This is a genomic window from Microbacterium gorillae (assembly GCF_000826185.2).
GTDB lineage: Bacteria > Actinomycetota > Actinomycetes > Actinomycetales > Microbacteriaceae > Microbacterium > Microbacterium gorillae.
In genome coordinates, this window is the sequence record NZ_LN648875.1 from 451,485 (window position 1) to 508,758 (window position 57,274).

A 57,274-nucleotide genomic window follows, 5' to 3' on the forward strand; every position below is an offset into this window, starting at 1 on the left:
TGCCGAACCAGAACACCGGAATGGACACCAGCACCGCCGGTACCGAGTGCAGCAGGCGCCGCAACCAGGCGAACGGCCCGAGGTTCGCGGCCGCGGCGATGAGCACGGCCAGGATCGATGCGGTGACGAAACCGAGCCCGGCCAGCAGTGCGGTCTGCGGCAACGCCTCGCCGATCAGGCTCAGCACCGCGGTGCCGTACTGCGACGAGTAGCCGAAGTCGCCCCGTGTGAAACCGGCGAGCGTGTGAAGATACTGCTGCCACCAGGGCAGATCCGCACCGTAGCTGGCCCGGATGGAGGCGATCTGTTCGGGGCTGAGCCCCAGTTCCGGGTTCTGGAACTTGATCAGGATCGCGTCCCCCGGCAGCAGCTGCAGCAGGATGAAGGTCGCGGTGAAGGCGACGATCAGGACGATGACGGCCTGTCCGGCGCGCCGGAGAAGGAAGCGCATCCGGTCACCGCTTCGCGAGCCACACGTCCGCGAACAGCGGGCGACCGACGGACTCGAACTCGATGCCGTGCACCCAGGTGTTCGCGCCGTAGACCTGCGGCTCCTCGAACAGCGGGATCACGTACGCCTGCTTCGCCAGGTAGTCCTGGACGGCGGCGGAGTCCTCGAGGCGCTTCGCGGCGTCCGGCTCGCTGCTGACGGCGGTCAGCAGCTCGTCGAGCTTCGGGTCATCGCTGAGCAGCGTGTTGCGGTTCTTGGAGAAGTACTGGCTCTTGATCACATCCGGGTCCGCACGGCCGACCATCGAGTGGTACAGCGGCGTCTTCAGCGGGTCCAGGATGTCCTGCGCGTAGCTGCCGGCGTCGGCGGATTTGACGTTCAGCTCCACGCCGATCTTCTTCAGCTGCTGGGCGACGAGTTCCAGCGTCTGCTTGGACAGCGGCTGCGGCTTGGCCTCGTAGACCGTGAGCGAGAGGCGCTGCCCGTCCTTGGCGCGGATACCGTCGGACCCGGTTGTCCAGCCTGCCTCGTCGAGGAGCTTCTCGGCCTTCTTCGGGTCGTACGCGTAGTACTTCGATTCGTCCTTGTAGCCCAGGGCGGACGAGCTCAGGGCCGAGGTCGCGACCGGGTAGTTCTTCGTGAAGATCGTGTCGACGACCTCCTGCGCGTTCACGCCGGCGACCAGCGCCTGGCGGACACGAAGATCGCTCAGCAGCGGGTTCGTGAAGCGCAGGCTCAGGCTGTTGTTCACGCCGCGGGTCTGCGGGGCGAACAGCTGCACTCCGGCGGCCTCCACGCGGGCTTCATCGAAGGCCTGCACATACCGGACGTAGTCCGCCTGGCCGGACAGGAGCGAACCGATGCGCACGCTGTCCTCGGGCGTGATGAGAAGCTTCACGGCGTCAACGTAGGGCCGGCCCTGGTGCTTCCGGCTCGGGGGCGCCCAGTCGTAATCCTTCCGGGCGGCGAGCGTGAGCCCTTGCCCGACCTTCTCGTCGGTGATCGTGAAGGGTCCGGAACCAATGATCTCGGCACCGTTGCCGGCGCCGAAGTCCTCCAGAGATCGATCCAGCGTGGCCGGCGAGAGCAGTCCCGAGGTGATCGTCGAGGTCGCCTGCAGGAAGCCGGGGCTCGGGTGGCTGAAGTGGAACTTCACGGTGTCCGCGTCCACCACCTCGCTGGAGGCGTAGTTGTTGACGGCTTCCGAGACCGTCAGGCCCTTCTTCGGGTCACCCTTGCCGAAGACGTCGAAGTTCTTCGCCACGGCGGCCGCATCCAGCGGCGTGCCATCAGAGAACGTCACACCGGGGCGGAGGTCGAAGGTGTACTCGGTCGCATCGGCGTTCACCTTCCAGTCGGTCGCGATCCACGGCTCGATCTCGAGCGTCTTCGGGTCCTGCCAGGTGAGGCGGTCGGTGATGTTGTTCACCAGCGCACCGTTCGGGTAGAAGCCGGCCTGCGGCGGGTACAGGTTCGTGTACGGCTGGTACTCGAGGTAGGTCAGGGTGCCGCCGGTCACCGGTTCACCGGCGTCTGCGCCGGCACCGGCGGTCGCCGCTCCCGCTCCCGCCGCACAGCCCGACATCATGACGGCGGACACGGCGACGAGGGCGACGGCTGCGGCACGAGCGGAAAAGCGGGGCATGGGGACTCCTGTGGTTTTGATCCGCATCGTCCGACGCGGTGCCCCCACGTTTTCAGCCCCGATGCATCCCCGTCGCCCTCGCGTGTCACCGCGCTTCACGCACCGTCACACACCGTCACACGCCTTCACGCCGTGTCATGTGCGCTGCGTCGGTGTCCCCGGGAGAGACACCCGGACGAAACGCGGCGACCGACGCGCCGGCGTCCGCCACGGACTTCACCGCGTTCGGACGCGGCGCACGCGGTGCGCGCGACGGCCGAGGGGCGCACCACCCGGGTCAGATCGGGAGGAGGTCCTGTGCCGGGGCGGAGCCGACGGCGGCGACGCGGCCGCGAGCGCGGGACCACTGACTCCAGCTCCCCGGGTACAGCGCGACGTCGAGCCCGGCGAGCTCGGCCGCGAGCACGGTGTGAGACGCGGCGATGCCGGAACCGCAGTAGGCGGCGACCGGGGTCGTCCCGTCCGCGCCGACGGCGGCGAACAGCAGCCGCAGGCGCTCCGGATCCAGGAACCGACCCGCGGACAGGTGTGCGGTCGTCGGCAGGTTGCGGGCGCCGGGGATGTGCCCGGCGACGGGGTTGAGCGGGTCCGCGTCACCGCGGAAGCGCTCCGGAGCGCGGGCGTCGATCAGCACGCCCGACGTCGACCACGTCGCGGCCTCATCGATGTCGATGGTGCCGGTGAGCTCGGCGAGCTCGATGTCACCGGGCGTCGGCAGCACGTCGCCCGTGGGCAGCGGGAACCCCGCCGCGATCCAGGCGCGCAGTCCCCCGTCCAGCACGCGAACGTCTGCGACTCCGGAACGGGTCAGCAGGAGCCACGCCCGCGCCGCTGCGACGGACTGGACGTCGTCGTAGATGACGACCGGCTCGCCCGTGCGCAGGCCCCACCGTCGCGCCGACGCCTGCAACGCCTCGCGAGACGGCACGGGATGTCGGCCGCGTTTCGGGTCGTCGCGATCAGCCAGTTCGCGGTCCAGGTCCACGTACACCGCGCCGGGCAGGTGGCCGTCCAGATACGCCGGACGTCCCTCCGGCTGGTCCAGCCGCCACCGCACGTCGAGGAGGTGAACGGGGGTGTCCCCCCGCAGCAGATCGGCGAGTTCAACGACGTCGATGAGGGGGCGGGGCATGGCCCCATGCTCTGTCGCTCCAGCCCGCGCGACCTACGCCGGATGTCACACGGGGTCACGCGGCGTCACGGTGTTTCAGGGGACACGGTGTTTCAGGGGACACGGTGTTTCAGGATCTCAGGACCGCGACACCGCTTTCGCCACCACCCGCCGCAGCACGGGCCGCACGATCGGGTCGAGCACGCCCGGCACGAGCAGCATCATGCGCGTCATCGCGTCCACCGTGATGGTGGCCGACCCCCTCTCGACCCCGCGGATCACGGCCGCCGCAACCTTCTCGGGCGTCATCGGCGCGATGCCGGCCGACACCGCCGCCGTCTCCGGCGGCTTGCGCAGGTTCTCCGCCGCGAACCCGGGCGTCTCGGTATCCGGCGGGTACAGCACACCGATCCGGACCCCGGACGGCTCCACCTCATACCGCAGTGCCGATACGAGTGACGCGACCGCCGCCTTCGCGGCGCCGTACGCGGTGTACCCCGGAACACCGAGCACCGCCGCGGTCGAACTCGTCACCACCACCCGCCCGCGGCGACGTTCGACCATGCCGGGGAGCACCGCGCGCAGTACGTGCACGGTGCCGAGGTGGTTCAGCCGCATCTGCGCCTCGAATTCGCCGGGGTCGACCTCCAGGAACCGTCCCGGCAGGGCGGTGCCCGCGCAGTGCACGAGGACATCGATCGGACCGTTGGTCTCCTCTGCCGTCCGGATCGCCGCGGCCACCGATGCCGGGTCCGTCACGTCACCCGGGGCCGCGAGCGCGTGGATGCGGTCCGCGGTGGCGGCCAGGACGTCCGGCCTCCTCGCGAGGACGGTCACCCGCGCGCCCCGTTCCCGAGCGGCGGCTGCGACAGCAGCGCCGATGCCCTCCGATCCGCCCGTGACCAGCACGTGCGCTCCGGGCCAGGGGAATCGCGTCATCCCGCCATGATGGACTCACGAAGGGCGCCGAACAAGGCAGCGCGCGACGTGGAATGTCGAACCGCCCGCCCCAGCGCAGGCCGAGGCGGGCGGATTCACGTCAGAACGGGTACGGCTCCGGTTCGCTCTGCATCGTGATCCACTGCGTCTCGGTGAAGGTGTCCAGGCTCGCCGCCGGACCACCGAAGCGGCCACCGACGCCGGACGCCTTGACGCCGCCGAACGGAATGACGGCCTCATCGTCGACGGTCGCGTCGTTGATGTGGATCGCGCCGGACTCGATGCGTCCGGCGAGCTCGTAACCGCGGTACGGATTGGCGGTGATGATCGAGACGGACAGCCCGTACTCGCTCGCGTTGATCATCTCGATCGCCTCGTCCAGGTCGTCGTAGACGATCACCGGCGCGACCGGACCGAAGATCTCGTCCGCCCACGCGGAGCTCTCCGGCGACAGGTCGGTGATCACGGTCGGCCGGTAGAACAGTCCGTCGTACTCGCCGCCGGCCGCGATCCGCGCACCACTCTCGCGCGCGGCCTCGACGATGCCGTGCACCCGGTCGCGCTGGCGCTCGTCGATCAGCGGACCGAGCGGGGCACCCTGCTCGGGGTCGCCCACCGGAATGTGCGAGGCCTTCTCGGCCAGCGCGGCCACGTACGCCTCGGCGAGCGAGCGCGGCACGAGGTGGCGTCCGGTGGTCATGCAGATCTGGCCCTGGTGCAGGAACGAGCCCCAGGCGCCCACGGTGGCCGCCGCCGCCGGATCGGCGTCCTCGAGGACGAGCATGGCGTTGTTGCCGCCGAGCTCCAGGTGCACGCGCTTGAGCAGCGGGGCGGCGGACTCGGCGATCTTGCGGCCGGCGGCCGTGGACCCCGTGAACGAGATGCACGGGATCTGCGGATGCGTGACCAGTGCGGCACCGAGCTCGGCGCCGCCGGGCAGCACGTGCAGGACGCCGGCCGGCAGCCCCGCCTCCTCGAACAGCGCCGCGAGCGCCATGCCGCCGGCGATGGACGTGCGCGGGTCGGGCTTCAGGATGACGGCGTTGCCGAGCGCGAGTGCCGGGGCGACCGAGCGCATCGACAGGATCGCCGGGAAGTTGAACGGCGAGATGACCCCGACGATGCCGAGCGGCACGCGGCGGGCGATCGAGGTGCGGTCCTTGACCGAACGCAGCAGCTCCCCGTACGGGTGCGCGGCGACCGCCGCGGCCTCCTGCAGCTCGCTGATGACCAGGCCGGCCTCGAAGGCGGCCTTGCCTCCGCCCGAGCCGGACTCGGCGACGATCACGTCGGTCAGGCGCGCGGTGTCGGCCTCCAGCAGCTGCGCCGCCTTGAGCATCACCGCGGCACGTGCCGCGTACGGCGCGGCCGCCCACGCCTTCTGCGCCGCGGCGGCCGAGGTCACCGCGGCGTCGAGGTCGGCGACGGACGCCGATCCCACCGTGCCGAGACTGCGGCCGGAACCGGGCGCGATCACGTCGATCGTGCCGTCGCCTCCGGCCGTCCAGCCGTCCGAGAAGATCTTGCCGTCCCACACCGGGGTCGCCGTCGATGCCATGCTCGCCACTCCTTGTCGTCAGCGTGTCTGTCGTCTGCGTCCAGTCTGCCCGTCCACGGGTGCGGACAGCGCCGAGATTCCACTGGATGCGACGATGCCGGAACGTCAGACGAGCGCGGGTGCGGCGTGCAGCAACCGCGGCGCCGGCAGACTCAGACGCTCCCGCAGCGTGGCGCCGGAACGACCGAGCAGTCCACGACGACGGAGTTCGGGCACCGCGAGGGTGGTGAAGGCCTCGAACTGCGCGGGCTGGAAGGCGGACAGCACATTGAACCCGTCCGTGGCCGCGGCGTCGCGCCAGGCCTCGGCGTGGTCGGCGAACGTGGCGGCGTCGCCGACGACGACGTTCGCCGGAACCGTGTGCGCCGCCACGAGGTGCCGCCAGCGCACGGGCTCCCGGCCGGATGCGGTCCGCCCGGTCCAGCGCGCGACGACGGACACCGCCGCAATGCCGGCGGAATCCAGCCGCTCCAGCGTCGCCGGGCCCACCGCGTCATCCAGTGCTGCCGCCCGCGTGGAATCGTCCGGCGCGAAGCCCGCCGCGTCCAGCAACGCCGCCAGCGAGCGCGCCGCCGGATAGCCCGGCCGCTCGCGGTGCCCGGACCCGATCGGCACCAGTTCCAGCAACCGAGTGAGGATCACGCGCGCGTCCGCGACGGTCTCGGCCACCACCGGCAGCACCGGGACGATGACTTTCAGGTCATCGGCCCCGCGCCCGGCGGCGACGGCGGACCGACGCAGGTCGGCGCGCTCCCGGACGGCGAGTTCGAGGGTGGGCGTCGCGATGAGAGCGAGGTCCGCCTCGGCCGCCGCGAGCGCGCGTGAGCGCTCCGACGTCCCGGCGTGCACGATCGGCGGATGGACCTGCGGCGGCCGCGCGACGTTCAGCGGACCGTCGACGCGGAGGTGCTCGCCCGCGAACGACGCCGCACGCAGCTGCGCCGCATCGATCAGCACCCCCGCCTCCGGGTCGGCGATCCAGGCGTCCTCGCCCCACGACTCCCACAGCAACCGCAGCGCCCGGACGAACTCCTCGGCCCGTCCGTAGCGACCGATGTTGTCCGCGTGCGCGTCGCGGCCGTGGTTTCCGGCCGCACGAGGCTCAGCCCCGGTGACGAGGTTCACGCCCGCGCGCCCGCCGGTGAGCAGATCGAGGGACGCCGTCGCGCGGGCCGTGGCGTACGGGTCAGCGTAGGTCGAGTTCACCGTCGCGATCAGTCCGATGCGCTCGGTGATTCCGGCCAGGAACAGGCTCGCGCTGACCGGGTCGATGCGCGCCAGGAGGTAGGGGTCGCGGAACTCCAGGTCCGGTCCGGTCGCCAGCCAGTCGCCGAAGAAGAGATAGTCCAGGTCCGCGGCCTCGGCCGCCAGGGCGACCCGCCGCAGCACGGCGGCGTCGCCGGCCGGGTCCCGGTGCGCGCCGGGGTGGCGCCAGCCGCTCGGGTACGCACCGAGCGTTCGCACCATCGCGCCGAAGATCAGGGGTTCGGTCATGGGACACCTCCGGGTCGGGGACTGCGTCGATGTTCTCCCCCTCGTGGTGCTGACCGCCGCCGCGACGCCTCCGCACGCAACAGTGCGACCCGCGCCGACACGTCCCGTCACACGGCGTCATCGCGTCGCTCCCACCCGCGACAGTTCCGCGCGCTCGAACCTGCCGCGTTCGAGAGCGACCTCGGAGATGCTCTCGCTCGCGGCAGATCCGGGCCCGCAAAAGTGCCGGAGCTGGGAGCGACTTAGTGTGGGGGGATGAGCCACATCCGCCCCATCGCCGTCGGCCTCCCCGTCCGCGAAGACCGTGTCCTCGCTCTCGAGGGCTATGACCGCGTCCGCGACCTGCGCTTCCTCCGCGCCATCGGTGGCGGCATCGAGTTCGGCGAGACCGCGGACGAGGCGGTCCGACGAGAGTTCACGGAAGAGCTCGGCGTCGAACTGACCGGGACGACGCAGCTGTCCGTGGCGGAGAACATCTTCACGTACGAAGGCGTGGACGGGCACGAGATCGCCTTCATCTTCACGGTGGACTCATCCGAGATCGACGCGATTCCCCTCGATGCGGAGCTCGAAGTGCTGGACGAGGGCAGCCCGATCCGGTGGTTCCCCATCGCGGAGATCCGTTCCGGGGCACTCCCGCTGTTCCCCACCGGTGCGGCTGAGGTGCTGGAGCGACTGACCCCCTGACCACGGCGCGTCACCCTGGCTAGGGTGAAGGCCATGGCCGAGCAGAAGCAGGATGAACGCCCGGACGAGAACGACGAAGAGTCCGACGGCCCCCTCGCGGCGGTGATGGAGAAGGCCCAGCAGGTCCAGCAGTGGTTCCCGGTGCGAGTCTTCCAGCGCTTCAACCTGCGCAACGGCAACACCCTCGCGGCGGGTGCGAGCTACCAGGCGCTGTTCGCGATCTTCGCCGCCGTCTATGTCGCCTTCGCGATGGTCGGGATCTGGCTCGGCGGCAACGAGCAGGCCGTCGACGGGATGATCAAGCTCATCAACGGCTACCTTCCCGGCATCATCGAATCCGGAGGCGCGATCGATCCGGACACGCTCCACGACGTCGCGCAGAAGAGCGTCGCCACCCTCGGCATCACCGGGGTGATCGCCATTCTGGCCGTGTTCTGGACCTCCGTCGGCTGGATCGGCTCGATGCGCGTCACGATCCGCGACATCTTCGGGCTCGGTCCGGAGATCGGCAACGTCGTCTGGCAGAAGGTGCGCGACCTGATCGCCGCGATCGGGTTCGCCGTGCTGCTGCTGATCGGTGCCCTGCTGGGCGCGGTCGGCTCTGCCGCTCTGGGGTGGGTGTTCGATCTGATCGGCTGGAGCGAGTCCGGCTGGCTCGTCGTCCTGACCCGCATCGTCACGATCGTGGTGACGTTCGCCGTGGACGCCGTCACACTGCTGCTGCTGTTCCGCTTCCTGACCGGCACGAACCTGGGCTGGCGCGACGTGCTGCCGGGCGCGATGATCGGGGGCGCCGCCATCACCGTCCTGCAGTTGGCGTTCGGGTTCCTGGTCGGCAAGACCGGAAGCAACCCTCTGCTGGCCACCTTCGCCGTGCTGATCGGCCTGTTGCTGTGGATTCGTTTCGTGATGATGGCGATCCTGCTTTCGGCGTCATGGGTGGCGGAATCCGCCGAGGACCACGACATCGAGCTGGAGTCCGTGGATCCGGACGAGCAGGCTCGTCACGATGCGGACGTCCTGGTGGAGGCCGCCGAACTCGAGGTGCAGCATGCCGAGACCGCGCTCGCCGGCGCCGGGTTCTGGACGCGTGGGCGCGCTCGCCGGGCGTACGCGCACGCCGAGAACGTTCGGGATCAGCGCGTCCGCGAGCGCGAGGCGCTGGACGCGTAGCGCGTCACCCGGCGGCCGGCCGGACCTCGATCGCGCAGTCCGCTTCCCGACCCAGAACGCCCGCCACGCGGCTCGCCTCCGACCTCAGCGCTTCGTGCGGCGCAGCGCCGGCCTCCGCGAACCAGGACACCGCGACCGTCGCATCGGTGAGCCGCCAGGTGCCGCAGACCGCTCCCCCACGCAGGACCGGGCGCTCGCCGCGCGACAGGAGAGCCCGTCGAGCGGGCGCCACGATCGCGGGATCCGCCGTGCCCGGCCCGAGGACCCACGGATCGTACGCGGGCAGCAGCCGCACCACGTCGGAGGGCTCCGCCGACGCGAGGTCGTCGAGGTCCACGGTTCGCGCGTACGCCGGGTCGCCCGCGAGGTGCACCGCCGTGACGCCCGCTCCGATCAGTCGGTCCAGCCATCCCCGGAGAAGGCGGCGCGGAACGCCCAGACCCTCCACGAACCAGTACTCGAGGTTCGCGTCCGTCGCCGGTCCGTACGCGGCGAGGTAGCGCAGGATGGCCGCACGCGCGTCCTCGCCCGCGGCGGGCAGGCCCGGCCACCGCGGATCGTCCTGGAGCCGGCGGAACGTCGTCTGCTGCCCCCGTGGCGGGCCGAAGCAGATGTCTCCCCACCAGTGCAGCGGCTTGTACAGCGCGTCCGCACCGGCGCCGGTCGCCGCTGCGGCGAGGTGGGCCAACGACGCGCTGCCCGCCAGAGCCGCGGAGATCTCGTCACGCGTCTTCGGCCCGTCCGACAGCACGTCCCGCAGGGCGTCCCGCAGCGGCTGCCAGTCGTCGAGGTGGAAACCACCCTGTCGCTGCCAGCGCTCGCTCTCCCAGATCCGGGAGACGGAGCGCATCACGAGCATCGCCGACGCGTCCGCGTGCGTGAAAACGTACGAGCCCCCACGGAACGCGTAGCTGCGGATGAGGTCTCCGGCATCCAGAGCGCGGCTGACCGCCCGCGGGTCGGCGTCAACCTGGCGCAGCGCCACGGACAGATCGGCCCCGGCGATCGGCCAGCCCCTCACGGCCGCGAGCCGGTGGACGATCGTTGCCGCGTCGAGTCCGTCCACGGGGTCCAGCGCGTGCTGACGCAGACGCCAGCCGAGTGCCACCGCGCGGTCGACGATCATGGGCCCAGCATACGAACGGGCGCCGACATCCCGACCCCGACCCCGATCCGACGGCACAGCACCCGGGCTCGACCCGATCCCGACACAGGGCGTGACGGCGGGGCCGGAGTCGGCTTCGCCGCCCAGCGGACTGCTCGCCCGCGCCGGCGAGGTGTCACAGCGGGTGCTCGACGCCTTCCCGCTCCGGGTCTGGCAGCGATTCCAGCGACGCAACGGGCTGCTGCTCGCGTCCGGGACCTCCGACCAGGCCGTGTTCGCCGTCTTCGCCGCCCTCTATGTCGCCTTCGCCGTGATCGGCATCTGGCTCGGCGCCAGCCGCACCGCGATCGACGGCCTCATCGACATGGTCAACGGCTTCGCGCCCGGCCTCATCCAGGTCTCGGACCACTCTCCCGGAATCGTGCCCGCGCAGTCGATCCGCGACATCACGACCGACTCCACCACGGCGCTGAGCATCACCGGTGTCCTGGCCATGCTCGCCTTCATCTGGACCACGGTCGGCTGGATCACGTTCCTGCGCAGCTCCGTCCGCGACATCTTCGGCCTGCAGCCGGTGGACGCGAACTTCGCCCTGGTGAAGTTCTGGGACTTCGTCGCCGCCGTGGGCTTCGCCATTCTGCTCGGAGTCGGCGGCCTGCTCACCACGGTCGGCACGTCCGCGCTCGGTCTCGTCTTCACCTGGGTCGACCTGCCGGACACCTCCGTGTGGTTCGACATCGCGACCCGCGGACTGTCGTTCCTCGTCGCCTTCGTCGTCGACGTCATCCTGCTCGTCAGCCTGTACCGATTCCTCGCCGGCACCGACCTCAGCCTGCGTCGCGTGCTGCCGGGTTCCCTCGTCGGCGCGCTCGGGCTCATCGTCCTGCAGATCTCCGCCGGCTGGCTGATCGGACGGGCGCCCGGCAACCCTCTGGTCACGACCTTCGCGGTGCTGCTGGGATTGCTGCTGTGGTTCCGGCTGGCGATGATCGTCATCCTCGTCGCGGCCGCGTGGATCGCGGAGTCCGCCGCGACCGCTGACATCGAGATCGTCCGTCGCGACGAGTACGCCCACCGGGTGGAGGAGGCGCAGATGCTCGTGGACGCGGCGAAGCTGCGACTGCGCGAAGCCCGCATCGAACGCGGCAGCGCGACCTATTGGAAGCGCGGACGGTCCATTCGCTCCGTCACCCGAGCGCGGGAAGAACTCGCCGATGCACAGCAGCGACTCAACGTCGCGGAGATCGAACTCGCCGAGTCACGCCGCGACCGCGCTCGTTGGCGCCGCCGCCGGGAGTCCGGCGCCTGAGAGGGCACCGGCGACACGGACCGTCGAGCCCCCCTCTGAGGTGGACGGCCCCGGAGCAGCGGTGTCGGCAGCGCTGGTTAGGCTGGAGCAATGGCACGACTGCGCATCTCCTCCGTCAACGTCAACGGCATCCGGGCGGCGGTGCGCAACGGCATGCACGACTGGTTGGACACCGCGGACGTCGACGTCCTCACGATGCAGGAGGTCCGCGCACCGCGCGCGGAGCTGGAGAAGGCGCTGCCGGGCTGGGAGATCCTCGATCACGAGGCCACCGCGAAGGGACGAGCCGGTGTGGCGATCGCCAGCCGGGTTCCGGCCACCGCATCGCGCATCGACTTCGCGGGCGACCTGGACACGAACGGCCGCTGGATCGAGGCGGACTTCACCGTCGGCGGCGAGAGCGTCACCGTCGTGTCCGCGTACGTCTTCACGGGTGAGGCCGAGACGCCCGCCAAGCAGGACCCGAAGTGGGCGATGCTCGACGCCATGCAGGCGCGTCTGCCGGAGCTGTCCGCGAACGAGGGCCTGGCCCTTGTCACCGGAGACCTGAACGTCGGCCACCGCGAGCTCGACATCCGCAACTGGAAGGGCAACGTGAAGAAGTCCGGCTTCCTCCCCCGCGAGCGCGCCTACTTCGACCGTTTCCTCGGGTCCGCCGGCGAGCCCGTGACGGGTGTCGACGGATCCGTCGGCACCGGACTCGGCTGGGTCGACGTCGGCCGCGCCCATCACGGCGAGGTGGACGGACCGTACACGTGGTGGTCCAGCCGCGGCAAGGCGTTCGACAACGACACCGGCTGGCGCATCGACTACCACCTCGCGTCCCCCGTGCTCGGCGCACGCGCGTCCGGGTACACGATCGGTCGCGCCGCGAGCTGGGACACCCGCTGGAGCGACCACGCCCCGGTCACCGTGGACTACGAAGTCGGCTGACCCGAACCGGAGAGGATCCGCTGCACGAGTTGGACCTCGTCCTCGCTGAGGGCCCGCCGCGGCACCAGGAGCGTCGAGTACGGAGGCCTCTGCCGGAGTGCCAGGGTGCCGGGCAGCAGCGTCACGCGGGTGAACAGCCGCCACTTCAGGTGCTGCTCCCCGCCGGTGCCGGCCACGTACAGGTGCTCCTCGTCGGCGCTGGCGTGGAATGTCGATCCCACCGGACCGGCATCCTCGGTGGTGCGACGAATGCCCCGCCGAAGACTCTGCGGCAGCACGACGAGCAGGAGGGCCGCGGCGACTGCCGCGATGATCGCGAACGTCGGGCGTTCCGGGTTCAGCAGCAGGATGAACACGGCGACGATCAGGACCAGACCGAGGAGCAACATCAACAGCAGCCCTGGCCCACGCGTGAGCGCGTAGCGGAGTCCGTCCCGCACGAGTGCGTCGGCATCCTGCTGCGTCATCGTGATCGGTTGCCCCATACCGGCGACTCTAGGGCACCGCGCGCTCTCGCTCGACGGGACGACGGTCGCTCGCCCGGGTCAGAACGTGTAGGAGTTGCGCGGGGCGCGGACGTCGTCGAACAGTGCGGACGCGAGGTCCAGGTCATCGATGCGGGCGCGCCCCGTGGACGCGAGATTCCGGACCCGGACGGTGCCGAGGTAGAGCGTCGCGAGGGTCTCCGCGTCCAGCTCGATGACCGTGTCCGCGTCCTCCGGCAGGAGCACCGCCGTGGTCTCGCCGTCGACGCGGGAGATCTCCCACGCACCCGCCGCGAAGCCCTCCCGGTCGTGCACCCGGACGGTGATGGACCCCTCCGCCCGCAGCCCGCGGGCGGCGAATGCGGTCGGCAGGTCCAGCACCCGCAACCACAGGTGGTCGTGTCGGGAGGTGAAGGCGACATCGCGCGCGTCCACGAGCGCCGAGGGCAGCATGAAGTCGATCGGGGCCTCCTCCCACACGAGTTCCTCGATGAGGTCGGTCGCGCCGAGGGCGTCCCAGAGCGCGATCTCGGCGATCGGGGTGGCCGCCCCCAGGTCGACGATCCGCAGTGACCGTCCGTCCGCGACCGAGATCGCGTACCCCACCGCGGCGCCGTCCGCGTCCACGACGGCGAGCGGACGCCACGTCTTCTCGTCGCCGGCGAGCGCCCACGGGTTGGCGTCGCCGTGCGTGCGGCGACGATACGCGTGCGTGTGTCCGATCTGCCCCGGCGTCTCGCGCTGGAAGGCGTCATACGCCTCCCGGTACAGCTCCGGGAAGGCGTCCCACGACGGCACGAACACCGTCAGCCCGGACGAATCGACGGTCTCACGCACGCGCTCGCGCAACCGCAGGCCGTGGAAGACCTGCACCGTCGCCGAAACGGAGTAGGCCGACGCGCCGAACCCGAACCGTCCGTAGATGCCGCCCTCGGACGCCGTGAGCGCCGCCAGCGGTGCACCCGACTCCGCCGCCCGGGTCAGGCCGTCCCGCATCATCCGGGACAGGATGCCGCGGCGCCGATGGGTCGAGCGCACGGTCACCTCGGTGATCATGCGTGCCGGGACGACCACGCCCTCGCGCACGCACACCGACCCGGTGAAGTCGCCGAAGGTCGCCACCGGACGATCGGCCGCGAGCGCCCGCGGGTCCTGCGCGTCGTCGAAGACGGTCGTGAGCGTGGCGTTCTCCGCGCGGAATCGATCCAGCTGCGCGATGACGAGCTCGTCCGGTCGCTCCTTCTCGAGGAAGCCGTAGTCGATGGCGCGAACGAACTGCGCGCCGCGCGGGTCGGAGGTTCCGGGATCGCCTTCGACCGTGAAGTGCTCGTACCGGAGGTTCTGCGCGCGCTCGGTCTTGCTCATGCCCCCACGCTAGCCCGCGGAGGGCGCCGCGTCAGCGGAACTGCGCGACGACGAACGCCAGCGCGGGCACGAACGTGAACAGGAGCGTGATGACGCCGATCGTGAGCCCGAGCAGCGAGACCCACCCCGGGAAGGTTCCACCGGACCGCGCGATCCGCAGGCCGTGCGCGCGAGCCCGGATCGCCGCGACGATCGCGACGATCGCGAGAACCACGGCGACGGGATACGTCCACAGCCCGAGCGGCCCGATGCCGAAGTTGAAGCCGAGCGCCAGCAGTCCGCCCAGCAGACCGGCCACGAGGGCGGTCCAGGACGCGGCGCGCAGGCGTACGCGGTCAAGGGAACTCTGCGCGGGGCTGGTCATGCGCCGATCCTATGCCCGGCGGGTTCGGTCCTCGGCCCGGCGTAGGATCGTACGGTGATTGAGAAAGCCCGCCTCTATTCCGGAATGCAGCCCTCCGCCGATTCGCTTCAGATCGGCAACTACATCGGGGCTCTCATGCAGTGGCGTGGCCTCCAGGACTCCTACGACGCCTACTTCTCGGTCGTCGACCTGCACGCGCTGACCGTGCCGCAGGACCCCGCCGAGCTCCGCGAGAAGACCCGCCGCACCGCCGCCCAGTACATCGGCGCCGGCATCGAGCCGACGCGTTCCACGCTGTACGTGCAGTCCCACGTGTCCGCCCACCCGGAGCTGGCCTGGATCCTGTCCACCATCACCGGCTTCGGTGAGGCCGGCCGCATGACGCAGTTCAAGGACAAGTCCTCTCGCTACGGTGCCGACACGACGAGCGTCGGCCTGTTCACCTACCCGGTGCTGATGGCCGCGGACATCCTGCTGTACCAGACCGACGTGGTCCCGGTCGGCGAGGACCAGAAGCAGCACGTGGAACTCACCCGCGACCTCGCGGAGCGGTTCAACAGCCGTTTCGGTGAGACCTTCCGGGTGCCGAACGCCGTGATCCAGCAGGACACCGCGCGGATCTACGACCTGCAGAACCCGACCTCGAAGATGTCGAAGTCGTCGGATAACCAGTCCGGTGTGCTGTATCTGCTGGACGAGCCGAGCGTGAACGCGAAGAAGATCATGCGCGCGGTGACCGACAACGACGGCACGGTGCGCTTCGACCGAGCCGAGAAGCCCGGGGTGTCGAACCTGCTGGTGATCCTGTCCGCGATCACGGGTCGTCAGATCCCCGCCATCGAGGACGAGTTCGCCGGACGCGGTTACGGCGACTTCAAGAAGGCCGTCGCCGAGGCCGTCGTGAACGAGTTCGAGCCGGTCCGCAACAAGGCCCTGGAGCTGATGGCGGACCCCGCCGAGCTCGACCGCCTGCTCGCGGTGAACGCCGACAAGGCCGCAGCCGTCGCGAACGAGACGCTCGCGAACGTCTACGACCGCGTCGGACTCCTCCGCCGCCGCTGACCCGAACGAACGGACGGCACCCCCGGGTGCCGTCCGTTCGTGGCGCGCCCGAACCGCTTCAACCAGGAAATCGCTGTTGCCTCACCCCGTTCTGTCCACCGACCGCCTGACTCTCACCCTCCCCGCTCCGGACGACGTGGACGCCATCACCGCCGCGTGCCAGGACACCGAGATCCGCACGTGGACGCCGTTGCCGTTCCCGTACCGCACTGAGCACGCCGAGCATTTCGTGGCTGAGGCTGCCGAGCGCTCTGACGCGGACACCGGATTCGAGTGGGCGATCCGACACGAGGACGAACTGGTGGGGATGATCTCGCTGTCTCGGCGAGCCCCGGGTGCCGCCGAGATCGGCTACTGGACCGCCCCGGACGCGCGCGGCCGCGGGTACCTCACCGAGGCGGCCGAGGCCGTCGTCGACTTCGGTTTCGAGCCGACCGGGCTGGGACTGGACCGGTTGGAGTGGAACGCGGCCGTCGGCAACGTCCCCTCGGCGCGCGTGGCGCGCAAGCTCGGGTTCCGGTTCGAGGGCGTCCGACGGGGTGCGTTCGTGACCTCCGGCGGCCGCCTCGACGCCTGGAGCGCGGGGCGGCTGTTCACGGACAGTCCGAAGCCCGTGCGATGGGATGTTCTGGGGTGACTTTCGTCTTTTTGTTCTCGCTCTAATTTTCAGGTTTCGTTGCAGAGATGGTGCATCCACCACGCTGAGGACCGGCGGCGCTCTCAGATAGCTGGGCTTCGGAGACCGGCTCACGTTCGCTTTGGGGTGCGGAATTTCCGCGAATTTAGAGGGGGCACGCTTCAGAGATCGTTCACGCTCGGGAGGATCCGCTTTCGTGTGCGAGCTCGGCGAGCGAGCGGCGTTCGGTCGTATACGGAGTTCCCTTTCTGGTGCACTGAGATCGCCATACTTTCGTAGCTTTGTTCGCCTGCGGTTGAGACAATAGAGCATGGCATTCGACGCGGAGGTCCCGAACCCGGAGCATCGGTGGGAGCACTCAGGGGCGCGGTTCGCCGCCGGGTCCGATGCGCGTCTGTCCGCGCTCGTCTCCGACGTGGTGACGATCGAGCGGCAGATCGCGTGTCTGCAGGCGCGGCGCGCAACGGCGCTCTCGGCGATGTCCGATCTGGCCGAGCACCGCGCCGAGGGCGTGTCCGCACGCGCACAGGAGCACGAGCTGATCACCCGCGACATCGCGGCAGAACTCGGGGCCGCACTCCGCGTCAGCGACCGGGTCGTCCAGGGCCACCTGGCGGATGCGTCGACGCTGGTCCACGATTTTCCCCGCACCCATGCCGCGCTGGAGGCCGGGCGGATCACGATGGGTCACGCCCGAGTGATCGTGCACGCCGGGTGCGTCATCGAGGACCCGGACCGACATGACGCGTTCGAGACGTCCGCGGTCGCGATCGCGGAGAGCACGTCCGCCGGCCGCATGCGTGCCCGGCTCAGCCGCGACGCGGAAGCAGCCCGCACGGACAGCATCGACGACCGCCACCGCAAGGCTCGGGACGGCCGGTACGTCACCGTCCAGGACGGGGACGACGGGATGAGCGAGATCCACGCCTGCGTCCCCACCGTCATCGCGCACGGGATCGCTGACCGCCTTCACGCGCTCTCGCTCCGCACCAAGCGGCGGCGGTCCAGCGACCCGGACGAGGCACCCGATCACCGGACTGTCCAGCAGATCTCCGCTGACGTGTTCTGCGATCTTCTCCTCACCACTGACCCCGCCACCGCCGGCGACGCGCTCGCCTCGATTCGCGCGCAGGTGCAGGTGACCATCCCCAGCGCCGTCCTCACCGGCCAGTCCGAGCCGGGTGCCGAGCTCGTCGGGGTCGGTCCGATCGATCCCGAAACCGCTCGCTCTCTCGCTGCCCTGGCTCCGGGATGGGACCGGCTGTTCATCCACCCGACCACGAAGAACGTCCTCGCGGTCGATCGGTATCGACCGACGGCCGGTCAGCGTCGGATCCTTCGGGTGCGGGATGAGCACTGCCGGTTCCCCGGATGCCGATACCCCGCCACCCGCTCGGACGCTGACCACACCATCGACGCCGCCCACGGTGGGCCGACCGCGATCAGCAACCTCGGCCACTTCTGCCGGAGACACCACACCCTCAAACACCACACCAGATGGAAAGCCGACAACCTCCCCGGCGGACTCATCCGCTGGACCAGCCCCCTCGGCGTGACCTACACCGACAAACCACCCCGCACCGTGGTGTTCACCGCGCCCGAGGCCGAGTGCCCCTTCTGACTCCCGGCCCGCTCAGCCACGCGGGACCGAGCGGATGTCAGGACCGCATGGCAGGATGCCGGTATGCCCGAGATGCCCGAGGTACAGGGCCTCGTCGATTTCCTGCGCGAGCGCGCAGCGGGCCTCGACGTGGTGAAGGCGACGGTCGCGTCCATCGCGGCGCTGAAGACGTACGACCCTCCGTTGACTGATCTCATCGATGCGACGGTGGTCGCCGCCGCCCGGCGGGGTAAGTTCGTGGACCTCACTCTGCTCGATGCCGACGGACCCGTGCACCTCGTGTTCCATCTCGCCAAGGCGGGCTGGCTGCGCTGGTACGACGAGCTGCCGAGCACGGTGATCAAGCCCGGCCGCACGCCGATCGCGCTGCGGATCGGGTTCGACGACGGGTCCGGATTCGACCTCACTGAGGCCGGCACCAAGCGGTCCCTCGCGGTGTACGTCGTGCGCGACCCGCAGGAGGTGCCGGGCATCGCGCGACTCGGCCCGGACCCGCTTGACCCGCCCATGTCCCGCGACGCGCTGGCCGCTGTGCTGACCGACCGCCGAACCCAGATCAAGGGTGTGCTGCGCGACCAATCGATCATCGCCGGGATCGGCAACGCCTACTCCGACGAGATCCTGCACGCCGCGAAGCTGTCCCCCTACGCTCTCGCGGCCAAGCTCACGCCCGACGAGATCACCGCGCTGCACACCGCCATGATGCAGACCCTGACCGAGGCGGTCACCGTCGCGAGCGGAAAGCCGCCGGCCGAGCTCAAAGACGCCAAGCGCGCCGGCTTCCGCGTCCACGCCCGCGCCGGTCAGTCGTGTCCGGTCTGCGGCGACACGGTCCGCAGCGTCTTCTTCGCCGACAACTCCCTCGAGTACTGTCCCACCTGCCAGACCCACGGCAAGATCCTCGCCGACCGCCGCCTCTCCCGCCTGCTCAAATGACGAGATTTCACGGCCCCTGGCCGGGACGACGGAGCCCACGAGCCGGAGCGCTACGGCGCCACCGATGGCTGATCCCCGAAACACCCAGGCACGTCCGACACACCCCGCGTTGCGCGGTTTCTCGGACGTGCTTGGGTGTTTCGCGGGGGTGTCAGCGGACGTCGTCGTCGACCCAGTCCAGAGTCTTCGAAACGGCCTTGTGCCAGTTGCGGAACAGGCGCTCACGCTCGTCGGCGTCCATCGCCGGGGCCCAGCGGGCGTCCTCCTGCCAGTTCGCGCGCAGTTCGTCCAGGCCGGACCAGAATCCGACCGCGAGGCCGGCGGCGTACGCGGCACCGAGCGCGGTGGTCTCGGCGACCACCGGCCGCACCACGGGCACATCCAGGATGTCGGCCTGGAACTGCAGCAGCGTGCCGTTCGCGGTCGCGCCGCCGTCCACCCGTAGTTCCTCCAGCGGCACGCCGGTGTCCGCGTTGACCGCTTCCAGGACGTCCCGCGTCTGGTACGCGATGGACTCCAGCGCCGCCCGGGCGATGTGCTCCTTGGTGACGTAGCGCGTCAGCCCGACGATCGCACCGCGCGCGTCGGGTCGCCAGTACGGCGCGAACAGCCCGGAGAACGCGGGCACGACGTAGGCCCCGCCGTTGTCGGCGACGCGATCGGCGAGTTCCTGCACCTCGGCCGCGTTCCGGATGATGCCGAGGTTGTCCCGCAGCCACTGCACCAGCGAACCGGTGACCGCGATCGACCCCTCCAGCGCGTAATGCGCGGGCTGATCGCCCAGCTTGTAGCCGACCGTCGTGAGCAGGCCGTTTCCGGAGTGGACGATCTCCTCACCCGTGTTGAAGATCAGGAAGTTGCCGGTGCCGTAGGTGTTCTTGGCTTCCCCGGCCTCGAACGCGGCCTGCCCGAACGTGGCCGCCTGCTGGTCGCCGAGGATGCCCGCGATCGGCGTCTCGCGCAGCAGGCTGTGCGCTTCCGCGCGGCCGTAGACCTCCGACGAGGACCGGATCTCCGGCAGCATCGAGCGCGGCACTCCGAAGTCCGCGAGGATCTGGTCGTCCCACGCGAGCGTGCGCAGGTCCATGAACAGGGTGCGGGACGCGTTCGTCACATCCGTGGCGTGAACGCCCCCGTGCGCACCGCCCGTGAGATTCCACAGGACCCAGGTGTCGGTCGTGCCGAACAGCAGGTCACCGGCCTCGGCGCGCTCGCGCGCCCCCGCCACGTTCTCCAGGATCCAGACGATCTTGGTGCCGGAGAAGTAGGTCGCCAGCGGCAGGCCGACGCGCTTCGCGTAGCGGTCCGTGCCGCCGTCCGCGGCGAGCCGGTCCACGATCGGCTGGGTCCGGGTGTCCTGCCAGACGATGGCGTTGTACACCGGCTCGCCCGTGGTCCGATCCCACACCACCGCGGTCTCCCGCTGGTTCGTGATGCCGACCGCGGCGATGTCATGGCGGGTGAGGTTCGCTTTGGACAGCGCTTGTCCGATCGCCTCCCGAACGTTCCGCCAGATCTGCGCCGGATCGTGCTCGACCCACCCGGGTTTGGGGAAGATCTGCTCGTGCTCGAGCTGCCCCACCGAGACGATGGTGCCGGCGTGGTCGAAGATGATCGCCCGCGACGAGGTCGTGCCCTGATCGATGGCGAGGACGTGTGATGCCATCCGCGTGCTCCGTTGTCTGTCGTCGGTTCCGGCTCGACGCTACCGCGCCACGGTCTGGGCGAGCGCGACGCGGTGCGCGTCGGCCAGGAACGTCGTCGCGTGCTCGAGCTCCGCGTCCCGTTCCGACGAGTTCCAGCCGAGCTCCGCCGCCGCGATGTCCGCGAACTCTGCCAGCGCCGCCGCCGTCAGCACGCCGGTGAAGGCGACCGAGGTCCGGCGCAGCACGAGGTCCACGAGGCGCACCACGCGTTCATGGCGGACCAGCCAGCGGATCTCGCCGGTGGAGTAGGCCGGCAGCGTCTCCAGCGGTGCATCGTCGGTCGGCAGGTCGGCGAGGATCGCGGCGGCGCGAGTGCCGTAGCGCTCCAGCAGCACGTCGGCCCGCTGGGGATCGACGGCGCCACGATGCGTGCGGACCCACTGCGCGCGGGACGCGGGATCGGTCGGATAGCCGTACCCGCCGCCGATCGCGACCCGTGCCGTGGAGCGACGGCGGGGCACCCCGAGTTCGGCGAGGACGTCGTTCGCGAGGTGCTCGCCGAGCGCACGGAACGTGGTCCACTTGCCCCCGACGAGGCTGAACAGGGTGGTGCCGGGACGCTCGGCGACACCGGTGCGCTCGATGCGGTAGTCGCGGGAGACGAACCCCGGCTGAGTGTCGTCGTGGCGCGGCAGTGGGCGGACCCCGGCGAAGCGGTACACGATCTGCTCCCGGCGCAGCGGAACCTCGGGGAAGACGTGACCGACGAGGTCGAAGAAGTAGTCCACCTCCGCCTCGGTGCAACGGATGGGCTCGGCCATATCGTGCTCGAGGTCGGTGGTGCCGACCATGACCCGGCCCTTGAGCGGGTAGACCAGCACGATGCGCCCGTCCGAGTGCTCGAAGAAGATCTCCCGTCCGCCCGTGGCCGCCAGCAGCGCCGGATCGTCCAGGACGATGTGCGAGCCCTTCGTGCCGCCCATGTAGGCGGTCTGGCGCCCCAGCGCGCGGTTGGTCAGGTCGGTCCACGGCCCCGTGGTGTTCACGACCACCTCGGCGGACAGGGAGAACTCCGCCCCGGTGCGCTCGTCCCGCACGCGAACGCCGTCCGCGTCCATGCCCACCGCGGCGACGTAATTGACGGCGCGGGCACGCGGTCCCTGGCCGAGGCCGTCGTGCAGGACGTCAAGCGCGAGGCGCTCCGGGTCGTGCATGCTGGCGTCGTAGTAGGTCGCGGTGTACTTCACATCGGGATTCAGCTCGGGCAGCTCGGCCAGGGACGCGCGGCGGCCGTGGAACGCGTGCCGGGGCACGCTCCCGCCATCGCGGGAGAAGAAGTCGTAGATGACCAGGCCGACGCGGATCAGCGCGGCGCCGCGCTCGACGTGCTTGCCTCCGCCGTGGCGGAGGAAGCGCAGCGGCGCGGAGACGATGCCGGAGAACGTCGAGAAGATCGGGATCGTCGTCCGCAGCGGACGGACGTAGTGCGGCGCGGTGCGCAGCAACCGGTTCCGCTCCACGACGGACTCCTTCACGAGCCGGAACTCGCCGTTCTCGAGGTAGCGGATGCCGCCGTGGATCATGTGGCTGGACGCGCTGGACGCTCCGGCCACGAAGTCGTCCCGCTCGATCAGGGTGACGGTGACACCCTGCATGGCGAGGTCCCGGAATGTCGCAGCACCGTTGATGCCGCCGCCGATGATGAGCACGGCGCTGTGCGGTTCCGCCCGCAGCGCCGACACCTCCGCGCGCTCATCGATCACGCCCGTCGCTTCGCCCGTCCCCGGAGCCATCCTCGTCCCACCCTTCTGCGCGCCGCCTGCACGGCACCTACAATCATCGTGGACAGGGATGAACGTTCTTTCAACCCGATCGCACATATGTGCAGGAAGGACACGACGTGGCACAGCGCGGGCAGGCGACGGTCGGCGATTCCCGTTCCCCGCGTGCACGCGACGCGCAACGGGCGGCACAGCTGTACTACATCCAGGACCTCACGATGGAGGCCATCGCGCGTGAGCTGCGCACCTCCCGCTCCTCGGTGTCTCGCCTTCTCAGCCACGCTCGGGAGTCCGGACTCGTGCAGATCACGGTGCGCACGCCCGAATCGGAGGCGGCCGCTCTCACGCATGAAGTCAGCCGGCGGTTCGCGCTGACGCCGCACATCGTGCCGGTGCCCGCCGCGGTCGGCGACGTCGAGCGATTGGAGCGCGTGGCGCTCACCGCCGCACGGCTGCTCAGCACGTACATCACCTCAAACCAGAAGGTCGGGCTGGCCTGGGGCTCGACGATGACGGCGGTCGCCCGGCACCTCGTGCCCCACCCCACGCACGACACCGAGTTCGTCCAGCTCAACGGCACGGGCAACATGAGTTCCTCCGGCATCGGCTACGCCAGCGACCTCCTCCGTCGCTTCGGCGACGCGTACGACGCCGCCGTGCACCAGTTCCCCGTTCCGGCCTTCTTCGATGACCCGGACACCCGCACGGCCTTCTGGCGCGAGCGCGGGATCGCGCGCCTGCTCGACCTGCAGGGACGGCTCGATGTCGCGCTGTTCAGCATCGGTTCACCGTTCGCGGAGGTTCCGAGCCACGTGCACCACGGCGGATTCCTCGACGCGGACGACTACGCCCAGCTGACCGCGGACGGCGTCGTCGGAGACGTGGCGACGGTCTTCTTCCGCGCGGACGGGTCCAGCGACGGCATCGCGCTGAACCGTCGCGCGACAGGTCCGGACCACGCCGTTCTGCGCCGAGTGCCGCGACGGGTGTGCATCGTCGCCGGCCCGGCGAAGCTTCCCGCCCTGCGCGGGGCGATCAGAGCGCGCCTGGTCACGGACCTCGTCGTCGACGAGGCGACCGCCCGGGCTCTGGTCGAGACCGTCTGAGATCGCCGGGAGGAATCGACCGGGAATGATCTGCCGTCGGTGGCGTTGCATACACTCAGCTGGGCCCCACGACGAAGGATTCGCATGCCGGTCACCGATGCCGAACGACGCGCCATGACGCGCGCCCTCGAGCTGGCCGGGCGCGGTCCGCGGGGCGTGAACCCTCAGGTCGGCGCCGTCATCCTGGCGGCCGACGGGGGCCTCCTCGCGGAGGGCTGGCACCGCGGGTCCGGCACAGCGCACGCCGAGGTCGATGCGCTGTCCAAGCTGACCGCGGAGCAGACTCACGGCGCGACCGCCGTGGTCACCCTGGAGCCCTGCAACCACACCGGACGCACCGGGCCGTGCGCCGAAGCACTGATCGCAGCGGGAGTGTCGCGGGTGGTCTACGCCGTCTCCGACCCCGGGGCGGTCTCCGGTGGCGGGGCCGCTCACCTGCGCGCTGCCGGGGTGGTCGTGGAGTCCGGCGTCGAGGCCGAGGCGGCGCAGCACCTGATCGGCTCGTGGCTGATCACGAGCGCGCTGGGACGGCCGCACGTCACCGTGAAGTGGGCGCAGAGTCTGGACGGCCGGGCCGCCGCAGACGACGGCTCCAGCCAGTGGATCACCGGATCGGAGGCCCGCGCGGACGTGCACCGTCGCCGCGCGGCCCATGATGCCATCGTGGTCGGCACCGGGACGCTGCTCGCCGACGACCCCGCTCTGACCGCTCGCGACGGCGACCGCCTGCACGAGCACCAGCCCGTGCCGGTCGTGATCGGCGCGCGCGAGATCCCGGCCGACGCCGCGGTCCGCCGCCACCCGCTCGCACTTCGGCACGAGCGCGAACACGACCTCGCCGCCATCCTGCAGCGGTTGCTGCAGGACGGCATCCACTCCGTGTTCGTCGAGGGCGGCCCCACGCTGGCCAGCGCGTTCCTCGCCGCCGGACTCGTCGACGACGTCCTCGTCTACACGGCCCCCGTTCTGCTCGGCGGGCGTCGGCTCGCGATCGGCGATGTCGGCGTAGCCTCGATCACGGACGCCCTCCGGCTGGAGGACGCCACGCTCACCACTCTCGGCGCCGATGTGCTGCTGCACGGCCGGGTACCGCACCCGCCGGATCCGGCCACCCTCTCGGGAAAGAAGTCTCCGATGACCACCACAACGTCCGTCACCCTCGCCGCCGAGGCCACCGTGCCGACCGTGCACGGCACCTTCCGCTTCCTGGCGTATCACGACGACGTCGCGGACACCGAGCACCTGGCGATCGTCTCCGGCGAGCCCGGCTCCACCGCGCTGGTCCGCGTCCACTCGGAGTGTCTGACCGGTGAGGCGTTCGGTTCCGAGAAGTGCGAGTGCGGCCCCCAACTGGACGCCGCGCTGGACGAGATCTCCCGCACCGGCGGCGTGGTCATCTACATGCGCGGGCAGGAGGGGCGCGGCATCGGCCTGTTGAACAAGCTCCGCGCGTACGCGCTGCAGGAGCAGGGCCTGGACACCCTGGATGCGAACCTCGCTCTCGGCCTGCCCGCCGACGCCCGCGACTACTCTGCGGCGGCCGCGATCCTCCGCGACCTCGGCATCACCGACGTTCGTCTCCTGACGAACAACACGGACAAAGTGGCCCAGCTGGAGAACCTCGGCGTCCACGTCGCGGAGCAGGTGCCGCTCGTCGTCGGGGTCGGCCCGAACAACACCGGCTACCTCGAGACGAAGCGCGCGCGGATGGGTCACATCATCGACGACACGCTGCTGCACGGCTCGACGCACTGAACCCCGTAGCCGCGCGGCATTCTCTCCACAGGACCCGGCAGCGAAGAAAGCTGGGAGTACACTGAGCGAACCGCCGGGAACCACACCGGCGCACGGGTGACGCACTGGCGAGCCGCCGGGCCGCGCCACCCCGCGTCCTGGTCGTGCTTCTCACCGCCCATGACCTGACGTTCTTAGAGAGACATGACTTCCACAGCTGCAACGGCCGCTGCTCCCGTCAACTCGCGCGCCCGCGTGATCACGGCGAGCCTCATCGGCACCACCATCGAGTTCTACGACTTCTACGCGTACGCCACCGCCGCGGTGCTGGTGTTCCCGACCCTCTTCTTCCCGCAGGCGGATGCCACGACCGGACTGCTGGCGAGCTTCGCCGTGTTCGGTGCGGCGATGGTCGCCCGCCCCATCGGCGCCGTCGTCTTCGGACATTTCGGTGACCGCTTCGGCCGCAAGGCGACCCTCGTCGCCTCCCTGCTGACCATGGGTGTCGCGACCTTCCTGATCGGCTGCCTCCCGACGTACGCGTCCATCGGCTGGGTCGCCGCCCTGTTTCTGCTGATCCTCCGCCTCGCGCAGGGCTTCGCGCTCGGCGGCGAGTGGTCCGGTGCCGCACTGGTCGCGACGGAGAACGCCCCCAAGGGCAAGCGCGCCTGGTACGGCACGTTCCCGCAGCTGGGCGCGCCGATCGGCTTCATCATCGCCAACGGCGTGTTCCTGTTCATCAACTTCGCCCTGCCGCACCCGGACGGCACGGCGCAGCGCTCCGAGGAGTTCCTCGCCTGGGGCTGGCGCGTGCCGTTCCTGTTCAGCGCCGTCATGGTCATCATCGGCCTCTGGGTGCGTCTGAAGCTCGTCGAGTCGAAGACGTTCGAGAAGGCCGAGAAGAGCGGGGCCATCAAGAAGTTCCCGCTCGGTCAGGTGTTCCGCCGGTACTGGAAGCAGCTGATCCTCGGCACCTTCATCATGCTGGCGACGTACGTGCTGTTCTACCTGATGACGACGTTCACCCTGTCCTACGGCACCGCCCCCGCAGACGCCAAGGTGCCCGGCCTGGGCTTCGGCTACACGGACTTCGTGCTCATGCAGATCATCGGCGTGATCTTCTTCGGTATCTTCACGCTGCTCTCCGGCCCCGTCGCCGACGCGATCGGCCGGCGACGCCTGCTCATCTGGGTGACGGTGGGCATCATCGTGTTCGGCCTGCTGTTCTCCGTGTTCCTGCTGCCACACGCGGACCCGAAGTTCACCGGCGCTCTGGTGCAGGCCTTCCTGATCTTCGGCTTCATGCTGATGGGGTCGACCTTCGGACCGATGGGTGCCGTCCTGCCGGAGCTGTTCCCGACCAACGTCCGCTACACCGGCTCGGCGATCTCCTACAACGTCTCATCGATCCTCGGTGCGGCCGTCGCCCCGTTCATCGCCGTCGCGCTGTGGTCCGCCGCCGGGGGCAACCCGTGGCTCGTCGGCATCTACCTGTCCGTGATGGGCGTGCTCACCCTCATCGCGCTGCTCCTGTCCAAGGAGACCAAGGACGTCGAATACGAGGACAACCTCGCCTGACGACGAATGCACAATCGCCCGGGTCCCCAGGACCCGGGCGATTCTGCATTTCTTCGTTGGCTGACCGCGGCACAGTCCATCAGCGCGCCGCGGCGCAGTCCATCAACCGGCGGCGGCGCAGTCCATCAGCGCGCTCGAGGGAGCATCCGTGACGGCGGTGCAGTTCGCCTCGACCCACGCATGGATCTCGCTGACCGGGTCCGTGGTGTCACCGGTGCCCGCGGCGTTCGTGGGTCCGAGGACCATGCTCGACGTCAGAACGTAGCGCAGCTCACCGCTGGAGACGAGCTTGATGAACCCGGCCAGGGTCGGGATCGGGTCGCGGGCACTGAAGCCGCCGATCGGCAGCACCGACTCGCCGTTGCTGGCCAGGATGTACTCCGCCGCCGACTGCGCGCCGAATGCGGCGGCGATGTAGGTGGCGTGGCCGCGATGCTCCTCGAGCCAGACGGCTGTCCGCTGGGCGAGGCTGCCGACCTCCGGCACCCCGGTGCCGGTCACCCCCGGGGCCCCGGCGGCTCCCAGACCGGTGCCTCGCTGCGAGCCACCGGAACGGTTCGCCCCGCTGAAACCGCCGCGGGGGCCGCCGCCTCCGCCACCGAACGCTCCGCCGTTGCCGGACCCGGGACCCGCCTTGCTGAAGCCGGCGGCGGTGCCCCCACCCGGAAATCCCGCACCCCCGGCGAAGGACGGGGTGGATTGTCCGAGATCAAGCGAGCCGCCGGCGACGGGGTTCGTGGAATTCGGATGGAGCACCGTCACCGCCGACCACACCGTCGGGGTGAACAGGAGTGCGGCCATCGTGACGATGGCGGTCACCGCGCGGAGACCATGCGCGCGTTCGGTCAGCACCAGGGCGATGGCGCCGGCCGCGAGGACCGTCTGGATCAGGGCAGCCCACACGCTGTACGACCCGTAGTGCACACCGATCAGAACGGCCGTCAGGGCCCCGATGACCAGCATCACGACGATCGGCACGACGCGACGCGCCCGCAGCGCCCGGCCCACCGCGATACCGATCGCCGCGGCGATCGGTATCGCGAGCGACGCCGTGTAGAACTGGTGCATCCCCGCCACGACCGAGAACATCACGGCGTAGGTCGCGAACCACACGGTCACCAGCAGGGCGACCGTCCGCGGGACGCGAAGCACCCACAGCAGCACGATCGCGACGACGGCCACGGGGATGAGCCAGGCGATCTGGCCGGCCAGGTCGTCGTTGAACAGTCGATTCACTCCGGGTCCCCCGGAGAACGGCGGCGTGAAGGAGCGATAGGCGGACGTGTCGGCGGTGGAGGAGCCGAAGCGGCCCAGCCCGTTGTAGCCGAACACCATCTCCCACGGCGAGTTCGTCAGGGTGCTGCCGATGTAGGGACGCGAACCCGCGGGCACGAGCGAGACGACCGCGATCCACCACAGGGAGGCGACGATGCTCACCGTGCCGGCGATCAGCAGATGCCGGATGCGGCGCCACCAGGACTGCTTCGTGAGCAGGTACGCGGTCGCCAGCGCCGGCCACGCCGCCCACGCCTCCAGCATGTAGCACTGGAAAGCGGCACCGATGAACACCCCCGCGAGCGTCAGCCAGCCGAGACTTCGCGCCTGCAGCGCGCGCATCGACGCCCAGAGCGCCGCGGCGAGCGCGAGGACGAAGAACATCTCCGGCTGGTTCGATCGGGCCACGGCGACGAGAATCGGCGTGGTCGCGACGACCGCCCCGGCCAGGAGGGCGCCGGTGACACCCGCGACCCGGCGGACGGCCACCGCCGTCAGCCCGACCGCACCGACGGCGGCGAGAGCGTTCGGGATGATCACCGCCCAGGCGGAGTAGCCGAACACCTTCACGAACAGGGCCGGGATCCAGAACGAGCCCGGGATCTTGTCGAGCGTCACCGTGCCGGCGGGGTCCATCGACCCGAACAGGAAGTTCGACCACGACTCACTCATCGACATCGCGATGGACGCGTAGTACGCCGACGGACTGCCGGCCCAGACGTCCCAACCGGTCAGCACGGCAGCCCCGAGCATGAGGGCGATCATCCCCACGATCCAGGCGGTACGACGGGTCGGGGCCGGTCGTCGAACCCGAGCCCGGGAGCCGATGAACGGCAAGGCGAGTGTGGTCACGCCGACGAGACTAGACCCGGGTCCGGCGCGCCTTTCTCGGCGTCGGCTATGGATCTGCCGTGGGTCCGCGAGCGTCAACATCGCTTGACTTTCGGATGCGGCGCCACGAGACTGTCAACGTCAACAAATGATGACGATGGAGGCGGGATGAGAATCGCGGCGGAAACCCCCGAGCGGCCAGAACCGATCTCGGCGCTGCGCGCTCTGCAGCGTGAGAAGGCGCGGCTCGCGGCAGAGGAGGAGACGCTCGTGCGGCGCGCTCGCGTGCAGGGCTTCTCCTGGCACACGATCGCCGACGCGCTCGGCGTCAGCAAGCAAGCGGCGCATCGCCGGTTCCGGTGATCGGGCCCGACTCAGAGCCCGGCAGAGCGACCCCCTCCCGGCTCAGAGCAGGCTCGGATCCAGCTGCGATACCCCCTCGACCCCGGCAGAGGAACCCCATCCCGGCTCAGAGCAGGCTCGGATCCAGCTGTCGTCCGCGCTGCATGAGGTCCAGGTTGAGCAGCTGTCCGATCGCGAGGTCATCGCTTCCCGGCGTCGTGCGCGTGGGGTTGAGGTACTCCAGCTCGGAACGCGCGATTCCGAACCGGGCGGCGATCTCCGGCATGCGGTCATCGGCCGCGACGACGTAGGTCGTCACCCGACCGTCGCCGTCCTTCCGGACCGCACCCATCGCGCCCGGGCCCGGGCCCGAGTCCTTCAGCGCCGCAAGCCACCACCGCATCGGGGAGATGGACCATTTCAGCTCCCCGCGCGCGACGATGACGTTCTGACACTCCAAGCCCTGCTTCGATGAGACCGGGTTCTTCGGATCCGCGGCGATCGTCACGTCCACCTCGGACCAGTACGTCCAGTCGGTCGCCGCGTCCAGATCGAACGCGATCACGCGCTGATCCTTCGCTCGCAGTTCGCTGAACACCTCACTGCCGCCGTCCGCGCACGGATCGTGTGGGCGCGGCCACGCCGACAGCAGCACGGAGGCCGACGAATGCGACGTCCGGAACCCCGTGATGGTCAGCGTCGCTTTGCCGCCCCCGAAACTCTCCACCGTGAACTCGCCCGTGGTCTTGCCGTCGCCCGAGGTCAGCGCACCGGTGGCCACGATGCCGGGGCCGGGCGGCTCGTTCTCCCGGACCACGCGCGGTCCGGGAGAGGTCGACGGTGAGGCGGTCACCGTGGGGGTCATCGATGGACTCGGCGCGGCGACGGTGGTGGCCGGATTCGGCTTGCACCCGGTGAGCGCCAGGGCCGCCACGACGAAAGCCACCGCAATCAGGGGCGTCCGTCGACCGATCATGGTTCGACGGTAAGGGACGGCGGACTCGCGCAGCGGCAGCGTCGCAGACGTGTCGCAGCGCTCACCGGGAATGACAGGAGTTCGGGAAATGACATGGCGCGCGCCGCGACGACATCACGGCCGGAAATGACAGGAGTTCGGGAAATGACATGGCGCGCGCCGCGGCTCTCTCAGGGCCAAACGCGGCGCGCGCCTGTCGTGCGTGGTGGCGCGTCCTCACCGGAGCAAGGGGGACGCACCACCACGGGTCATGATGCCGAGCTCGCCAGGCGAGTCCGGAGGGCGGACAGCTCGCTGGTCAGCGCCGTCGGAACTCGCCCGTCGAAGGTGTCGTAGAACGCCTCGGTCAGGTCTGCCTCCTGCGCCCAGGTGCTCGGGTCGACGTGGAACAGCTCCTCCAGGTCCTCCTGCGGCACCTCGATGCCGTCGAGGTTGAGGTCCTCCAGGTGCGGCAGGCGGCCGATCGGGCTGACGCGTGCACCGACCTCACCCTGCAGGCGGCGGACGATCCAGTCGATGACACGCGAGTTGTCACCGAAGCCCGGCCAGAGGAAGCGTCCGTCCGAACCGCGGCGGAACCAGTTGACCTGGAAGATGCGCGGCGCACGATCGAACCGCAGCCCGGCACCGACGCGCAACCAGTGCCCGAAGTAGTCGGCCATGTTGTAGCCGCAGAACGGCAGCATCGCGAACGGGTCGCGGCGCAGTTCGCCCACGGTTCCCTCGGCGGCGGCGGTGCGCTCGGACGAGATGTTCGAGCCGATGAAGACGCCGTGCGTCCAGTCCGTCGCCTCGACGACCAGCGGCACGTTCGTGGCGCGACGTCCGCCGAAGAGGATCGCGTCCAGCGGAACGGCGTCCTCCCAGTCCGGAGCGATCTGCGGGCACTGCGCTGCCGAGACGGTGAAGCGGGAGTTCGGGTGCGCGGCCGGGTGGTCCGCCTCCGGCGTCCAGTCGTTGCCCTGCCAGTCGGTCAGGTGCGCGGGCGCCTCGTCGGTCAACCCCTCCCACCACACGTCGCCCTCGGGCGTGAGCGCGACATTGGTGAACACCGTGTTGCCCCACAGCGTCTCGACCGCGGTGACGTTGGTCGACTCGCCGGTGCCCGGCGCGACACCGAAGAAGCCGGCCTCGGGGTTGATGGCCCAGAGGCGACCGTCCTCGCCCGGACGGATCCACGCGATGTCGTCACCCATGGTCTCCACGCGCCAGCCCGGAATGGTCGGGCGCAGCATGGCGAGGTTGGTCTTGCCGCACGCGGACGGGAACGCCGCGGCCAGGTGGTAGACCTTCTCGTTCGGGTCGATGACGCGAATCAGCAGCATGTGCTCGGCGAGCCAGCCCTCGTCCCGGCCGATCACCGAGGCGATGCGCAGAGCGAAGCACTTCTTGGCGAGGATCGCGTTTCCGCCGTATCCCGAACCGTACGACCACACCTCGAGCGACTCCGGGTAGTGGACGATGTACTTGTCGTCGTTGCACGGCCAGGCCTCATCCTCCTGGCCCGGCGCGAGCGGCGCGCCGACCGAGTGCACGGTGCGCACCCACGGCTGGCCCTCCGCGATCTCGCGCAGCACGGCGTCGCCGACGCGGGTCATGACCTCGATCGAGATCAGCGCGTACGCGGAGTCCGTGACCTGGACGCCGATCTTGCTCAGCGGGCCACCGACGGCGCCCATCGAGAACGGCAGGACGTACATCGTGCGCCCGCGCATCGAGCCGGCGAACAGGCCGGTCATCTTCTCGCGCATCTCGGCGGGGTCCGCCCAGTTGTTCGTGGGTCCGGCGTCGATCTCCCGCTCGGATGCGATGAAGGTGCGCCCCTCGGTGCGGGCGACGTCGCTCGGGTGGGAGCGGGCGAGGTACGAACCGGGACGAAGCTCGGGGTTGAGCTTGATCAGGCGTCCCTCGTCGACCATCTGGTCCACGATCGCGTCGTGCTCGGCCTTCGAGCCGTCCACCCAGTGGACGCGGTCGGGCTGCGTCAGCGCCGCGATCTCATCCACCCAGGTGCGAAGCTCGTCCATGGCCTCCCCCGGATAGTCCGGCCGGGCCCCGAACGACCGGGCGGGCGAAAGAGGTGCCTCCGCGCGGTTGGGGTGGGCAGCGAACGATTCGGCGAGGGCCATGTCATCTCCTTGATGTGCTCCGAGTGACCTTGTGCTCAAGTTTGCGCGTCCTTTCCTCACCCTTTCGGCCATCTGGGGTGGAAAGAACAGCGAATCTTTCCCTATGATCAAGGACATGGCCACCGGCATCGAACTCGCAACCCTCGGACACCGCATCCGTCACCATCGCCTCGACCGCGGTTTCACGCTGGACGAGCTCGGCGCGAAGGTCGGCGTCGCCGGCAGCCAGCTCAGCCTGATCGAGAACGGCAAGCGGGAACCGAAGCTCTCGCTCCTGCAGGCGATCGCCCAGGCGACGGGCACGGACGTCACCGATCTCATCTCCGGTGAGCCGCCGAACCACCGGGCCGCTCTGGAGATCGAACTGGAGCGCGTGCAGACCTCGGCGGTGTTCCGCCAACTCGGCGTTCCCGCCGTCCGCGTCACCAAAGCGATGTCCGACGAGACCATCGAGGCGATCCTCGGACTGCACCGCGAGCTGCAGCGGCGCGAGAGCGAGGCGATCGCGACGCCGGAGGAGGCGCGGCGCGCGAACACCGAGCTTCGCCTGAAGATGCGCGCGCTCGATAACTACCTGCCCGACATCGAGACCCTGGCCGAGCAGCAGCTCAAGGCGGCCGGACACACCTCCGGCGCGCTCTCGCACCGGACCGTGAGCATCATGGCCGAGCAGTTGGGCTTCGAACTGATCTACGCGGGTGACCTCCCCCACTCCGCCCGCTCCGTGACCGATCTGGAGAACGGACGCATCTACCTGCCGCCGGCGTCGATCCCCGGCGGCCATGGCCTGAGGTCCATGGCTCTGCAGGCGATGGCGCATCGACTGCTCGGCCACACGGTTCCGACCGACTACGCGGACTTCCTCCAGCAGCGCCTGGAGATCAACTACTACGCCGCGTGCTGCCTCATCCCTCGAGGAGCCGGCGTCGCGTTCCTGCAGAACGCGAAGAAGGAGCGCAACCTCGCGGTCGAGGACTTCCGGGATGCGTTCGGTGTGACGCACGAGGCCGCCGGCATGCGGATGACCAACCTGATGACGACCCACCTGGACACCCGTCTGCACTTCCTGCGTGTGGACGCGGACGGTGCCATCTCCCGCGTCTTCGAGAACGACGGGCTGCCCCTGCCTGAGGATGTCACGGGGTCCATCGAAGGGCAGCTGGCGTGCCGGAAGTTCTCCGCGCGCAAGGCGTTCGATCAGCAGAACCGCACCACCGAGCACTACCAGTACACCGACACTCCGGCGGGAACGTTCTGGTGCTCCACCCAGACCGGCGCCACCGACGCGGGCGAGTTCTCCATCACCGTCGGCGTGCCCTTCGATGACGCCCGCTGGTTCCGCGGTCGGGAGACGCAGAACCGCGCGACCTCGACCTGCCCGGAGGAGTCCTGCTGCCGTCGCGCCCCGTCGGATCTCACCACGAAGTGGAAGGGCAAGGCGTGGCCGAGCGCCCGCGTGCACACGCACATGTTCTCCCCGCTCCCCCGCGGCGCCTTCCCCGGTGTCGACGACGGCGAGGTCTACTCCTTCCTGGAGCGCCACGCCGGCTGACCCCCTCTCCCGGGTTCTGCAGGAGCCCCCGGTTCTGCAGGAGCCCCCGGGTTCCGCAGGAAGTTCATTAGTTGCGCAGGACGCTCTGGCCCGGAAACATCGGGCTCAGCAGTGATCCGTTCCTGCTCAATCGCGCCGATCCTGCACAACCGGAGTACCCGATGAACGAACCTGTCGCACGCCCGTGGGCGGGGCTGACCGTGCTCGCGGTGGCGGTGTTCAGCGTCATCCTCACCGAGGTCCTGCCGATCGGGCTCGTGCCCGAAGTCGTGCGCGCGTTCGGGGTCGACGAGGCTGCGGCCGGACTCCTGATCGGGCTGTACGCGGTGCTCGTCGCGGTCACGGCGGTCCCGCTGACCCGCCTCACCCGACGAGCTCCGCGCAAGGCGGTCCTGCTCGCCACCCTCGCCGTGTTCGCCGGGTCCAACGTGCTCGCCGCAGCCGCGGTGGGCTTCGAGATGCTCGTCGCCGCTCGTGCTCTCGCGGGCGTCGGACACGCGCTGTTCTTCGCGCTCTGCATCGGGTACGCGGCGCGCATCGCCCCACCCGGGCAGACCGGACGCGCGATGGCGTTCGTGGCGACCGGAACCTCAGCCGGACTGATCGTCGGCGTCCCGGCGGGGGCTGCGCTCGGTGACCTCGTCGGCTGGCGCGGGACCTTCGTCGTGCTCGCTGTGCTCACGACCGGCTCGGTGATCGCCGCGTGGCGATTCCTGCCGCCGGTCGGCCACGACGCGGAGGCCGGACGCACGCTGGTTCCGGGCGGGGGGCGAATGCTCCTGATCGCGGGGCTCGCCGGCGCAGCCTTCCTCGGCTATTACACGCTGTACAGCTACGTCAGCCCGATGCTGCTCGCCGCCGGGCTGCCGCGGGACGTGCTCGCCGTCGTTCTGGTGGCGCTGGGCCTCTCCGGACTGATCGGCATCCGGGTGGCGGCGCCGCGATTGGACCGGCACCCCTACGGCTGGATGCTCGGCGTGCCCGCCGCCATCGCGGCCACGCAGGTCATACTGGCGCTCGTCTTCCCCGCGCTCTGGCCCGTCGTCCTCGTCGCTCTGCTGTGGACCGCTGTCTGGGGTCCGGTGAACTCGACCTACCAGAACAGCCTCGTCCGCGTCGGCCGCGCCAACCCGGAGATGGCCGGTGCCTGGATCAACGTCACCTGCAACATCGGGATCGCCGTCGGTTCCGCGATCGGGGGGCAGGTCGTCGTCGGCCCGGGCTACGCCGTCGCCGGACTCGTCGGCACGGCTGTGCTCGCCGCCGCAGCTCTCGTCACCCTGCTCGCGCGACGGGCGCTGTCCGATCCGAGCTGAGGCGTTCTCACTGAGCAACCGTGGTTGACATTCGCGCGCGCGCAACTTAGGTTGACACCATGACGTCAACCACGGTTGCTGAAATCGCCGCCGACACGCGGAACCCCCGTGCCGGGCTGCGCGCGGTGTCCTCGTTGCGCGTCCTCGCCGATCGGCTGGAGCTCGCTCAGGTCGAAGCGGCGCTGCGCGCGGGCATGAGCTGGAGTGAGATCGCCGATGCTCTGGGAGTCACCCGCCAGGCGGTGCACAAGAAGTACGCGAAGAAGGTCGACCAGACCATCCCGGTCCCGAGGAGGCACACATGAGCCGGATCACCGAAGCCGCCGCCACGACGCACGTCCTGTCGATCGCCGCGATGGAGGAAGCCTCGCGCGTCGATTCCCGGACGGCCGACCTCGATCACCTTCTGCTCGCCCTGACCGTCGACGGGGGTACGGCCGGGTCCGTACTGCGCAGCCTCGGCGTCACGCTGGATGCGGTGCGGCGCGCGGTCGCCGACGAGCACGCGGACGGCCTCGACTCACTGGGCGTCCGGGCCCCGACCGCGGACGCTGGGGCGATCCGGTTCCACGAGACCGGCGATTACAAGTGGAGCGATCGCGCGCTGCGCCTGCTCAAGCGCGTCGGTGCCGACGGCGAACGCACGGACGCGGTCGCCGCGCTGCGCGCCCTGCTGGGCGAGCCCAGCGGTCTCATCGAGGCCGTGCTCGCGCGGCTGCAGGTGACGGCGGACGCGATCACGGAACGCCTGGATCTGGAGGAGCGTCACCCGAGTCACCGCACATCGGCCGCGACGTGGACCGGTGACATCTCCGGCCGGTCGGAACAGTTCGTGCCCGCGCCGCCGGAGAACGTGTGGAACCTGCTGGCAGATCCGGCGCGGATGTCCGAGTGGGAATTGAACGTCGAGGCGGTGATGGATGCGCCCGAGCACCCGCGCGCGGGCGACGTCTGGTCTGCCCGCAGCCGAACGACGGCCCCGGATGGCAAAGCCCTGTCCGTCCGACCCCACCTTCGTTCGCAACAGGTCGAGCTGGTCTCGCTTGACCCCGGTCACGCGATCGCCTGGCGCTTCACCTTTCCGGACGCCGCGCAGACGAACGCGCGACTCGTGCGAGCCGAACTGGAACCCGCCGCCGGCGGCACACAGGTGCATCTGTCCTCCGCGTGGGAGCTTCCGTCCACCCGGCGACGCCGCCCGATCCGCGGGTTCCTCATGCGCCCGCTGCACCGCTTCGCGATCTGGATGCAGCTGACGCAGCTCGGCGCGAGCATCGGCCGGGCCTTCCGATGACCGGCGCGCGTCACATTGCGAGAGAACTGACGCCGAGCTAATCGGCGACGGCGGCGGCGGCGATCGCCTGGAGGGCGGTGACGTGTGCGGCGAACGCGCGCCGACCCGCCGCGGTGGCACGCACCCACGTCCGCGGCCGGTTGCCCACGTACCCCTTCGTCACCGCGACGTAGCCGGCCGACTCCAGGGCGGTCACGGCCTTGCTGACCGATGAGTCGTCCGTCTCCAGGAAGTCGCGGAGCGTAGCGAAGTCGAGTTCCCGATCCGTCCCGAGCGCCGCCAGCAGGGAGAAGCGGACCGGTGTCTGCAGAGCGGGATCAAGCCCGTGCCGCGGGTGCGCCATCATCACCCGCCGCCGTGGTTCCGGGAGCCCAGGCGACGACCGTCATCACGATGACCGTGAGCACGCCCACGACGATCGCGACCGGCCCACGGAACCAGGCGGTGGCCTGGCCGAGGATCGCGGCGACGAAGGCCACGACGACGACGCACCCGAACGCGGACCACTGCCGTCCGCCCCACGCGTATCCGACCCGTCGCATGCCGATCGGCGAGGTGTACGCGCAGATCAGGACGAGGGTCAGCAGCAGCGGCAGCAGGGCCACCGACGCGCCGACAGGCGAGGCGGCATCGATCGCGATGACTCCGCCGATCGCGAGACCGATCAGCATCGTCGAGACCCGGACGGGCCGGCTCAGTTCCACGACCGGCCACGTCGATCGTCGCTCGCCGCGGGTCGCCCACAGGCCCCGCAGTGGCACGATCGCCAACGCGACGAAGACCAGGATCGGCCCGACCACATTCAGCCACGACGGGTAGTCGACCGACTGGATCTTCAACACCCCGAGACCGATCGTGAGCACCCCGCCGATGCCGTAGAGCACCCACCCCACGGGGCGGCGGCGCGTGCGGACGCCGAATCGGTCGCGTGCTCCCTCCACCAGGCCCATCAGCAGCAGGAAGGGAACGATGATCATGGCCATGCTCACGGCGGTGCCCGCCAGGGTGAGCCAGACACCGAAGTACGCGGCCGTCGCGACAGCCAAGCCCAGCAGCAGGAACCAGTACGTGCGGACGGGCCGCAGCACATCGGAGCGTTCTCTGATCGTCACGAGTCGGCGCAGCTGTTCGGCCGGGCTCGCGCTCTCATAACTTTCCATATGGAAAGTATCTTCCGATCTGACAGCTACTGCAAGAGTGGAAGCCCCCCGCCAGGAGCGTCAGGCGGCGTGGGTGCGCCAGGTTTCGAGCGCAGCCTCAGCATCGCGCGACGCGAGGTCCGGCGCCAGGACGGAGAGCTCGCCGGCGCGCGTCCACGTGCCGACCACTTCGCCCCTGCGCAGGAGGATGGCGCGCACCATGCCATTGCGGCCAGGGCCCACGGCGGCGCGCACGTCGTCGGACGCCACCCGCGAGCGGTCGGCGTAGGAGATGTAGTACTCCTCGAACGTCGGCAGGGCGAGCAGGGAGTCCGGTGTCGCATCGGCGGCCGAGATCTCGGCGACGACCACCCGACCGGATGCATCGAGATCCAGCAGGACGTCATCTGCCAGGGGCGACTCGTCGTCCCGGGCGACGACCGCCGCCGCGCGAGCGGGAGTGATCGGCAGGCCCGCCCACCAGGCGAAGTCCGCGATCGAAGCGGGGGCGTGTCCCTGGAGATAGCGTCGCAGCAGCTCCGCCGTCGCATCGCCCGCCACCGTCCGCTGCGTGGGCAGATCGTCGTTCAGCGTCAACAGCTGCTCTGTTGCGGGCGCGCCGTCCGGACGCGGCACCGTGGCGCCCCAGTGCACGACGCCGGTGATCGCGAGCGCGAGCAGCAGGTGGGCACCGCGCTGACCGGTCGTCTCGACCCCGTCCGCGGTGAGTGCGGCGAACGCGTGCGCGCGGCGCAGCCCGCCGGAAGCGAGCACCCGCCGAAGAGTCTGTTCCGCGCGCGAGAAATCGTCGTCCTCAAGCTCGAGCTCACGGTGCCGTCCGGCGGCGGACCGGCGCACGCGGGCGCTCGTGATCGACAGCATCCAGTCGACGTCCTCCGCCGCGAGAATGTGCAGCGTGCCGCGCATCGGCCAGGTGCGGACGATCTCGCCGGCGTCGAACGCGGCGTCCACGGCGCGGGCGGTCGGCGCACCCGCCACGCGTGCGGACAGCGCGAACCGGCCTCCCCAGAGTTCCTGGGCCTGCGTGCCGCACTGATGCCGGGCGGCATCGACGATCGTCGCGGCCGGCGCTGTCAGCAGATGCGAGCGCAGCCTCGCCGCGCGCAGTCCATCAGGGCTCATGCCGACATGATGCCGCACACCGCCGACAAGAGCAGGCGCTGGACAGGACTGCCCCCAACAAGAGCCTGCACCGGACAGGACCGCGCTCCGGTTCGGACCATCCACGGAACCGAACCGGAGCGGGGAGTCTGTGTCAGGCGGGGATCAAGCGCACGTCGCTGCGCTCGGGGATGACGACAGGGTGGGACCCGGCCATCGCCTCGAGCACGCGGACGACCTGACGGGAGTAGCCGTACTCGTTGTCGTACCAGACGTAGAGGATGAGGTTCGTGTCGTTCGCGATCGTCGCGAGGCCGTCCACGATGCCGGCGCGGTGCGAGCCGACGAAGTCGGTGGAGACGACCTCGGGCGATTCGATGTAGTCGATCTGCTGGCGCAGTTTCGAGTGCAGCGAGACACGGCGCAGGTAGTCGTTGACCTCGTCCTTGGTCGCCGGACGCTCGAGTGTCACGTTCAGCACGGCGAGGGAGACGTCCGGGGTCGGCACGCGGATCGCGGAACCGGTGAGCTTGCCCTCCAGCTGCGGCAGCGCCTTGGAGACGGCCTTGGCGGCACCGGTCTCGGCGATGACCATGTTCAGCACGGCGGAGCGACCGCGGCGGTCACCCTTGTGGAAGTTGTCGATGAGGTTCTGGTCGTTCGTGAACGAGTGGACGGTCTCGACGTGGCCGTGGACGATGCCGTATGCCTCGTCGATCGCGGCGAGGACCGGGGTGATCGCGTTCGTGGTGCAGGATGCCGCCGAGAGAATCGTGTCCGCCTCGGTGATCGTGTCGTGGTTGATCCCGTGCACGATGTTCTTCAGCGCGCCCTTACCGGGCGCGGTGAGCAGCACGCGGGAGACGCCCGTGGACTGCAGGTGCTGGCCGAGGCCCTCGGCGTCGCGCCAGCGGCCAGTGTTGTCCACTACGATCGCGTCGTTGATGCCGTACGCGGTGTAGTCGATGGTGGCCGGGTCGTTGGAGTAGATCACCTGGATCGGCACGCCGTTGGCGATGATCTGCTCCTTCTCCTCGTCGATCGTGACGGTGCCTTCGAAGGGACCGTGCACGGAGTCGCGCAGGAGCAGAGAGGCGCGCTTGGCGAGATCGGAGTCGGATCCGCGACGCACCACGATCGCGCGCAGCTGCAGTCCGGAACCACCGCCGGCGTGCGTGATCAGGATGCGGGCGAGGAGGCGTCCGATGCGACCGAAGCCGTACAGCACCACGTCACGCTCGGCGAGGGTCTCATCGCCGTCGTGCAGCGCGTCCGCGAGGCGCTCACGCAGGTAGTCGACGAGTTCGACGTCCTCCGGACGATCCAGCGCGATGCGTGCGACGTCGATCGAGGCGGGGCGCAGCGGCAGCGCGTGCAGCGCCTCGACGACGGCGAGCGAGTCCTCCAGCGACAGGGAGTCGTGACCGAGCTGCTCCGCCCGCGCGTGGGCGGCGATGATGCCCGTCGCCGACAGCCCGAGCAAGCGGAACCCGTGAATCGAGGTGACCACGCCACGATCGCGCTGCAGCGCACCGATGTACGGGATCATGCGCTCGGCCAGCTCCTCGTTGCGGGTCCAGGCGGTGCGGTGGGCGTCGAGCTCGTTCATGCGCTTCCTTGCGGGGTCATCCGGTGTGGCAGACGAGCGCCCGCGTCGACGCTCGTCCCCTCCACGGTACGGGCGAGGCACAGGGCGGACCGACCGATTCGTATCCCGACAACCCGTCTGCTTGCCGTCAGTGAAAGAACCTCAGTTCTTCCGACCATGCGAGGCGGCAAGAACGCGACATCGGAGGTTCGGCCCGGACATCGCGACGGCCTGGCAGAATCTGACGTGACACCCGCTCCGAGGAAGGACAGTCATGGCGACGTTCCCCGCCCTGCAGCCGTACATCGATCGTGGCCTGCTGCTGGCCCTGCTCCACCAGGACGCCCTGGTCGAAGCGACCACCGCCCTCGGGCCGCACCGCTGGGATGTCGACATGCAGGCCGGCACGCTGACCTTCGCCAGCGAGTCGGACCCGGCGCGCACCCTCACCACAAAAGCGCAACTGGTCGCCTCGATCGCTCCCGGACCGCGCTCCATCCTGTGGGGCTGGGCGCATCCGCAGGGGCACGCGGAGGGTTCGGTCGCGGGACTGCGACGCCAGGGCGAGAAGGACGACGTGCGGGAGCTGCGCGAGGCCGAGCTGCCGCTGCCGGAGACCGTGAACGCGTCCGACGGCGACGCCCTGGCCGCCATCGCGCACGAGCTCGGCCAGACTGCCACCGGCATTCTCGGCGCCGGCCCGTACTACTCCGCCCCGGTCGAGGGCGGTACGCGGATCGTGTTCCTCCTGGACGCACCGCTGCCCGAGCTCACTCTCGCCACCACGGTGATCAAGCTGCCGCGGCTGCTCTCGACCGGCCTGTTCCGCGACGCCCGCACCTCCGTGTGGGGCTTGGCGACGGCCAAGGGTTGGACGTTCCGCTGGTCCGATGACCAGTATCTGGGCGCGGACCTCAGCGACGGTTCGTCCAGCGCGCACCTCACCTTCAACGCGCAGGGGCAGATCACGGGCGTCCAAGCCAGCGCCTCCGCCTGACCGGGCACCTCACCGGTGTCATCGCGCACGACGAGAAACAGCGATGCGCGCAGGTTCAGGTCCAGGCCAGGTCCAGGCCCTGGCCGGACACCCCGACGGTGTCATCGTGCACGAGGAGACAACACCGATGCGCGCCGGTTCAACCACCGCGTGCCCCGGAGCTCTAGCTTGAGAGCAGTCTCACGTCTCCGGGAGGGTCACATGAACACCGACTCCGAGCTGCTCGCCGCCATCGCCCCCACCAGCGGGCCGACGCGTGAGGTTCATGACCCGGCGACCGGTGAGCTGGTGGGCACGGTTCCCGTGGAGGGCGCTGCGGCCATTGACGCGGCCGTCGCCACCGCGAAGGGCGCCCAGCCCGGGTGGGCGGCGCTCGCGCACGACCAGCGCAGCGCCTACCTGTTGGCGGCCGCGGACGCGGTTCATGCCGCGGCCGAACCCCTGGCGCGGCTGCTCTCCCGCGAGCAGGGCAAGCCCCTGAACGGTCCGAACGCGCGCTTCGAGGTCGGCGCATGCGAGGTCTGGTTGCGCGCGGCCGCGACGACGGTGCTGGAACCGGAGGTCCTCGTCGATGACGGCGAGTCCCACGCCGAGCTGCACTATCGACCGATCGGCGTCGTGGGCGCGATCGGTCCGTGGAACTGGCCGATGATGATCTCCGTGTGGCAGATCGCACCCTCGCTGCGAATGGGCAACACCGTGGTGATCAAGCCGAGCGAGCACACTCCGCTGAGCGTGCTGGCCCTCGTCCACGTGATCAATTCGGCTCTGCCCGACGGCGTGCTGATCGCCGTCTCCGGTGACCGCGAGGCGGGAGCCCGCCTTTCCGGTCATCCGGACATCGGCAAGGTCATGTTCACCGGTTCCACCGCGACCGGCAAGGCGATCATCCGCAGCTCCGCCGACACCGTCAAGCGACTGACCCTGGAGCTCGGTGGCAACGATGCGGGCATCGTGCTGCCGGATGTCGATCCGACCGCGATCGCCGAGGACCTGTTCTGGGGCGCATTCATCAACACCGGTCAGACCTGCGCCGCACTCAAACGCCTGTACGTGCACGAGGACGTCTACGACGCGGTCTGCGCCGCCCTGACCGACTACGCCCGCAATGTCCCGATGGGGGTCGGGCTGGACGAGCAGAACGTCCTCGGTCCGCTGCAGAACCGGCAGCAGTACGACATCGTCGCCAGTCTCGTCGAGGACGCCCGCGCCGCGGGTGCGCGCATCCTGCTCGGCGGCGACCCGGACGCGGACGCCCCGGGCAACTTCTACCCGGCCACGCTCGTCGCCGACATCGCAGACGACAACCCGCTGGTGCAGCAGGAGCAGTTCGGTCCGGCGCTGCCGATCATCCGGTACGCCACGATCGACGAGGCGGTCGCGATGGCGAACGGCGTCGACGTCGGTCTCGGCGCCTCCGTGTGGTCGGCGGACAAGGACGCCGCCCGCGCGGTCGCCCAGCGCCTGCAGTCCGGCACCGTGTGGATCAACTCCCACGGCGGGTTGAACCCGATGGTCCCGTTCGGTGGGGCGAAGCAGTCCGGCTACGGCATGGAGTTCGGTGTTGAGGGGCTGAAGGCCGTCGGCTCACCACAGGTGGTCAGCTCCTGAGCCGAGGGACCCCCTCATATACTGATCCAGTCCGGGGCATGACCCCGGTGCTCGAAAAATGGGCACGAAGCCAAGTCGACGGTGTCGTCGGCCCGCGTGAGACACATACGGACCCTTCCGCTCCGTTCTCACGACAGGAATCACCATGCCCACCGACACCTCCGTCTCCGCCCACGTCGCGCATGCGCTCGCCGCTCACGCCGGCCACGTCTTCGGCGTGATGGGCAACGGCAACGCCTACCTCCTGGATGCGCTCGAGCGCTCGCGCCGAGTGACCTTCACCGCCGTCCGCCACGAGGCGGGTGGTGTGGTCGCGGCGGACGCGCACTTCCGCGCGTCCGGACGCATCGCGATCGCGACGGCGACCTATGGCGCCGGGTTCACCAACACGCTCACCCCGCTGGCCGAGGCCGCCCAGGCGCACGTTCCGCTCGTGCTGGTGGTCGGCGACGAGCCGACCTCGGGGCCGCGCCCGTGGGATGTGGACCAGATCGCGCTGTCCTCCGCCGTCGGGGCGCGCACTTACACCGTCGGGCGCGCGGACGCGGTCGCCACAACCGTGATCGCGATCGAGCACGCACTGAGCTACAGCGTTCCGGTCGTCCTGGCGATCCCCTACGACGTCGCGACGCTCGAGGCCGGCGAACCGGGCGCCGTGCCCGCGCTGCGTCTGCCGACCGCCGTCGCTCCCGCCGGTGCGGTCAGCACCGCGCGGATCGCGGACATCGCCACCGCGCTGGCGAGCGCGGAACGTCCGTATCTGCTCGCCGGACGCGGCGCGCACCTGTCCGGAGCCGGCGAGGTTCTCGGCGCGCTCGCCGCGGCGACCGGCGCAGTGACCTCGTCCACGGCGCTCGGTCGCGGCGTCTTTCCGGAGACCGCCTACGACCTCGGCGTGACCGGCGGTTTCGGCGCCGAGGACGCGATGGAGCTGATCCGCACGGCAGACGTCGCCGTCGTGTTCGGTGCCGCGCTGAACCAGTTCACGATGCGCTTCGGGGCACTGTTCGGACCGGACACGCGCGTCTTCCAGGTGGACATCTCCCCCACCGCGACCCACCCCGTCGTGTCCGGTTACGTCCGCGGTGACGCGCGATTGACCGCGGAGGCGATCCTCGCGGAGCTGCCGGAACGGTCTGGACCGGCGTGGCGGGAGAGCATCGACGCGGACGCGCTGCGGCGGCAGGAGCCCGGCGCGGACCTGGCCGATGACGGCCGTCTCGACCCCCGGTCCGTCGCCGTTCGCATCGCGGAGAGCCTGCCGGAGGACCGGGTCGTCGTCACGGACGGCGGACATTTCATCGGCTGGGCGAACATGTACTGGCCGGTGGCGTCGCCCGACCGCATGATGATGGTCGGCACCGCCTACCAGTCCATCGGCCTCGGATTCCCGAGCGTGGTCGGCGCGGCCGCCGCCCGCCCGGAGTCAACGGTCGTGCTCTCCACCGGCGACGGCGGTGGACTGATGGCCCTGTCCGACCTGGAGTCCGCCGTCCGGGCTGCCGGCGGACGCGGCATCGGCGTGGTCTGGAACGACGGCGCGTACGGCGCCGAAGTGAACCTCTACGGCCTCAAGGGCCTGGCGACCGGTCCGATGATGATCCCCGGCGTGGACTTCGCCGCCCTCGCCGAAGCGGTCGGTGCCGAGGGTGTCGTCGTCACGTCCCTCGATGATCTGGACCGGCTCGCCACCTGGGCCGCCGAACCGGTCAGCGAGCGCCGCTTCCTGCTGCTGGACTGCCGCGTCTCCACACACGTCATCGCGCCGTACCAGCAGGAGATCATCCGCGTGAACTCCTGACACGCACGGGCACGCCCCCGGCACGGTCGGCTGTGCCCGCTCCCCCGGTGGCGCAGCCCTACACCACGCCCGCGGCTCACGTTGGTTTCCCACGGGGTTCGTGCTTCAGACGGCGCTGTGGATGGGTGCGTTCCGCGCGCCGGCTCGAGTTCCCAATAGGGGGCTCCGAGGGTCGATGAGCGAGGGCCAGCGAGGCGAAACGGCGCGAGGTGCTCGGCGGGATCAGGGTGAGAGAAACCTCATCTCCACAGGCCGAAATCCATCCACAGCCTGGGATATTCAACGTCCAATGTCGGAGGCCCGGCGTAAAATATGGGTTATGAACACCACGATGGAACGGACCCGGGAAACGATGGCACACGCCGTCGCCGACCTCCGCTCCATCCTCACCTCCGGCACCCTCGACACGGCGGACCGCGAGGACGTTCTCGGGTTCGCGGTCAGCGTCGGAGACATGCTCCGGCAATCAGAAGCCGCCGCGATCGAACTCACCGGTGTGATCGAGAAGCGCTCCGCATCTGCGGAGCGCTTCGACGTTTCTTCCGACTGCCGCTCCGCCAACGAAGTTCTCCAGCGCACCACCGGTGCCGCCCCCACCACCGTCAAGCGATGGAGCCGACTCGCGGCCGTGGTGAAGCCGGAGCACACGCTCGCGTCGGGTGAGATCCGGCCGGCCGAGTTCCCGGCCCTGCGCGAAGCTCTCACCATCGGAGCCATCGGCGCGGACGGCCTGGAGGCCGCGACCCGGCCCCTGCGGGAGATCAAGGATCGCGTCGCGCCGACGGATCTCGCCGAGGTTGACGAGGTTCTCGCCGCAATGACGACGACGGCCGGTGCGCCGGTGATGTGCGACACCCTCCGCGACCTCTCCCTCCGCCTGGCCACAGACCTGGACATCACCGGCGCCGAGGCGGAAGAAGAAAAGGCCTTCCGAGGGCGGGCACTGCGGCTCGGGATCAAGCGCAACGGGCTCGTCCCGATCACCGGCCAGCTGGTCCCGGATGTCGCCGGTGCGCTGTCGGTGTTGCTGGATTCGATCAACAACCCGCACGGCCAACCGGCGGGCGTGAAGTTCCGGCCCTCCGACGAATCCGACGAGAACGCGGATGTGCGGAGCATGGCGCAACGCAACCACGACGCCCTCGGCACGATCCTCGCCGCGGTCCCGAACGCTCCGGACATGCCGACGAACGGCGGCCGCGCACCCGTCCTGGTCATCCACGCGAGCGAAGACACTGTGCGGGCCGGTAAAGGCTGGGCCACGATCCCCGGGGCAGATGCGACGGGCACGGATGTTCCGGCCCCGTTCGCCGCGGCGAAGCACGTCGGATGCTGTGGCACCATCCAGCACCTCACGTCCGCGAAGAACGGGCGGATCGTGAAGCTCACCATCGACAAGCGGCTGTTCAGCACCGACCAGCGGCGAGCGATCACCGCCCGGGACCGGTCCTGCATCATCCCGGGATGCCACACCCCAGCCCGCTGGTGCGAAATCCACCACGTGAAGGAATGGTCCAACGGCGGTCAGACGGATGTCGACAACGGGGTGCTGATCTGCTGGCACCACCACCGATTCATCGACCGCATGCACTGGGACATCCGCATGACCGACGGCGTCCCCGAAGTCCGACCACCGGACTGGATCGACCCCACCCAATCCTGGCAACCCACCGGCCCACGGGCCACCGGACAGCCGAAGCCGGGTGCGTGATGTCCGGGGAGAACTCCGCCCACACCACACCCACCCCGGGCTCTCCGACCCTCCGTCTCGCCGACGCGAGTCCAACGACCGAGACAGGGAACCACGTCGAGGACGTGAACGGCGCAATGGCGACCCCCTCACGAACGCGAGACGGCAACAAAAGCCGAGCAGACGGGCACCGTCCCCAGCCGAAAGACCCGACCACGCAGGAACGCGACCCGCACCGCATGGCGGAACCCGCCACCCACCCCGCGAAGCTTCAACCCGCCGGCGCTCACGCGACGAGCAACGAAAACGACACCGACGCGATGGCAACCACCCCGCCAACCCGACCCGGCGACGCGACTCGATCCACGCCGGACGGTCTGAAGCCGAAAACCCAACCCCGCCGGAACCCGCAGCGCCGAACGCAACGCACCCACGCCACTCCGAGCGCACCCGACGCGACCACCCCGACATCCGCGCGCCGACAGTCGAACAGCACCACCCTGAAAACCCATGCCGTCTTAAGCCAAAAGAACGCAACCACGCCGGAACTCGACACGAGAACCCCCGCCCCGCACGGACCAACGTTTCGTCCAGAGATCGCGCGCGCAACGGCCGAGGCGGAGACTGAGCGCCGGCAACGGGACAGAACGGACGACGCTTCGCCCCCACCCCGTTTCGGGGCGGGGGCGAAGCGGTCATCAGGCCTTCGAAAGGCCGTAGACCGCGCTCACGGACTGCTCATCCTCGGCGTCCGGACCGAGCGGAATCCCGCTGCGGTCCTTCAGCGCAAGGGTGGCGAGCAGTCCGATCACCGTCATCCCCAGCAGATACCAGACGACCCCCACCGTCGAGCCGGTCGCCTGCACGATCGCCTTCGCGATCAAGCCCGAGAACGCTCCGCCGAGGATCGATCCCAGCGCGTACGAGATCGAGACGCCGGAGAAGCGGATCGACGCCGGGAACATCTCGGTGTAGAACGCCGCCTGCGGCCCGTAGGTGAAGCCGAGCCCGAGCGTCAACAGGATCAGCGCGAGCGCGACCATGACGAGGCTTCCGGTATTCACCATCGGGAACAGCGCGATCACGCCGATCGCCTGCAGAACCCAGCCGATCAGGTAGGTCGTCCGTCGACCGATCTTGTCGCAGATCCACCCCGCGAGCCAGGTGAAGATCAACCACGTCACCGCGGACAGCGCCACGATCCACAGGATGGGCGTGACCGGCAGCGCCAGCGGCCCCTTCGGGTCGGTGGTGTAGTTCTGCACGAAGCCACCGGTGGTCATGTATCCGACGGCATTGTTGCCGGCGAACACGAGCGCGGCCAGCAGCACCAGCGGCAGATGATGGCGCAGCAGCCGTGCGATCGGCATCTTCGTGTGCGCAGCGCGCTGAGCGATCTCGAGGAACACCGGGCTTTCCTCGACGCCCCGGCGGATCCAATATCCGACGAAGATCAGCACGATCGACAGCAGGAACGGGATGCGCCACCCCCAGGCCGCGAACGCGTCCGCGCCGAGCAGGCTCGACGTCAGCGCCATGATCCCGCTGGACAGCAGCAGGCCGAGCGGCACGCCGACCTGCGGGCTCGCGCCGAACAGACCGCGCTTGTCCTTCGGCGCGTGTTCGACCGCCATCAGCACGGCGCCGCCCCACTCGCCACCGGCCGAGATGCCCTGCAGAACGCGCAGCAGGAGCAGCAGAATCGGTGCCGCGAAGCCGGCGACGGCCGCGGTGGGCAGGACGCCGATGAGGGCCGTCGACAGACCCATCATCACGAGCGTCCACATCAGAACGCGACGACGTCCCAGCTTGTCACCGTAGTGCCCGGCCAGGAACGCTCCCAGCGGCCGGAACAGGAAGCTGACCCCGATTCCAAAGAAGGCCAGGAGGCCTCCGGTCCCCTCACCGAACGGAGAGAAGAACAGCGGAATGAAGACGACCGCGGTAGCGGCGGCGTAGGTGAAGAAGTCGTACCACTCGATCGTGGTGCCGATCACCGTTGCGAGCACGACCCGGCGACGATCCGCCGACGTGCTGATGGTTCCGGTCGGCGTGAGAGCCGGCCCTGAGCCTGCGGACATTGAAGGACTCCTTTGTCATGCCGGTCCTGACCCGAGGGGTGCCTCCCCGTGACATTGCCCGGTTACGGGTGATGATATACGATTTGAGATACGACTCAACCCCCGTTCCGGACGAGTCGTCTCTCGTCCACGAAGAGCAAGGAAGCCCATGACGACGGACACCGACCCGCGCTTCGCGAACCTGCCGGTTCGACCGGGCAAGATCATCGCCGTTCACCTGAGCTACTCCTCCCGCGCCGCCCAGCGCGGACGCAAACCCGCGCAGCCGTCCTACTTCTTCAAGCCGTCCAGTTCCGTCGGGGTCAGCGGGGGCACGATCGGCCGACCCGAGGGCACCGAGCTCCTCGCCTTCGAGGGCGAGATCGCGCTCATCATCGACACCCCGGCACGCGCGGTCCCGCTCGCGGACGCCTGGTCGCACGTCGGCTGGATCACCGCGGCGAACGACTTCGGCCTCTACGACCTGCGCGCGAATGACAAGGGCTCGAACGTCCGCTCCAAGGGCGGCGACGGATTCACCCCGCTCGGACCGAACCTCATCGACGCCCGCACCGTGGACCCGGACGCGGTCCGTCTGCGCACCTGGGTCGACGGCGAGCTCCGCCAGGACGACACGTCCGCCGGCATGTTCTTCTCGTTACCGCGCTTCGTGGCCGACCTCTCCCAGCACTTCACGCTCGAGCACGGCGACGTGATCCTCACCGGCACCCCCGCGGGTTCCTCAGTCGTCGACATCGGCGCGGTCGTCGAGGTCGAGGTCAGCACGGACGACGCCACCAGCGGCATCCTGCGCACCACCGTGGTCGCCGGCGCCGGATCGTACGACCCCGCGGTCGGGTCGCTGCCCGCGGTCAACGACCTGCAGCGCGAGGAGGCCTGGGGCTCACGCGAGGCCGCCGGCCTGCCCACCCCCGGCCTGGACCCGGTGCTCGCCGACAAGCTGCGGCGCGTCCCGGTCGCCGCCCTGTCCGGCCAGCTGCGCAAGCATGGGCTGAACAACGTCACGATCGACGGCGTCCGTTCCAACCACCCGGACGAGAAGATCGTCGGGCTCGCCCGGACCCTCCGCTTCGTCCCGAACCGGGAGGACCTGTTCGCCTCGCACGGGGGCGGGTACAACGCGCAGAAGCGCACGTTCGACGCGGTCGGCAAGGGCGAGATCATCGTGATCGAGGCGCGCGGCGAGGCGGGGTCCGGAACGCTCGGTGACGTCCTCGCTATCCGCGCACACGCTCGCGGTGCCGCCGGAATCGTCACCGACGGTGGGGTGCGCGACTGGGACGCCGTGGCGGCAGTGGGCATCCCGGTGTATTCGCAGGGCGCCCATCCCGCTGTCCTCGGCCGGAAGCACGTTCCGTGGGAGGGAGATGTCACGGTCGCCTGCGGTGGAACCACCGTGCAGCCGGGCGACATCATCGTCGGAGACCGCGACGGTGTGATCGTCATCCCGCCCGCCATCGCGACCGAGGTCGTCGACGCCGCCCTCGCCCAGGAGGACGAGGACGCCTGGATCGCTCAGCGCGTCGCGGAGGGCGAGAAGGTGGACGGACTGTTCCCGATGAACGCCACCTGGCGCGCCCGCTACGAGGCTGACCATGCCGATTAAGACCCTTCCCGCCCCCCGCACGAGCAAGTCCGAACACGCCTACCGGTGGATTCGCGACGGGATCGCGAGCCACCGATTCGGCCCCGGCTACCGTCTCGTGCTCGGCAGCGTCGCTGACGAGCTGCAGATGAGTGTCGTCCCGGTCCGCGAGGCGATCCGCCGCCTCGAGGCCGAGGGCCTGGTGACGTTCGAACGCAACGTGGGCGCCCGCGTCACGCTCGTGGACGCGCGCGACTACGTGGACACGATGGAGTCCCTCGGCATCATCGAGGGTGCCGCGACCGCGCTCGCCGCCCCGCTGCTGAGCGAAGAGCAGCTGGCACGTGCCGAGCAGATCAACGCCCGTATGGCGGCGCTGCTGCCGACCTTCGATCCGCACAGCTTCACGGTCCTGAACCAGGAGTTCCACGCCACGCTGTTCGAGGGGTGCCCGAACGCGCACCTCCTCGAGCTGGTGGAGCGGGACTGGTCACGCCTGGCGGGGCTGCGGGACTCGACGTTCGCCTTCGTCCCGGACCGCGCCGCGCACTCCGTCCGCGAGCACACCGAACTGATCGCACTGATCCGCACCGCGGCCCCCGGCTTCGAGATCGAACAGGCCGCCCGCGCCCACCGTACCCACACACTGCAGGCCTACCGAGAAGCTCGGGGCCTGACCGAGGACACCCGTCTCAAGGAGGAGCAATGACCGACCGCCACATTCCGGCCGACCTGCCGGAGCGCATCCAGCACTACATCGACGGGGAGTTCGTGGACTCCGCCGACGGCGACACCTTCGAGGTGCTCGACCCGGTGACGAACGAGACGTACCTGCAGGCGGCCGCGGGCAAGAAGGCCGACATCGACCGCGCCGTGGCAGCCGCCAAGCGCGCGTTCGACGAGGGCCCCTGGCCGAAGATGGTGGCGCGCGATCGTTCACGCATCCTGCATCGGATCGCCGACATCGTCGAGTCGCGGGACACGCGTCTGGCTGAGCTGGAGTCCTTCGACTCGGGTCTGCCGATCACGCAGGCGCTCGGTCAGGCGCGACGCGCGGCGGAGAACTTCCGCTTCTTCGCGGACCTGATCGTCGCCCAGCACGACAACGCGTTCAAGGTGCCCGGCCGTCAGATGAACTACGTCAACCGCAAACCGATCGGCGTCGCGGGACTCATCACGCCGTGGAACACGCCGTTCATGCTGGAGTCCTGGAAGCTCGGCCCCGCTCTCGCGACCGGCAACACGGTCGTGCTGAAGCCGGCCGAGTTCACCCCGCTGTCGGCATCCCTGTGGGCCGGCATCTTCGAGGAGGCGGGCCTGCCGAAGGGCGTGTTCAACCTCGTCAACGGTCTCGGCGAGGATGCCGGCGACGCGCTCGTCAAGCACCCGGACGTGCCGTTGATCTCCTTCACCGGCGAGAGTCGCACCGGACAGATCATCTTCGGCAACGCCGCCCCGTTCCTCAAGGGTCTGTCGATGGAGCTCGGCGGCAAGAGCCCCGCCGTCGTCTTCGCCGACGCGGACCTCGACGTCGCCATCGACGCCTGCATCTTCGGCGTCTTCTCCCTGAACGGCGAGCGCTGCACCGCCGGTTCCCGCATCCTCGTGGAGCGTCCGGTGTACGACGAGTTCGTCGAGCGCTACGCCGCGCAGGCCAAGCGCGTGAAGGTCGGCGACCCGCAGGACCCGACCACCGAGGTCGGTGCGCTGGTCCACCCGGAGCATTACGAGAAGGTGATGAGCTACGTCGAGATCGGCAAGACCGAGGGACGCCTCGTGGCCGGCGGCGGACGTCCGGAGGGCTTCCCGACCGGCAACTACGTCGCCCCCACGGTGTTCGCCGACGTCTCTCCCGACGCCCGCATCTTCCAGGAGGAGATCTTCGGTCCGGTCGTCGCGATCACGCCGTTCGACTCCGAGGAGGAGGCCCTGGCGCTGGCGAACGACACGAAGTACGGCCTGGCCGCCTACGTGTGGACCAATGACCTCAAGCGCGGACACAACTTCGCGCAGGCGGTCGAGGCCGGCATGGTGTGGCTGAACAGCAACAACGTGCGCGATCTTCGCACCCCGTTCGGCGGTGTGAAGGCATCCGGCCTCGGCCACGAGGGCGGCTACCGGTCGATCGATTTCTACACCGACCAGCAGTCGGTGCACATCACGCTCGGCGAACCGCACAACCCCACTTTCGGAAAGTCGGCCCACGCTCCCGAGGAGCCGTCGCTCGATGACCCGGACCCCCGCTGAGACCCCTCGACTTCCCGCAATGACGCAAGGAATCTGACATGACCAATCGCGCCGACATGACGCTGACCTCCTCGGGCTTCTATGTCTCCCAGGAGGCCCCCATCCAGACCGAGAACCCGATCCCGACCCCCCAGGCGTCCCCGCCGGATGTCCTGCGCTGCGCGTACATGGAGCTGATCGTCACGGACCTCGCCGCCTCGCGGCAGTTCTACGTCGACATCCTCGGGCTGTACGTCACGGAGGAGGACGACGAGGCCATCTACCTCCGCTCCACGGAGGAGTTCATCCACCACAATCTCGTGCTTCGGAAGGGCCCGATCGCGGCGGTGGCCGCGTTCTCATACCGCGTGCGCACGCCGGAGGACCTCGACGCGGCGGTGGCCTTCTACACGGAGCTCGGGTGCGAGGTCCGTCGCGAGCCGAACGGTTTCGTGAAAGGCATCGGCGATTCGGTCCGCGTCGTCGACCCGCTCGGATTCCCGTACGAGTTCTTCCACCAGAGCGATCACCAGGAGCGCATGTCGTGGCGGTACGACCTGCACATCCCCGGCGAGCTCGTGCGGCTGGATCACTTCAACCAGCTGACCCCGGATGTCCCCCGCGCGGTGAAGTACATGCAGGACCTCGGCTTCCGTGTGACGGAGGACATCCAGGACGAAGAGGGCACCGTGTACGCCGCATGGATGCGGCGCAAGCCGACTGTGCACGACACCGCCATGACCGGCGGCGACGGGCCCCGCATGCATCACGTGTGCTTCGCGACCCACGAGAAGCACAACATCCTCGCCATCTGCGACAAGCTCGGCGCGCTGCGTCGCAGTGACGCGATCGAGCGGGGTCCGGGCCGGCACGGCGTCTCGAACGCGTTCTACCTGTACCTGCGGGACCCGGACGGGCACCGCGTCGAGGTCTACACGCAGGATTACTACACCGGCGATCCGGACAACCCGGTGGTCACGTGGGACGTGCACGACAACCAGCGCCGCGACTGGTGGGGCAATCCGGTCGTCCCGTCCTGGTACACGGATGGGAGCCTGGTCCTCGACCTCGACGGCAACCCGCAACCCGTCCTCGCGCGCGAGCACTCGTCCGAGATGGCCGTGACGATCGGCGCCGACGGCTTCTCGTACACGCGCCCCGAGGACACCGAGACGATGCCGGAGTGGAAGCAGGGCGAGTACAAGCTCGGCCACCAGCTTTGACCCGAGACACCCGAGCACGTCCGAAACTCCGCGCGATGCAGGGTGTCTCGGACGTGCCTGGGTGTCTCGCGGGCGATGAACACGAGAGGATGAGGCATGGCACTGGATCAGGAGACCATCGCTGCGATCGCTGACGAGCTCGCCGACGCGGACGCGAACCACACCGTCGTCCCGCGCATCACGGCGCGGTACCCGGATGCCACGATCGAGGACTCGTACGCGATCCAGGGCGTCTGGCGGGACAAGAACATCGCCGGCGGACGCCGCCTCGTCGGGCGCAAGATCGGGCTCACGTCGCGCGCGATGCAGCAGGCCACCGGCATCACCGAGCCGGACTACGGCGTGATGTTCGACGACACCGTCTGGCAGAACGGGTCCACGATTCCGTTCGACGATTTCTCGAATGTCCGCATCGAGGTGGAGCTCGCGTTCGTCCTGAAGGAGCCATTGGAGGGCCCGCACTGCTCAGTGTTCGACGTGCTGCGCGCGACGGAGTTCGTCACCCCCGCTCTTGAGGTGCTGAACTCGCACATCGAGCTCGAGGGTCGGACCATCGTCGACACGATCAGCGACAACGCCGCGTACGGCGGCATGGTGCTCGGCGGTAATCCGACCCGCCCCGAGGACGTCGACCTGCGGTGGGTGTCCGCTCTGCTGTATCGCAACGAGACGATCGAGGAGACCGGCGTCGCCGCCGGTGTGCTCAACCACCCGGCCACCGGCGTCGCCTGGCTGGCCGAGAAGTTCCACCAGCACGGCTCACGTCTGGAGGCCGGAGAGATCATCCTCGCCGGCTCCTTCACGCGGCCGATGTGGGTGTCCCGCGGGGACAGCGTGCTGGCCGACTACGGACCGATGGGGACCATCACATGTCGCTTCACCTGAGCCCGACCTTCCGCCAGGTGCTCGCCGAATCCGAGCGCGCACTCGTGGGCCTGTGGGCGGTGTCCGGTTCCCCGCTGGCCGCCGAGATCCTCGCCGGGTCCGGCGCCGACTGGCTCCTGATCGACATGGAGCACTCCGCGAACAACCTGGACACGGTGAGCGCTCAGCTGCAGGCTGTGGCCGCCTACCCGGTCACGCCGCTGGTGCGCGTCCCGTTCGGCGACGACGTCGTGCTGAAGCAGGTGCTGGACATCGGGGCGCAGAACGTCATCGTGCCGATGGTGAGCTCGGCCGAGCAGGCTCGGCACCTGGTCGAGGCCATCCGCTATCCGCCGCAGGGCCGGCGCGGTGTCGGGTCGTCGCTGGCCCGCTCGGCGCGGTGGAACCGGGTGGACGACTACCTGATCGACGCGAACGAGCACGTCTCCCTGATCGTGCAGGTGGAATCCGCCGAGGCCGTCGACGCGGCTGCGGAGATCGCCGCCGTGGACGGGGTGGACGGCGTGTTCATCGGCCCCGCGGACCTCGCCGCTTCCCTCGGCGTGCTGGGGCAGCAGACGCACCCGGACGTGCGGGCCGCCGTGCAGCGCACGTTCGACGCCGTCCATTCCGTCGGCAAACCGGTGGGAGTGAACGCGTTCGATCCGGCCGCGGCCGCGGCCTATGTCGCTGCCGGCGCCGACTTCATCGCCGTCGCCGCGGACGTCTCCCTGCTCGCCCGCGGCTCCGAGGCCATCGTCGCCCGTTTCGCCGCGGCCGAGCCGGAGACCGACCGCGACGCCTACTGACCGATCACCGCGTCGGCAGCCACACCCGCATCGTGGCGGGGCCACGATTGGCCCACGAGTGGTACGGCACGAGATCGAGGTCGAGAGAATGCGCGTCGTGATCCTCCGGAGCCCCGTACGGCCACGGCGAGGCCGGTGAGGCCACGAGCGCGCCGGTGATCACCGCGCCGGTCGGCGTTGCCGTGACACGTGCATCCGCACCGACACGCACATCCTCCATGTTCGCGCCATCGGGGAGGTCGACGGACTCCAGGCACAGGACGAGCGGACCCGCCTCCACGGCGACGCATCCCCGCACGGCGTCGATCCGATCATCGGCGATGGTGATCCGCGGTGCGATCGACAGTTCGAGCGTGAAACGCTCACCGGCGATCACATCCCCGACCCGGACGCTCGAGTGATCGACGGCGATCCGTTCGTCGCCACGAACGAGCGTGGCGTGCGCAGCCCAACTCGGGACCCGCAGAGTGACGGACGATCCCGGCACCGCCTCGTGCACCTCGATCGCGATGGTTCCGTCCGCGGGATAGGCCGTGCGCATGCTCAGGGCGAGAGCCACAGTGCCGTCCGCTGCGGGGAGAGTGATGTCGGCATCCGTGAAATGGACGATGCTGACGCCGGTGTCGTCCGCGACCGCGACATACGCCGCCAGCTGCGCGAACGTACGCGCGACGTTCGGCGGGCAGCAGGAGACTTCGAACCACGGTGCCCGCAGCTGCGCCTGCGCGCGGGCGCTCGCAACCGCCTCGTCAGCGGGCTCACCGGCCACGCGCTGCTGCAACGGGTTCGTGTAGAAGAACGCGCGCCCGTCCGCCCGTGGGGATGTGGCCACCACGTTGTAGAGGGTCCGCTCGATGATGTCGCCGTACGCCAGGTCGCCGGTCGCGAGGAGAAGCCTCCACGCGGTCATGACCGACCCCACCCCGGCGCAGGTCTCGCAGTACCCTCGCTCGCTCGGCAGTTCCCAATCGTCACCGAACGCTTCGTCCTGGTGATGCGACCCCATCCCACCGGTGAGGTAAGTGCGCCGTTCCAGGGTCCGCGCATACTGGTCCGCCACCGCACGCTCGAGTGCGACGTCGTCCGTGTCCGCCGCGACATCGAGCGCCCCCGATGAGAGGTACAGCGCGCGCACGGTGTGCCCCCGAAGGACGGTCGCATCCCGAATCGGCATGTCGTCCTGGAAGTAGGCTCTCCCGAACTCGATGTCGGGCAGGGATGCCCGGCCTCGACGGTCGATGAACTTGCGTGCCATCTCGACGTATCTCGTGTCGCCCGTGGCGCGTCCGAGCTCAGCGAGTGCCACCTCGACCTCGGCATGCCCGCACACGCGGGGGTCGTCATCACCGCCGAACTCCCGCACGACGTGGTCCGCCGCACGGATCGCGACATCGACGAGGGTGTCGTCGCGACCGGTGCGCAGCCGGGCGACCGCCGCCTGGAACAGATGCCCGAAGCAGTACAGCTCGTGCCCCCACGCCAGGTCCGTGTAGCGCGCGTTCTGACCGTCGGAGCCGAAGTTCGTGTTCAGGTAGCCGTCCGGTTGCTGAGCCGCGGCGACTCGCTCGACGGTGCGGTCATAGATCGCGCGGATCTCGGCGTCGTCGCTGCGTTCCAGTTCCCACGCGGCAGCCTCGAGCATCTTGTACACCTCGGAGTCGGAGAACTCCCGACCCTGGCGGGAGAGCGCCACGGTTCCCGCCGCAGTCGCGTCGAAGTTCGCAAGCCATCCGGACCGTTCCAACCACCGCGCGATGTGCGGAATGATCGCCGTGCGCCCCAGCTCCTGCCGGTCCGCCCAGAAGCCGCTGGGGAGCCGAACATCCCGCAAGCCGAGCGGACGCACCGCACCGCGTGCGGGCACCACAGGGGCCACGGGCACGGCGAGTCCGACGTCGACGGAATCGTGATTCATCAGGATCAGCCTTTCACCGCGCCGGACATGAAGCCGCGCACGTAGTACTTCTGGAGGGCGAGGAACAGAATGACCGCCGGGACGGTGAGCACGACGACGCCCGCAGTGGTCAGGCCGTAGAAACAGTCGCCATGATTCGCTCTGGTCCCCCCGCGCATCCACTGCTCCGATCGGGTGATCGTCGATGA

Annotated in this window: 48 protein-coding genes (1 of these 48 running past the window's edge); 26 read left to right on the plus strand and 22 right to left on the minus strand. The window is 69.6% G+C overall.

Annotated elements, in window-relative coordinates; translation table 11 throughout:
• The 6 genes from BN1193_RS11660 to BN1193_RS11685 form a co-directional block, all read right to left on the minus strand.
• On the minus strand, positions 1-451 hold the start of the coding sequence (locus BN1193_RS11660) for an ABC transporter permease (RefSeq protein WP_040166547.1). It extends 524 nt beyond the left edge of the window; 451 of the gene's 975 nt are visible here — the first part of the coding sequence; it begins with the start codon at positions 449-451; its stop codon lies beyond the left edge, outside the window.
• A 4-nt stretch (positions 452-455) separates the two neighbouring features.
• Positions 456-2,096, minus strand: a complete 1,641-nt coding sequence (locus tag BN1193_RS11665; RefSeq protein ID WP_040166548.1) for a TIGR04028 family ABC transporter substrate-binding protein — start codon at positions 2,094-2,096, stop codon at positions 456-458.
• A gap of 277 nt (positions 2,097-2,373) precedes the next feature.
• Positions 2,374-3,228, minus strand: coding sequence for a sulfurtransferase (locus tag BN1193_RS11670; RefSeq protein WP_040166550.1), 855 nt, complete (start codon positions 3,226-3,228; stop codon positions 2,374-2,376).
• 117 nt (positions 3,229-3,345) lie between these two features.
• Positions 3,346-4,146 carry an SDR family NAD(P)-dependent oxidoreductase gene (locus BN1193_RS11675; protein ID WP_094770461.1) on the minus strand — a complete coding sequence of 267 codons (801 nt, stop codon included), beginning with the start codon at positions 4,144-4,146 and terminating at the stop codon, positions 3,346-3,348.
• Positions 4,147-4,246: 100 nt separating this feature from the next.
• Positions 4,247-5,704, minus strand: a complete 1,458-nt coding sequence (locus tag BN1193_RS11680; RefSeq protein WP_040166551.1) for an aldehyde dehydrogenase family protein — start codon at positions 5,702-5,704, stop codon at positions 4,247-4,249.
• 105 nt (positions 5,705-5,809) lie between these two features.
• Positions 5,810-7,198 (minus strand): NtaA/DmoA family FMN-dependent monooxygenase, encoded by a 1,389-nt coding sequence (locus BN1193_RS11685; RefSeq protein ID WP_040166552.1) that lies wholly within the window; start codon positions 7,196-7,198, stop codon positions 5,810-5,812.
• Between the two features lie 255 nt (positions 7,199-7,453).
• Here BN1193_RS11685 and BN1193_RS11690 point away from each other — a divergent pair, with 255 nt between their 5' ends.
• Both BN1193_RS11690 and BN1193_RS11695 read left to right on the plus strand, forming a co-directional pair.
• A complete protein-coding gene (locus tag BN1193_RS11690) occupies positions 7,454-7,885 on the plus strand; it encodes an NUDIX domain-containing protein (RefSeq protein WP_040166553.1) in 432 nt (143 codons plus the stop codon).
• Between the two features lie 33 nt (positions 7,886-7,918).
• Positions 7,919-9,058: a YihY/virulence factor BrkB family protein gene (locus BN1193_RS11695; RefSeq protein WP_052460694.1), complete on the plus strand. Its 1,140-nt coding sequence runs from the start codon at positions 7,919-7,921 to the stop codon at positions 9,056-9,058.
• Positions 9,059-9,062: 4 nt separating this feature from the next.
• Here BN1193_RS11695 and BN1193_RS11700 read toward each other — a convergent pair whose 3' ends face one another.
• Positions 9,063-10,184: a DNA glycosylase AlkZ-like family protein gene (locus BN1193_RS11700; protein WP_052460695.1), complete on the minus strand. Its 1,122-nt coding sequence runs from the start codon at positions 10,182-10,184 to the stop codon at positions 9,063-9,065.
• A 91-nt stretch (positions 10,185-10,275) separates the two neighbouring features.
• Between BN1193_RS11700 and BN1193_RS11705 the strand changes: the two genes are divergently transcribed.
• Both BN1193_RS11705 and BN1193_RS11710 read left to right on the plus strand, forming a co-directional pair.
• Positions 10,276-11,472, plus strand: coding sequence for a YihY/virulence factor BrkB family protein (locus BN1193_RS11705; protein WP_052460696.1), 1,197 nt, complete (start codon positions 10,276-10,278; stop codon positions 11,470-11,472).
• 90 nt (positions 11,473-11,562) lie between these two features.
• Positions 11,563-12,405 (plus strand): exodeoxyribonuclease III, encoded by an 843-nt coding sequence (locus BN1193_RS11710; protein WP_040166554.1) that lies wholly within the window; start codon positions 11,563-11,565, stop codon positions 12,403-12,405.
• Here BN1193_RS11710 and BN1193_RS11715 read toward each other — a convergent pair.
• From BN1193_RS11715 to BN1193_RS11725, 3 genes are read right to left on the minus strand one after another with little or no spacing between them, the layout of a single operon-like run.
• Positions 12,390-12,890, minus strand: coding sequence for a YcxB family protein (locus BN1193_RS11715; RefSeq protein WP_040166555.1), 501 nt, complete (start codon positions 12,888-12,890; stop codon positions 12,390-12,392). The genes BN1193_RS11710 and BN1193_RS11715 overlap by 16 nt on opposite strands.
• A 60-nt stretch (positions 12,891-12,950) precedes the next feature.
• Positions 12,951-14,255 (minus strand): GNAT family N-acetyltransferase, encoded by a 1,305-nt coding sequence (locus BN1193_RS11720; RefSeq protein WP_040166556.1) that lies wholly within the window; start codon positions 14,253-14,255, stop codon positions 12,951-12,953.
• Positions 14,256-14,286: 31 nt separating this feature from the next.
• A complete protein-coding gene (locus BN1193_RS11725; RefSeq protein ID WP_040166557.1) occupies positions 14,287-14,619 on the minus strand; it encodes a hypothetical protein in 333 nt (110 codons plus the stop codon).
• Between the two features lie 57 nt (positions 14,620-14,676).
• Here BN1193_RS11725 and trpS point away from each other — a divergent pair, with 57 nt between their 5' ends.
• The 4 genes from trpS to BN1193_RS11745 all read left to right on the plus strand — a co-directional run bounded on the left by trpS (position 14,677) and on the right by BN1193_RS11745 (position 18,875).
• Positions 14,677-15,681 carry a tryptophan--tRNA ligase gene (trpS, locus tag BN1193_RS11730; RefSeq protein WP_094770483.1) on the plus strand — a complete coding sequence of 335 codons (1,005 nt, stop codon included), beginning with the start codon at positions 14,677-14,679 and terminating at the stop codon, positions 15,679-15,681.
• Positions 15,682-15,757: 76 nt separating this feature from the next.
• Entirely contained in the window at positions 15,758-16,318 is a 561-nt protein-coding gene (locus BN1193_RS11735) for a GNAT family N-acetyltransferase (protein WP_040166560.1), read from the plus strand.
• A 310-nt stretch (positions 16,319-16,628) separates the two neighbouring features.
• The gene (locus BN1193_RS11740) at positions 16,629-17,939 is read left to right on the plus strand and encodes an HNH endonuclease signature motif containing protein (RefSeq protein ID WP_052460697.1); all 1,311 of its coding nucleotides are present in this window, start codon (positions 16,629-16,631) and stop codon (positions 17,937-17,939) included.
• A gap of 63 nt (positions 17,940-18,002) precedes the next feature.
• Positions 18,003-18,875, plus strand: coding sequence for an Fpg/Nei family DNA glycosylase (locus BN1193_RS11745; RefSeq protein WP_040166561.1), 873 nt, complete (start codon positions 18,003-18,005; stop codon positions 18,873-18,875).
• 151 nt (positions 18,876-19,026) lie between these two features.
• On the opposite strand, the gene glpK is transcribed toward BN1193_RS11745, so the two are convergent.
• A complete protein-coding gene (gene glpK / locus BN1193_RS11750; protein WP_040166563.1) occupies positions 19,027-20,541 on the minus strand; it encodes a glycerol kinase GlpK in 1,515 nt (504 codons plus the stop codon).
• Between the two features lie 39 nt (positions 20,542-20,580).
• Positions 20,581-22,314, minus strand: a complete 1,734-nt coding sequence (locus BN1193_RS11755; RefSeq protein ID WP_052460698.1) for a glycerol-3-phosphate dehydrogenase/oxidase — start codon at positions 22,312-22,314, stop codon at positions 20,581-20,583.
• A 206-nt stretch (positions 22,315-22,520) separates the two neighbouring features.
• Here BN1193_RS11755 and BN1193_RS11760 point away from each other — a divergent pair, with 206 nt between their 5' ends.
• The 3 genes from BN1193_RS11760 (at position 22,521) to BN1193_RS11775 (ending at position 26,720) form a co-directional block, all read left to right on the plus strand.
• The gene (locus BN1193_RS11760) at positions 22,521-23,408 is read left to right on the plus strand and encodes a sugar-binding transcriptional regulator (RefSeq protein ID WP_094770484.1); all 888 of its coding nucleotides are present in this window, start codon (positions 22,521-22,523) and stop codon (positions 23,406-23,408) included.
• Between the two features lie 84 nt (positions 23,409-23,492).
• Complete coding sequence (gene ribD, locus BN1193_RS18580; RefSeq protein ID WP_407662113.1) at positions 23,493-25,163, plus strand: bifunctional diaminohydroxyphosphoribosylaminopyrimidine deaminase/5-amino-6-(5-phosphoribosylamino)uracil reductase RibD; 1,671 nt, start codon at positions 23,493-23,495, stop codon at positions 25,161-25,163.
• Positions 25,164-25,346: 183 nt separating this feature from the next.
• Positions 25,347-26,720, plus strand: coding sequence for an MFS transporter (locus BN1193_RS11775; protein ID WP_040166568.1), 1,374 nt, complete (start codon positions 25,347-25,349; stop codon positions 26,718-26,720).
• A gap of 102 nt (positions 26,721-26,822) precedes the next feature.
• Here BN1193_RS11775 and BN1193_RS11780 read toward each other — a convergent pair whose 3' ends face one another.
• Positions 26,823-28,847, minus strand: coding sequence for an ArnT family glycosyltransferase (locus BN1193_RS11780; protein ID WP_230206490.1), 2,025 nt, complete (start codon positions 28,845-28,847; stop codon positions 26,823-26,825).
• Positions 28,848-28,994: 147 nt separating this feature from the next.
• On the opposite strand from BN1193_RS11780, the gene BN1193_RS11785 reads away from it, so the two are divergent.
• The gene (locus tag BN1193_RS11785) at positions 28,995-29,189 is read left to right on the plus strand and encodes a hypothetical protein (RefSeq protein WP_052460699.1); all 195 of its coding nucleotides are present in this window, start codon (positions 28,995-28,997) and stop codon (positions 29,187-29,189) included.
• Between the two features lie 106 nt (positions 29,190-29,295).
• Here the strand turns inward: BN1193_RS11785 and BN1193_RS11790 are convergent, their stop codons facing one another.
• The gene (locus BN1193_RS11790; protein WP_040166573.1) at positions 29,296-30,144 is read right to left on the minus strand and encodes a hypothetical protein; all 849 of its coding nucleotides are present in this window, start codon (positions 30,142-30,144) and stop codon (positions 29,296-29,298) included.
• Between the two features lie 248 nt (positions 30,145-30,392).
• Positions 30,393-32,273, minus strand: coding sequence for a phosphoenolpyruvate carboxykinase (GTP) (locus BN1193_RS11795; RefSeq protein ID WP_040166576.1), 1,881 nt, complete (start codon positions 32,271-32,273; stop codon positions 30,393-30,395).
• A gap of 115 nt (positions 32,274-32,388) precedes the next feature.
• Between BN1193_RS11795 and BN1193_RS11800 the strand changes: the two genes are divergently transcribed.
• The 4 genes from BN1193_RS11800 (at position 32,389) to BN1193_RS11815 (ending at position 36,435) form a co-directional block, all read left to right on the plus strand.
• Complete coding sequence (locus BN1193_RS11800; protein WP_040166971.1) at positions 32,389-33,825, plus strand: XRE family transcriptional regulator; 1,437 nt, start codon at positions 32,389-32,391, stop codon at positions 33,823-33,825.
• Positions 33,826-33,986: 161 nt separating this feature from the next.
• The gene (locus BN1193_RS11805; RefSeq protein ID WP_040166577.1) at positions 33,987-35,141 is read left to right on the plus strand and encodes an MFS transporter; all 1,155 of its coding nucleotides are present in this window, start codon (positions 33,987-33,989) and stop codon (positions 35,139-35,141) included.
• Between the two features lie 59 nt (positions 35,142-35,200).
• Entirely contained in the window at positions 35,201-35,446 is a 246-nt protein-coding gene (locus BN1193_RS11810; RefSeq protein WP_040166579.1) for a hypothetical protein, read from the plus strand.
• Complete coding sequence (locus tag BN1193_RS11815) at positions 35,443-36,435, plus strand: SRPBCC family protein (protein WP_040166581.1); 993 nt, start codon at positions 35,443-35,445, stop codon at positions 36,433-36,435. Before BN1193_RS11810 ends, BN1193_RS11815 begins: the two co-directional genes overlap by 4 nt.
• A 37-nt stretch (positions 36,436-36,472) precedes the next feature.
• Here BN1193_RS11815 and BN1193_RS11820 read toward each other — a convergent pair whose 3' ends face one another.
• The 4 genes from BN1193_RS11820 to BN1193_RS11835 all read right to left on the minus strand — a co-directional run bounded on the left by BN1193_RS11820 (position 36,473) and on the right by BN1193_RS11835 (position 40,305).
• Entirely contained in the window at positions 36,473-36,781 is a 309-nt protein-coding gene (locus BN1193_RS11820; RefSeq protein WP_094770464.1) for a winged helix-turn-helix domain-containing protein, read from the minus strand.
• Positions 36,753-37,595: a hypothetical protein gene (locus BN1193_RS11825; RefSeq protein ID WP_040166586.1), complete on the minus strand. Its 843-nt coding sequence runs from the start codon at positions 37,593-37,595 to the stop codon at positions 36,753-36,755. Before BN1193_RS11825 ends, BN1193_RS11820 begins: the two co-directional genes overlap by 29 nt.
• A 60-nt stretch (positions 37,596-37,655) precedes the next feature.
• The gene (locus BN1193_RS11830; protein ID WP_040166588.1) at positions 37,656-38,717 is read right to left on the minus strand and encodes a DNA glycosylase AlkZ-like family protein; all 1,062 of its coding nucleotides are present in this window, start codon (positions 38,715-38,717) and stop codon (positions 37,656-37,658) included.
• Between the two features lie 133 nt (positions 38,718-38,850).
• Entirely contained in the window at positions 38,851-40,305 is a 1,455-nt protein-coding gene (locus tag BN1193_RS11835) for a glyceraldehyde-3-phosphate dehydrogenase (protein ID WP_040166591.1), read from the minus strand.
• Positions 40,306-40,558: 253 nt separating this feature from the next.
• On the opposite strand from BN1193_RS11835, the gene BN1193_RS11840 reads away from it, so the two are divergent.
• The 4 genes from BN1193_RS11840 to BN1193_RS11855 all read left to right on the plus strand — a co-directional run bounded on the left by BN1193_RS11840 (position 40,559) and on the right by BN1193_RS11855 (position 46,404).
• Positions 40,559-41,281 carry a DUF6882 domain-containing protein gene (locus BN1193_RS11840; protein WP_040166593.1) on the plus strand — a complete coding sequence of 241 codons (723 nt, stop codon included), beginning with the start codon at positions 40,559-40,561 and terminating at the stop codon, positions 41,279-41,281.
• Between the two features lie 201 nt (positions 41,282-41,482).
• Positions 41,483-42,892: an aldehyde dehydrogenase family protein gene (locus tag BN1193_RS11845; protein ID WP_040166594.1), complete on the plus strand. Its 1,410-nt coding sequence runs from the start codon at positions 41,483-41,485 to the stop codon at positions 42,890-42,892.
• Positions 42,893-43,037: 145 nt separating this feature from the next.
• A complete protein-coding gene (locus tag BN1193_RS11850; protein ID WP_040166595.1) occupies positions 43,038-44,693 on the plus strand; it encodes a thiamine pyrophosphate-binding protein in 1,656 nt (551 codons plus the stop codon).
• A gap of 319 nt (positions 44,694-45,012) precedes the next feature.
• A complete protein-coding gene (locus tag BN1193_RS11855; protein ID WP_040166598.1) occupies positions 45,013-46,404 on the plus strand; it encodes an HNH endonuclease signature motif containing protein in 1,392 nt (463 codons plus the stop codon).
• Positions 46,405-47,081: 677 nt separating this feature from the next.
• Here the strand turns inward: BN1193_RS11855 and BN1193_RS11860 are convergent.
• The gene (locus BN1193_RS11860) at positions 47,082-48,464 is read right to left on the minus strand and encodes an MFS transporter (RefSeq protein WP_040166599.1); all 1,383 of its coding nucleotides are present in this window, start codon (positions 48,462-48,464) and stop codon (positions 47,082-47,084) included.
• A gap of 148 nt (positions 48,465-48,612) precedes the next feature.
• Here BN1193_RS11860 and BN1193_RS11865 point away from each other — a divergent pair, with 148 nt between their 5' ends.
• The 6 genes from BN1193_RS11865 to BN1193_RS11890 all read left to right on the plus strand — a co-directional run bounded on the left by BN1193_RS11865 (position 48,613) and on the right by BN1193_RS11890 (position 55,171).
• Positions 48,613-50,070, plus strand: coding sequence for a fumarylacetoacetate hydrolase family protein (locus BN1193_RS11865; protein WP_040166600.1), 1,458 nt, complete (start codon positions 48,613-48,615; stop codon positions 50,068-50,070).
• On the plus strand, positions 50,060-50,758 hold the full coding sequence (locus tag BN1193_RS11870; RefSeq protein WP_040166601.1) for a GntR family transcriptional regulator: 699 nt from the start codon (positions 50,060-50,062) through the stop codon (positions 50,756-50,758). The genes BN1193_RS11865 and BN1193_RS11870 overlap by 11 nt, the downstream gene beginning before the upstream one ends.
• Entirely contained in the window at positions 50,755-52,296 is a 1,542-nt protein-coding gene (hpaE, locus tag BN1193_RS11875) for a 5-carboxymethyl-2-hydroxymuconate semialdehyde dehydrogenase (RefSeq protein ID WP_052460700.1), read from the plus strand. Before BN1193_RS11870 ends, hpaE begins: the two co-directional genes overlap by 4 nt.
• A gap of 38 nt (positions 52,297-52,334) precedes the next feature.
• The gene (gene hpaD / locus BN1193_RS11880; RefSeq protein WP_040166602.1) at positions 52,335-53,498 is read left to right on the plus strand and encodes a 3,4-dihydroxyphenylacetate 2,3-dioxygenase; all 1,164 of its coding nucleotides are present in this window, start codon (positions 52,335-52,337) and stop codon (positions 53,496-53,498) included.
• Between the two features lie 96 nt (positions 53,499-53,594).
• Complete coding sequence (gene hpaH / locus BN1193_RS11885) at positions 53,595-54,383, plus strand: 2-oxo-hept-4-ene-1,7-dioate hydratase (protein WP_040166603.1); 789 nt, start codon at positions 53,595-53,597, stop codon at positions 54,381-54,383.
• Positions 54,368-55,171 carry an HpcH/HpaI aldolase family protein gene (locus BN1193_RS11890; RefSeq protein ID WP_040166605.1) on the plus strand — a complete coding sequence of 268 codons (804 nt, stop codon included), beginning with the start codon at positions 54,368-54,370 and terminating at the stop codon, positions 55,169-55,171. Before hpaH ends, BN1193_RS11890 begins: the two co-directional genes overlap by 16 nt.
• A 4-nt stretch (positions 55,172-55,175) precedes the next feature.
• On the opposite strand, the gene BN1193_RS11895 is transcribed toward BN1193_RS11890, so the two are convergent.
• Together BN1193_RS11895 and BN1193_RS11900 are read right to left on the minus strand one after the other, a co-directional pair.
• Complete coding sequence (locus BN1193_RS11895; protein ID WP_040166606.1) at positions 55,176-57,086, minus strand: glycoside hydrolase family 127 protein; 1,911 nt, start codon at positions 57,084-57,086, stop codon at positions 55,176-55,178.
• Between the two features lie 5 nt (positions 57,087-57,091).
• Positions 57,092-57,244, minus strand: a complete 153-nt coding sequence (locus BN1193_RS11900; protein WP_230206491.1) for a hypothetical protein — start codon at positions 57,242-57,244, stop codon at positions 57,092-57,094.
• Positions 57,245-57,274 lie beyond the last annotated feature (30 nt).

Bases quoted from the DNA above. Each gene is read 5' to 3' on its own strand.
- BN1193_RS11665 (WP_040166548.1), bottom strand. From the start codon at position 2,096: ATGCCCCGCTTTTCCGCTCGTGCCGCAGCCGTCGCCCTCGTCGCCGTG.
- BN1193_RS11670 (WP_040166550.1), bottom strand. From the start codon at position 3,228: ATGCCCCGCCCCCTCATCGACGTCGTTGAACTCGCCGATCTGCTGCGG.
- BN1193_RS11675 (WP_094770461.1), bottom strand. From the start codon at position 4,146: ATGACGCGATTCCCCTGGCCCGGAGCGCACGTGCTGGTCACGGGCGGA.
- BN1193_RS11680 (WP_040166551.1), bottom strand. From the start codon at position 5,704: ATGGCATCGACGGCGACCCCGGTGTGGGACGGCAAGATCTTCTCGGAC.
- BN1193_RS11685 (WP_040166552.1), bottom strand. From the start codon at position 7,198: ATGACCGAACCCCTGATCTTCGGCGCGATGGTGCGAACGCTCGGTGCG.
- BN1193_RS11690 (WP_040166553.1), top strand. From the start codon at position 7,454: ATGAGCCACATCCGCCCCATCGCCGTCGGCCTCCCCGTCCGCGAAGAC.
- BN1193_RS11695 (WP_052460694.1), top strand. From the start codon at position 7,919: ATGGCCGAGCAGAAGCAGGATGAACGCCCGGACGAGAACGACGAAGAG.
- BN1193_RS11700 (WP_052460695.1), bottom strand. From the start codon at position 10,184: ATGATCGTCGACCGCGCGGTGGCACTCGGCTGGCGTCTGCGTCAGCAC.
- BN1193_RS11710 (WP_040166554.1), top strand. From the start codon at position 11,563: ATGGCACGACTGCGCATCTCCTCCGTCAACGTCAACGGCATCCGGGCG.
- BN1193_RS11715 (WP_040166555.1), bottom strand. From the start codon at position 12,890: ATGGGGCAACCGATCACGATGACGCAGCAGGATGCCGACGCACTCGTG.
- BN1193_RS11720 (WP_040166556.1), bottom strand. From the start codon at position 14,255: ATGAGCAAGACCGAGCGCGCGCAGAACCTCCGGTACGAGCACTTCACG.
- BN1193_RS11725 (WP_040166557.1), bottom strand. From the start codon at position 14,619: ATGACCAGCCCCGCGCAGAGTTCCCTTGACCGCGTACGCCTGCGCGCC.
- BN1193_RS11740 (WP_052460697.1), top strand. From the start codon at position 16,629: ATGGCATTCGACGCGGAGGTCCCGAACCCGGAGCATCGGTGGGAGCAC.
- BN1193_RS11745 (WP_040166561.1), top strand. From the start codon at position 18,003: ATGCCCGAGATGCCCGAGGTACAGGGCCTCGTCGATTTCCTGCGCGAG.
- glpK (WP_040166563.1), bottom strand. From the start codon at position 20,541: ATGGCATCACACGTCCTCGCCATCGATCAGGGCACGACCTCGTCGCGG.
- BN1193_RS11755 (WP_052460698.1), bottom strand. From the start codon at position 22,314: ATGGCTCCGGGGACGGGCGAAGCGACGGGCGTGATCGATGAGCGCGCG.
- BN1193_RS11760 (WP_094770484.1), top strand. From the start codon at position 22,521: ATGGAGGCCATCGCGCGTGAGCTGCGCACCTCCCGCTCCTCGGTGTCT.
- ribD (WP_407662113.1), top strand. From the start codon at position 23,493: ATGCCGGTCACCGATGCCGAACGACGCGCCATGACGCGCGCCCTCGAG.
- BN1193_RS11775 (WP_040166568.1), top strand. From the start codon at position 25,347: ATGACTTCCACAGCTGCAACGGCCGCTGCTCCCGTCAACTCGCGCGCC.
- BN1193_RS11785 (WP_052460699.1), top strand. From the start codon at position 28,995: ATGAGAATCGCGGCGGAAACCCCCGAGCGGCCAGAACCGATCTCGGCG.
- BN1193_RS11790 (WP_040166573.1), bottom strand. From the start codon at position 30,144: ATGATCGGTCGACGGACGCCCCTGATTGCGGTGGCTTTCGTCGTGGCG.
- BN1193_RS11795 (WP_040166576.1), bottom strand. From the start codon at position 32,273: ATGGCCCTCGCCGAATCGTTCGCTGCCCACCCCAACCGCGCGGAGGCA.
- BN1193_RS11800 (WP_040166971.1), top strand. From the start codon at position 32,389: ATGGCCACCGGCATCGAACTCGCAACCCTCGGACACCGCATCCGTCAC.
- BN1193_RS11805 (WP_040166577.1), top strand. From the start codon at position 33,987: ATGAACGAACCTGTCGCACGCCCGTGGGCGGGGCTGACCGTGCTCGCG.
- BN1193_RS11810 (WP_040166579.1), top strand. From the start codon at position 35,201: ATGACGTCAACCACGGTTGCTGAAATCGCCGCCGACACGCGGAACCCC.
- BN1193_RS11815 (WP_040166581.1), top strand. From the start codon at position 35,443: ATGAGCCGGATCACCGAAGCCGCCGCCACGACGCACGTCCTGTCGATC.
- BN1193_RS11820 (WP_094770464.1), bottom strand. From the start codon at position 36,781: ATGATGGCGCACCCGCGGCACGGGCTTGATCCCGCTCTGCAGACACCG.
- BN1193_RS11825 (WP_040166586.1), bottom strand. From the start codon at position 37,595: ATGGAAAGTTATGAGAGCGCGAGCCCGGCCGAACAGCTGCGCCGACTC.
- BN1193_RS11830 (WP_040166588.1), bottom strand. From the start codon at position 38,717: ATGAGCCCTGATGGACTGCGCGCGGCGAGGCTGCGCTCGCATCTGCTG.
- BN1193_RS11835 (WP_040166591.1), bottom strand. From the start codon at position 40,305: ATGAACGAGCTCGACGCCCACCGCACCGCCTGGACCCGCAACGAGGAG.
- BN1193_RS11840 (WP_040166593.1), top strand. From the start codon at position 40,559: ATGGCGACGTTCCCCGCCCTGCAGCCGTACATCGATCGTGGCCTGCTG.
- BN1193_RS11845 (WP_040166594.1), top strand. From the start codon at position 41,483: ATGAACACCGACTCCGAGCTGCTCGCCGCCATCGCCCCCACCAGCGGG.
- BN1193_RS11850 (WP_040166595.1), top strand. From the start codon at position 43,038: ATGCCCACCGACACCTCCGTCTCCGCCCACGTCGCGCATGCGCTCGCC.
- BN1193_RS11855 (WP_040166598.1), top strand. From the start codon at position 45,013: ATGAACACCACGATGGAACGGACCCGGGAAACGATGGCACACGCCGTC.
- BN1193_RS11860 (WP_040166599.1), bottom strand. From the start codon at position 48,464: ATGTCCGCAGGCTCAGGGCCGGCTCTCACGCCGACCGGAACCATCAGC.
- BN1193_RS11865 (WP_040166600.1), top strand. From the start codon at position 48,613: ATGACGACGGACACCGACCCGCGCTTCGCGAACCTGCCGGTTCGACCG.
- BN1193_RS11870 (WP_040166601.1), top strand. From the start codon at position 50,060: ATGCCGATTAAGACCCTTCCCGCCCCCCGCACGAGCAAGTCCGAACAC.
- hpaE (WP_052460700.1), top strand. From the start codon at position 50,755: ATGACCGACCGCCACATTCCGGCCGACCTGCCGGAGCGCATCCAGCAC.
- hpaD (WP_040166602.1), top strand. From the start codon at position 52,335: ATGACCAATCGCGCCGACATGACGCTGACCTCCTCGGGCTTCTATGTC.
- hpaH (WP_040166603.1), top strand. From the start codon at position 53,595: ATGGCACTGGATCAGGAGACCATCGCTGCGATCGCTGACGAGCTCGCC.
- BN1193_RS11890 (WP_040166605.1), top strand. From the start codon at position 54,368: ATGTCGCTTCACCTGAGCCCGACCTTCCGCCAGGTGCTCGCCGAATCC.
- BN1193_RS11895 (WP_040166606.1), bottom strand. From the start codon at position 57,086: ATGAATCACGATTCCGTCGACGTCGGACTCGCCGTGCCCGTGGCCCCT.
- BN1193_RS11900 (WP_230206491.1), bottom strand. From the start codon at position 57,244: ATGCGCGGGGGGACCAGAGCGAATCATGGCGACTGTTTCTACGGCCTG.